Source organism: Mesobacillus boroniphilus (assembly GCF_018424685.1).
Classification (GTDB): domain Bacteria; phylum Bacillota; class Bacilli; order Bacillales; family Cytobacillaceae; genus Mesobacillus; species Mesobacillus boroniphilus_A.
Map to the genome: position 1 here is coordinate 1 of NZ_QTKX01000004.1, position 56197 is coordinate 56197.

A 56197-nucleotide genomic window follows, 5' to 3' on the forward strand; every position below is an offset into this window, starting at 1 on the left:
ACCAAATAGTCTGGTGGCGATGGCGAGAAGGTCACACCCGTTCCCATACCGAACACGGAAGTTAAGCTTCTCAGCGCCGATGGTAGTTGGGGGTTTCCCCCTGTGAGAGTAGGACGCCGCCGGGCACACAAAAGAACAGCTGTAATGGCTGTTCTTTTTTTGTTTGTAAAAGTCGATAGAGCAAATGCAAGCGAGAAAGGGCAAGGAAAAGGAAACTATAAGTAGCACTCAAGAAGAGGCAATGGCTGCTCCAGATAAGCCTGGTGGAAAAGAAAGAAAAGCTGTCAGAACCTGATTTAAGTTCGGATAAGTAGTTGCTTGTTGCCCCTAAACTCCTGGTGCGTTGATCCAAGAAGGATTAACGCATTTTTTGTGGAATTTATTTAACAACCAGACATTTCTGATCTTCCCATTTATTCTACAATCATTATGATGGACTAATTACTTTTAGTTTTTTAAAGAGTGATTGGGATAACAGATGATATGAAAGAGTAAAATGGTGGATTTGAACTACTTAACGAATTGTACACAGATAATTTTTCTTATTGTAAGAAACATGCAATTTTTTAGCAGAAGGGCTAATAGGAGGAAAAAATGAATAAGCAATTTAATTTTTGGTCATTCATCTTTTCTACAATCTGGATTTTACTATTTTTTATAGTTTCCTCCACAGGGCCTATTAATTACACGATATTAGGCATACAACCATTCGTTCTGCTTTTATATGCAACCTTGCTGACTTTTGTAATAGGGCTTATAGGGATGTCAGCTATGGAAGATTGGAAGGGTATGGCTAGAAGTTTTTCGACAGTCATCATGACTTTAGGATTATCTGCATTTTTAGCTATCATTATATTTTTTGGCAATTTATTTAGTTAGTAGATAGCACTTATACAGGCACAAGTGAGTTCCTCAGAAAATAATATACCAGCCTTTTTCTTATGTAGCAGTTTTGTGAGAAGGCTTATGTACTATAGATAATATTGCTGGTCACATTGCCGATCTATCCAATTAGGCACTGACTCCTTCGTATAAAAGCTTGTCCAGAACAAATTTTTCATCGATGTTTCCAGATACAAGTTTCCACATGTTACAAAATGGGTATAATAACCAACACACCCCTTATTGTCATGTTTTGGCATACATAATTTTGACGAATATAATTCAGGATGCTTTCATTGCAACGGGAAAAATTTTTTTGTATAATTAACGTCAAATATAGTCAAAGTCAGATTGGGGGAGGTTTAGTGAGGAATATATCGGACATCATAGAACATTACCTTAAGCAGGTTTTGGAAATGAGCGATAAGGAAATCGTTGAAATCAAGCGAAGTGAAATCGCCGATAAATTTCAGTGCGTGCCGTCCCAGATCAATTATGTCATCAATACAAGGTTCACGATTGAAAGGGGCTATCTTGTTGAGAGTAAACGGGGCGGCGGCGGCTACATCCGTATCATCAAAGTCCAGGCTTATGATCATGCACATTTGATTGATGATTTACTGTCTTTGATTCAGACACGAATTTCGCAAAGCAGCGCTGAGCATGTCATTCTCCGTCTTGTTGAGGAAGAGGTAGTGACTGACCGCGAAGCAAAAATCATGCTGAGTGTGCTCGACAGGTCCGTCCTGTATATTGAGCTTCCACAGCGTGATGAACTGCGTGCGAGAATGTTGAAGGCAATGCTGATGGCATTGAAATATAAATAATATCAAAGCAGATAAAGAGGTGAGGGCATGATCTGCCAAGAGTGTAATCAAAGGCCGGCAACGCTGCACTTCACGAATTATTCAAATGGAGAAAAAACGGAACTGCACTTGTGTGAGATATGCGCACAAGAAAAAGGCGAACTGTTTATGATGAACAACAGCCCTGTTTTTTCGATCAATAACCTGCTTGCCGGATTGTTGAATATGGAACCTGCTTTTACGGAACAGAAAAAGGAAGCCTTTGACGCTGAGCAAGTTGCCAAGTGCCCGCAATGTTCGATGACGTTTCCACAGTTTGTGAAAGTAGGGAGGTTTGGCTGTGCGACTTGCTATGATGCTTTTCGCGAACAGTTGACCCCGATTGTAAGGAGACTCCATAGTGGTAATTCCATGCATAATGGGAAAATCCCTAAAAGAATTGGCAGCGACCTTCATTTAAGGAAAACAATCGATCAGCTTAAGCAAAATTTGAAGAACCTGATTTCAGCAGAGGAATTTGAGAAAGCTGCTGAGACGCGGGACCAGATCAGGGAACTTGAAAGGAAATTGTCAGCAGGTCAAGAGGGAGGGGAGTAGCCATGTCATTGGAGAAGTTTATCAATCAGGCTGTCAGCTCCTGGATGAGTGATGATGGTCCTGATTCAGATATCGTCCTTAGCTCTCGCATCCGCTTCGCAAGAAACCTTGATGAATATAATTTTCCGACGCTGTTCACCAATGGAGAGGCAGAAGTAGTAGTAGGTACGATTATGGAACGTGCCAATAATACATCACCAGCTACCTTTGGTCAGTTGGAAATGATTAAAATGGGTGAAATTCCACCTTTGCAGAAAAGGGTGTTAGTCGAGAAGCATTTGATTAGTCCGAATCTAGCAGAAAACTCGGTTCATGGTGCCGTCTTACTATCTGACAATGAAGAAGTGAGCATCATGATCAATGAGGAAGACCACATCAGGATTCAATGTTTATTCCCAGGCTTCCAGCTAAGTGAAGCTCTACAGGCTGCCAATGAAATCGATGACTGGCTCGAGGAATATGTTAATTATGCGTTTGATGAGAAGTTCGGCTATTTGACCAGCTGTCCGACCAATGTAGGCACCGGCCTAAGGGCTTCGGTGATGATGCACCTGCCTGGTCTTGTTTTAACACAGCAAATGAACCGTATTGTCCCGGCGATTAACCAGCTTGGTTTGGTGGTAAGAGGTATTTACGGCGAGGGCAGTGAAGCGCTCGGCAATATTTTTCAAATTTCGAACCAAATTACACTTGGAAAGTCGGAAGAGGACATTGTGGATGATTTGAAAAGTGTCGTAAGCCAGATTATATCTCAGGAAAGGTCGGCCCGGGAAGCATTAGCTAAGACTTCGAACATACAATTAGAAGACAGAGTGTTTCGGTCATATGGAACACTTGCCAACAGCAGAATCATCGAAACGAAGGAAGCCGCCCGCTGTCTATCTGATTTACGGCTTGGAATAGATATGGGTTTTATAAAAAATATTTCAAAATCGATTTTGAATGAATTGATGATATTAACTCAGCCTGGGTTTTTACAGCAATATGCGGGAGGACCCTTAAGACCGAATGAACGGGATATCCGCAGGGCTGCTTTAATAAGAGAACGTTTGAAAATGGAAACAAAAGACGAGTCAGGAGGATGATCTTATGATGTTTGGACGATTTACCGAGAGGGCACAAAAAGTATTGGCACTCGCACAGGAAGAGGCAATTCGCCTTGGACATAACAATATCGGCACAGAACACATCTTACTTGGCCTTGTGCGTGAAGGTGAGGGCATTGCGGCAAAGGCGCTTTACGGACTTGGTCTTGGAGCAGAGAAAATCCAGAAGGAAGTTGAAAACCTGATTGGCCGCGGCCAGGAAACTTCCCAGACAATCCACTATACTCCAAGGGCTAAGAAGGTCATCGAGCTTTCAATGGATGAGGCAAGGAAGTTGGGCCATTCTTATGTTGGAACTGAACATATCCTGCTCGGATTAATCCGTGAGGGAGAGGGCGTGGCTGCAAGAGTACTGAACAACCTTGGAGTCAGTCTCAACAAGGCCCGACAGCAGGTTCTTCAGTTGCTTGGAAGCAATGAAACTTCCGGACATCAGGGAGGAGGAGCGGCAAATGCCAACACTCCGACACTTGATAGCCTTGCAAGAGATTTAACAGCTATCGCAAGGGAAGGCAGCCTTGACCCGGTCATCGGCCGCAGCAAGGAAATCCAGCGTGTTATCGAAGTGTTAAGCCGCCGTACTAAGAACAACCCGGTATTAATTGGAGAGCCTGGTGTAGGTAAAACAGCTATTGCTGAAGGACTGGCACAGCAAATCGTCAATAATGAGGTACCGGAAATCCTTCGTGACAAGCGCGTCATGACTCTTGATATGGGAACTGTTGTTGCAGGAACTAAGTACCGCGGTGAATTTGAGGATCGCCTGAAAAAGGTCATGGATGAAATCCGCCAGGCCGGAAATATCATTCTTTTCATCGATGAGCTTCATACACTGATTGGTGCCGGCGGAGCAGAGGGTGCGATTGACGCTTCCAATATCCTGAAGCCTTCATTGGCGCGTGGTGAACTGCAATGTATCGGCGCGACCACACTTGATGAGTACCGTAAATACATTGAAAAGGATGCTGCGCTAGAACGACGTTTCCAGCCGATTACTGTAGATGAGCCGACTGCGGAAGAGTCAGTCCAAATTTTAAAAGGGCTTCGTGACCGCTATGAAGCTCACCATAGAGTATCGATTACGGATGCGGCAATAGATGCGGCAGTGAAATTATCTGACCGTTACATCTCTGACCGTTTCCTTCCGGATAAAGCGATTGACCTAATTGATGAAGCTGGTTCGAAGGTTCGCCTGCGTTCCTATACAACTCCGCCTAACCTTAAGGAGCTTGAGGTGAAGCTAGAGGAAGTACGCAAGGAAAAGGATGCTTCTGTACAAAGCCAGGAGTTTGAAAAGGCTGCTTCATTAAGAGATACAGAACAGCGTCTTCGTGAACAGCTAGAAAATACGAAGAAGTCATGGAAAGAAAAGCAGGGTAAGGAAAACAGTGAGGTGACAGTAGAAGATATCGCACATGTGGTATCCAGCTGGACGAATATCCCTGTTTCTAAGCTCGCGCAAACAGAAACAGATAAACTGCTGAACCTGGAGGAAATCCTTCACTCACGTGTCATAGGCCAGGATGAAGCTGTTAAGGCGGTTTCCAAGGCAGTAAGACGTGCGCGTGCAGGTTTGAAGGATCCGAAACGTCCGATTGGTTCATTCATCTTCCTTGGGCCAACAGGTGTTGGTAAAACGGAATTGGCAAGAGCTTTGGCAGAGTCGATGTTTGGAGATGAAGATGCAATGATTCGCGTCGATATGTCCGAGTATATGGAGAAGCATTCGACATCTCGTCTTGTTGGTTCACCTCCGGGCTATGTTGGATATGATGAAGGCGGCCAGCTGACTGAGAAGGTCCGCAGAAAGCCATATTCCGTCATATTGCTGGATGAAATTGAAAAAGCGCATCCGGATGTGTTCAACATTTTGCTGCAGGTACTCGAGGATGGTCGTTTGACTGACTCCAAGGGCCGAACAGTCGATTTCCGCAATACGATTATGATCCTGACATCCAATGTCGGAGCAGAAGCGTTAAAACGGAATAAGTATGTTGGCTTCAATATCCAGGATGGCGAACAGGATTACAAAGATATGAAGGGCAAGGTGATGGAAGAGCTGAAAAAGGCGTTCCGTCCTGAGTTCTTGAACCGTATCGATGAGATCATCGTCTTCCATGCTCTTGAAAAGCCACATCTGAAAGAAATCGTGACATTGATGTCTGATCAGCTTGTGAAGCGTTTGAGTGAACAGGAAATCACGCTTGAGCTGACAGAAGCGGCAAAAGAGAAAATATCCGAGGAAGGCTACGATCCAGAATATGGCGCACGTCCTTTGCGCAGGGCAATCCAGAAGCATATCGAAGACCAGCTGTCTGAAGAATTGCTGAAAGGAACCGTCCTCACTGGGCAAAATGTTGTCATTGATGTAGAAAATGGCGAGTTCGTCGTCAAGACACCAGAAGGATCGGCAAAAGCTTAAAATGGCTTAACATGTTAACAAAAGGGGTATACGTACTAAAATACGTGTACCCCTTTTTTCTAAAAAATCTTTTCATAATCATTGTTGGTTTCTCAAGTTCATTGTTGCAAGAACCCAATTGAATGCGGATTCGAAGATGTATTCAATTGCACCAGAACAACCTTTCTTAAATAGTTGGAATTACAGCATCTAAATATGAACATAATTAAATTGAACAAGTAAAAATTGTTGTTGCTTAACCTCAAAACACCCCGGAAGAAAAAATCACATATGTACTTCAGTCGCTATCATTTCTATTATTACTTGATTGGCTTTATTATAAAGATAATAACTTTTTTTATTGAGAGGCTAAGAAAATGGCGAAAAGAAAAACGAAATTCATGTGCCAGGAATGCGGCTATGAATCTCCCAAATGGATGGGGAAATGTCCGGGATGCGGACAATGGAATAAGATGGTCGAGGAAGTGGAGAGCACTGGCTCGACAAGAAGAGGAGCTTTTGCCAATACAGGAAATACGGGTGTTGCCGCAAAGGCTACTCCGATCACCAGTATTGAAACAATCAGCGAGCCGCGGATTACGACAGACTTGAATGAGTTGAACCGCGTACTTGGCGGCGGCGTTGTCAGGGGATCGCTTGTGTTGATTGGCGGAGACCCTGGTATCGGTAAATCAACACTATTGCTTCAGGTATCTTACCAGCTGGCCAAAAAGGCTCATTCAGTCCTTTATATTTCAGGTGAGGAGTCAATGAGGCAAACAAAGCTGCGCGCAGATCGCCTTGGAGTAACATCGGAAAACCTGCTCGTTTATTCGGAAACAAATCTTCATGAAATCAGCCTGACAATTGAAAATACCAAACCGGATTTTGTCATTGTGGACTCAATTCAAACCATTTTCCACCCGGAAGTGACCTCTGCTCCGGGGAGTGTGTCACAGGTAAGGGAATGTACAGCCGAGTTAATGAGGATTGCTAAAACAAAGGGAATTGCGATTTTCATCGTCGGCCATGTCACGAAGGAAGGCTCTATCGCCGGACCAAGGCTGCTGGAGCATATGGTTGATACAGTTCTTTATTTTGAAGGTGAGAGACACCATACGTATAGAATCCTCCGTGCCGTCAAAAACCGTTTCGGGTCGACGAATGAAATGGGTATCTTCGAGATGAAGGAAGTAGGTCTTGAAGAAGTGGCAAACCCTTCGGAGATTTTTTTAGAGGAAAGATCCCAGGGTGCTTCAGGTTCAACGGTCGTGGCCTCGATGGAAGGAACGCGGCCTGTATTGGTTGAAATCCAGGCGCTGATCTCGCCAACGAGTTTTGGGAATCCAAGGCGGATGGCTACTGGAATCGACCATAACCGCGTTTCGCTGCTGATGGCGGTGCTGGAGAAGCGTGTTGGGTTGTTGTTGGCTAACCAGGATGCTTATTTGAAGGTTGCCGGCGGAGTGAAGCTAGACGAACCGGCGATTGACCTTGCGGTGGCGGTCAGCATTGCTTCGAGCTTCAGGGATAAACCGACCCGCGCCTCCGATTGTATTATCGGTGAGGTGGGCCTGACCGGAGAAGTCAGGAGGGTCTCGAGGATCGAACAACGCGTCCAGGAAGCGGCGAAGCTTGGCTTTGAAAGAATTATTTTACCGGAGAATAATCTTGGCGGATGGACTCCACCACGGGGAGTGGAGCTTATCGGGGTATCATCTGTCAGCCATGCATTAAAAGTCACCTTGGGAGGTTGATGGATTGGAACATAGAGGGCTTGAAGAAAAAGGGTTAGGTGAAATCCTTCAATTTATCGCTCCAGGTACGCCCCTAAGGGATGGAATCGATAATGTGCTCCGGGCCAAGACAGGCGGTTTGATTGTGTTTGGATACAATGAAAAAGTTAAAAATCTGGTTGATGGCGGCTTTGAAATCAACTGCAGGTTCAGCCCTAGCTATCTCTATGAATTGGCGAAGATGGATGGCGCGATCATCCTAAATGAGACTGGAAGCAAAATCTTATTCGCCAACGCCCAGTTAGCTCCTGATACGGGAGTACCTTCTACCGAAACAGGGATGAGGCACAGGACAGCAGAACGTGTGGCGAGGCAGACAAAGGCACTAGTCATCGCGATATCCCAGCGAAGGAACGTCATTACCCTGTACCAGGGACACCTGCGCTATGCCTTGAAGGAGATCGGTGTCATCTTGACTAAGGCGAACCAGGCAATCCAGACGCTGGAAAAGTATAAAGTCGTCCTTGAACAAAGCATTACCAATCTGGGAATCCTCGAATTTGAGGATCTTGTTACCTATAATGACTTGCTTCAGGTTATCCATCGCTTTGAAATGGTACTGAGAATCAAGACGGAGCTTTTGACGTATTTGAGCGAGCTCGGACTGGAAGGGCGGCTGATCCGCCTGCAAATGCAGGAACTTTTATCTGAAATGGAAAGAGAAGCATTGCTTGTCATCAAAGATTATTCAGCAGCATCGGAAGTGAAGGCAGAAGATGTGATGGCTCGTTTCCAGGAGCTTTCGAAGGCCGGAGTCATCGAGGATTCTACCATCCTCAAGCTTCTTGGTCATCAGGGATATGTGCATATGGATGAATTCATCTGTCCTCGAGGATACCGGATGCTGAATAAGATTCCGCGTCTGCCGATGATCATTATCGAAAACTTGATCAAGCGTTTTGGCAAATTCACGAATATGATTTCAGCAACCGTAGAAGAGTTGGATGACGTTGAAGGTATTGGTGAAGTAAGAGCCCGGAAAATCAAAGAAGGCTTCAAACTCATTAGGGACCAGCTGATGGCAGACCGTCAAATGTAATCCCAGACATTGGCGGACTGCTTTTAATTGACACTATCATGACCCGGTGCTACTTTAAAGATGAGATTTACTCCTATAGAGATTATGGCAATCTTGCTGTTTGTCATTTTAATTGTACAAATTACGTAACCTTTGCCATGGTAAAATCGTATAATCATTTGGATGATTAAAATAGCTATGTTTAAAGAAAATGTTTTAATTACTAGGGTTTCAAAATTTGGAAGTTGTTTATAATGAGTAAAAGGAGGTGAAAGGATGTTAAGACGTATCATTCAAGCCTGCTTCCTGATCATTGGGGGAACGCTTGGTATATTCTTAATTCCTGATTTATTATCATTAATGAACGCGGGAGACATGACTCTCATCAATAATCCTTATGTTACTGCTGTTTTGGGCGCACTTATTTTTTATCTTCTTACTTTTTGGGCCGTAGATCCTGTGACCAATTTTGTGAAGTGGGCTGAAGAGTCGCTGATCAAGGCACCAATTACTGATGTCCTCTTCGGCAGTGTCGGCCTATTCTTTGGTTTGCTGGTGGCATTTTTAGTTGGATTTGCCCTAAATGCAATCCAGGTGCCTGTTGTGAATACAGTTGCACCGACGCTCCTGACACTTTTATTTGGTTACCTTGGATTCCAGGTAGGTTTCAAAAAGCGTGATGAACTGCTTGGTTTATTTTCAAAGTCGAAGAAAAAAGGCACTGAAGAAGAGACGGAAAAAGAAAGTCGTGCAAGAGAGTGGAAGATACTCGATACAAGTGTGATTATTGATGGCAGGGTTGCTGATATCTGCCAGACTGGGTTCCTTGAAGGCACCATCGTAATCCCGCAATTTGTCCTGGAAGAATTACAGCATATCGCTGATTCATCTGACGTGTTGAAGCGCAATCGCGGACGCCGCGGATTGGACATCCTTAACCGGATACAAAAGGAACTTAAGATTAAGGTTGAAATTTATGAAGGTGATTTTGAAGACATACAGGAAGTTGACAGCAAGCTGGTGAAGCTGGCAAAGCTGACAAATGGTGTTGTCGTCACGAATGATTTCAACCTGAACAAAGTATGTGAATTGCAGAAGGTTGCTGTGCTTAATATTAATGACCTGGCCAATGCGGTAAAACCAGTTGTCCTTCCAGGAGAAGAATTGAGTATCCAGGTAATCAAGGATGGCAAGGAACATAACCAGGGCATTGCGTACCTGGATGATGGCACCATGATCGTAGTCGAAGAAGGCCGCGATTATATCGGAAAGCGTATCGATGTGCTCGTAACAAGTGTGTTGCAAACATCAGCCGGCAGGATGATTTTTGCAAAGCCAAAACTGTTGGAAAAAAGCATAATCAGTTGATCCATCCCCGGATGGACCAAGCCTGTATGGGCAGTTGATTCCCGCTTCCTTCATGAATTCCTTGAAGGCGTGAAGCAGGAACTCGACTGCCCGTTCATATGTAAAAGTGTGTATGAATAAGGTTAGTTGCTTTATTTTGTGGATTTTTCAACTTGAAATGTTGAATGAGTAGAAAAATAGATGGGAGTTTTCGTCATGACTTATCAGGTCATTATTCCAGCTGCGGGTCAGGGAAAGAGAATGGGAGCAGGGAAAAACAAGTTGCTGCTGACTTTGGAAGGCGTCCCGATTCTGATTCATACACTTAGGGTGTTTGAAGCAGATGATGATTGCTCTGGCATCATTCTCGCCATCAACCCGAGTGATGAACAACAGTTCAAGTCTTTATTGAAAGAGTACGGTATACATAAGGTTTCTTCGTTTGTCACTGGCGGCAAGGAACGCCAGGACAGTGTTTATAACGGACTGATGGCAGTCCATTCCTTGGATGGGATCGTGCTAGTCCATGATGCTGCTCGTCCATTCATCAAAATAGAAACCATACGCAATCTTGTAGATGCTGCAAGCAAGGATGGCGGATCAATCGTGGCTGTCCCTGTTAAAGATACAATCAAGAAAGCGGCCAACAGCATGGTAGCCGAAACAGTTGAGCGTTCAAGCTTGTGGGCAGTCCAGACCCCTCAGGCTTTTCGCGTTTCCGTATTGCTTGAGGCACATAACAAGGCAATGAGAGAACAATTCATCGGTACAGATGAATCAAGTCTTGTCGAACGGATCCCGCATCCGGTCAGCATCATTGAAGGGGACTATGATAATATTAAGCTGACAACACCAGAAGATTTATATTTTGCCGAAGCGATTTTGCGGAAGCGGAAAGAATCCGGTGTTTGATAAATTGTTTGTGATTTTTTTATTCTTAATCAAAGGGCCAAACCTAGAGACAGTATGCGTTTGGCAGGCAATAATAAGCGAGTTATCATACAGAAAAAAACAGGATTTTTAAAGGAGTAATTCACTATGTTTCGTATTGGACAAGGTTTTGATGTACATCAACTGACGGAGGGCAGGCCGCTGATCATTGGCGGAATCACAATTCCATATGAAAAGGGGCTTCTTGGCCACTCGGATGCCGATGTGCTTTTACATACGGTAGCTGATGCATGCCTTGGGGCAATTGGCGAAGGAGACATCGGCAGACATTTCCCGGATACTGACCCTGAATTCAAGGACGCAGATTCAGCCAAATTACTTGAACATGTGTGGAAGATTGTGAAGGAAAAAGGATACGAGCTTGTGAATATAGACTGTACGATTATCGCCCAACAACCTAAAATGGCACCGCATATTGGAGCCATGCGTGAAAGGATTGCGGGATTATTGGAAGGCACCCCTGACCAGGTGAATGTAAAGGCGACAACGACAGAAAAGCTCGGTTTCCCAGGAAGAGGAGAAGGCATTGCATCACAAGCAACAGTTTTGCTGAAGCAGGCGGACAAATAAAGTATTTTTTAAGCCACTTCCGCTTTTATATTTGAAAATGATACAATAATGGACAGCTATATTAGAGGAGGATTCACTATGTCATCAGATATCCGGGTGCGTTACGCGCCGAGTCCGACTGGACATTTACATATCGGGAATGCCCGTACAGCACTATTCAACTATCTATATGCACGGAACAGGGGCGGAAAGTTCATCATCCGCATTGAAGATACTGATAAAAAGCGCAATATCGAAGGCGGAGAGCAGAGCCAATTGAAGTACCTTCAATGGCTTGGGATCGACTGGGATGAGAGTGTCGATGTTGGCGGCGAATATGGACCTTATCGCCAGTCAGAGCGAAACCACATATATGAAAAATACAATCAGGAGCTTCTGGAAAAAGGGCATGCCTATAAGTGCTATTGCACGGAGGAAGAGCTGGAAGCTGAGCGCGAGGAGCAGTCTGCACGCAATGAGACTCCTCATTATTCAGGACGCTGCCGAAACCTTACAGCAGAACAGCAGGAGCAGTTTGAAAAAGAAGGACGCCAGCCGAGCCTCCGTTTCAAGGTGCCTGCAGGCAAGATCCTTAAGTTCGATGATATGGTAAAAGGCGACGTGAGCTTTGAATCAGATGGGATGGGTGACTATGTCATCGTTAAGAAAGATGGTACGCCAACCTATAACTATGCGGTTGTCATCGACGACCATTTGATGAAGATTTCCCACGTACTTCGCGGCGATGACCACATCTCCAATACACCGAAGCAGCTTGTGATTTATGAAGCGTTTGGCTGGGAGCCGCCGGTATTTGGCCATATGACATTGATCGTCAACGAAAGCCGCAAGAAGCTGAGCAAGCGAGACGAATCAATCATCCAGTTTATCGAGCAGTATGAAGAGCTCGGTTATTTGCCAGAAGCATTGTTCAATTTCATCACACTTCTTGGATGGTCTCCATCAGGTGAAGAAGAGATTTACTCTAAGGATGAATTTATCGAGATTTTCGATCCGGCAAGACTTTCAAAATCGCCTGCGCTCTTTGACCAGCAGAAGCTTGCGTGGATGAATAACCAATATATGAAAAAGGCTGATCTGGATCGTGTTGTCGAGCTAGCGCTGCCTCACCTTGTCAAAGCTGGAAAAGTCAGCGAGAACCGTACAGAGGAAGAGGATGCCTGGGTTCGCGGCCTCATTTCCCTCTATCATGATAAAATGAGCTTCGGAGCGGAAATCGTTGAGATGTCTGATTTATTTTTCCGCGATGAGGTAAACTATGATGAAGAAGCAAAAGAGGTCCTTGCAGGCGAGCAGGTGCCTGAGGTGCTGAACGCATTCCTTGCAGAAATTGATAAGCTTGAAGAGTTCAAGGCGGATGCAATCAAGGCAGCGGTCAAGGCAGTTCAAAAAGGAACTGGCCATAAAGGGCAAAAGCTGTTCATGCCAATCCGTGCGGCTGCCACAGGGCAAACACATGGACCAGACCTGATGCTTGCAATGGAACTGATCGGGAAAGAAAAAGTGAAGGAAAGAGTCCAGAAGCTTTTGGGCTAATAACTTTTTTAAGCTGTTTTAGTTAACAGAAATTCAAAAATGTAATATAGTAAGAGTAATTCTATATAAACAAAGTGTTGAAGAGGAAAAGTAGAAGGATGACGCTTATTAGAGAGAACCATCATCGGCTGAAAGTGGTTCAGGCCTCTCATTTTTTGAAATGCGCCTCGGAGTCCCAATGCAAAAAGGCAATCGATGCCTGAGTAGTATCGGGCGGGTCCCCCCGTTAACAGGTGAAAGTTGAGGCTATTGCTTAATGTAGCCTAAACAGAGTGGAACCGCGCATATCAAGCGTCTCTGTCGTATACGACAGGGGCGCTTTTTTATATGGTGTATTGGCAGGCGAGTTGGGTAATGTGACCGAAAAATGAAGGAACATCACTTTACGGTCACATAAATCCAAATTAGTAAGGATATTTCCCAATGTCGGCTGTAAAGGTGCTCACTAATGAGCAATAACAAAAGTGAATTTTTAAAAGAAGGAGGATTTCACCATGTTTAAGATGATGAAGGAAGACATAGAAGTTGTGTTTGATCAGGATCCTTCGGCCAGAAGCTCGCTGGAAGTGGTTTTGACCTATGCAGGGCTGCATGCGATATGGTCCCATCGCTTGGCGCATGCGTTCTATAAGCGGAAGTTTTATTTTATCGCAAGAGCCATTTCGCAAATCAGCCGCTTTTTTACCGGGGTGGAAATCCATCCGGGAGCCAAGATTGGCAGACGTTTTTTCATCGACCATGGAATGGGGGTCGTCATTGGTGAAACGTGTGAGATTGGTGATAATGTGACCGTGTTCCAGGGAGTGACCCTGGGCGGTACTGGGAAGGAAAAGGGCAAACGCCACCCAACTGTTAATGACAATGCGCTGATTGCCACTGGGGCGAAGGTTTTAGGTTCGATTACGATTGGAGAGAATTCTAAAGTAGGTGCCGGGTCGGTTGTCCTGAAGGATGTACCTCCGAATTCCACCGTTGTTGGCATCCCTGGAAAAATTGTCATCCAGGATGGGGTAAGAGTCAAGAAGGATTTCAATCACCGTGATTTGCCAGATCCTGTTGCAGATCGATGCAAAGAAATCGAAATGGAATTGGTTAAATTGAAAAGAGAACTTGATTTTGTCAAATTACAAGAAGAAATGGAAGTTGCCAAGCAAGGAAGGGGCATGGAAAATGGGAATTAAAATCTATAATACACTCACTCGGAACAAGGAAGAGTTTATCCCGCTAGAAGAGGGAAAAGTGAAAATGTATGTTTGCGGTCCTACCGTCTATAACTATATTCACATCGGAAATGCCCGTCCGGCCATCGTTTTCGATACGGTCCGCCGCTATCTTGAGTTCCGTGGTTATGATGTCCGCTTTATTTCAAATTTCACGGATGTGGATGATAAGCTGATCAAAGCTGCAAATGAGCTGGGAGTAGACGTACCGACAATCGCTCAACGCTTCATCGACGCTTATTTTGATGATGTCCACGCACTTGGCTGCAAAACAGCCGATGCTCATCCACGGGTAACGGAAACAATGGACTTAATTATCGAATTCATCAGCGCGCTGATTGAAAAAGACTTTGCCTATGAATCAGGAGGAGATGTGTACTACCGTACTAGGGAGTTCAAGGGATACGGAAAACTATCACATCAATCCATTGAAGAGCTGAAGGTTGGAGCGAGGATCCAGGTTGGGGAAAAGAAACAAGATGCGCTTGACTTTGTGCTTTGGAAATCGGCAAAAGAAGGCGAGATTTCCTGGGACAGTCCTTGGGGAAAAGGCCGTCCAGGCTGGCACATTGAGTGCTCGGCAATGGCACGCGAATACCTTGGAGATACGATCGATATCCATGCTGGCGGACAGGATTTGGCTTTCCCGCACCATGAAAACGAAATCGCCCAGTCAGAGGCATTGACAGGAAAGACGTTTGCCCGCTACTGGATGCATAATGGATACATCAATATTGATAATGAAAAGATGTCCAAGTCACTTGGCAATTTTGTCACAGTTCATGACATCATCAAACAGCATGATCCGCAGGTGTTAAGATTTTTCATGCTGTCAGTCCATTACAGGAATCCAATCAATTACAGCGTTGAGTTGCTCGAAAAGACAAAGGCTGCCTTCGAGCGCTTGAAGACATCTTATCAAAACCTTAAGCACCGCCTTGGAGCTAGTGCTAACCTTACCGATGACAATCAGGAATGGCTGGATAAAATCGCTGGGCTCCGTGATCAGTTCATCAAGGATATGGATGATGACTTCAATACGGCAAATGGCGTATCTACCCTATTTGAGCTTTCGAAGCTATCTAATCTGTACTTGATGGAGAAAAACACCTCCGAGGAAGTAATCAATGCATTCATGAATGAATTCGAGACATTGTTCGGTGTTCTTGGTCTTTCGCTTAAAGATGAAGAGTTGCTTGATGAAGAGATCGAAGCCTTGATTGAAAAAAGAACGCAGGCACGAAAGGATAGAAATTTCCAGCTTGCAGATGAAATCCGTGACCAGTTGAAGGAAATGAATATCATCATCGAAGACACTCCGCAAGGCATCAGATGGAAAAGAGGCTAAATGATGCTGCATTACGAACAAAAAGTAGATGAAAAACAATTGAATAGCCTTGCACTTGCTTACATGGGTGATGCCGTATATGAGCTATATGTCCGGCATCACCTGCTGCAAAGCGGCAAGGTCCGTCCAAACAAGCTGCATAAAGAAGCGACAGCTTACGTATCAGCAAAGTCGCAGGCCAAGTTCCTGCATAAGCTTCTGGAGATGGAGGCTTTGTCTGAATCGGAAATAACGATTGCAAAAAGAGGCCGGAATGCGAAGTCAGGATCTGTCCCGAAAAACACCGATGTCCAAACATACCGTTACAGCACCGCCTTTGAGGCCTTGATCGGTTATTTGTATCTGGCAGGTAATGAGAAACGGATAGAAGAACTGATTACCACAGTATTCGCACTTGCGGAAGAATAGATGGGAGGAAGTATTCCACATGAGCCAGAAACAGCAACAAAAACAGAACCAGAACAATAGGCAAAAACCAGTTGATGACAAAAAGCTGAAACCTGCCAGGAATCAGGCGCAAAAGCAGGACGAAAAACCAAAGAACAGGCCACCCAGAGGCCAGGACCCAAAACATGAAGCAAGGCGTGACAAGAAGCATGAACCAAGACGTGACAGGAAACACGAATCAAGACGAGACCAGAAACCAGGGCAAAAGCCTGATCAACTTCGGGATCAAAATGAAAACCAGGATTATATAATTGGTAAAAATCCGGTAATCGAAGCTTTGAAATCGGAACGAGACATTAACAAAATCCTGATTGCCGAAGGCTCACAGAGCGGTCAGATGCAGCAAGTCATCGGGATGGCAAAGGAAGCCAATGTCATCGTCCAATTCGTCCCGAAAAAGAAAATCGACCAGCTTGCCGATGGCAATCACCAGGGAGTTATCGCCCAGGTTGCAGCCTATGAATATGCGGAGATTGATGATTTGTTCGCGGCAGCGGAAAAGAAAAATGAGGCGCCTTTCTTTTTGCTCCTCGATGAAATTGAGGATCCCCATAATCTTGGCTCCATCATGAGGACAGCTGATGCCTCAGGAGCGCACGGGATCATCATACCTAAGAGACGAGCTGTTGGACTGACGGCTACAGTAGCAAAACTATCAACAGGTGCAATCGAATATATCCCGGTTGCGAGGGTCACGAATATGGCGCAGACAATCGATGAATTGAAGGAGCGCGGTGTCTGGATAGCTGGGACTGACGCATCGGCAAAACAGGATTTTCGTCAAATGGATGGAACACTGCCTCTTGGTCTAGTGATCGGCAGCGAGGGAAAAGGAATGGGAAGGCTGATCAGGGATAAGTGCGATTTTCTTTTAAGCCTTCCAATGGTTGGACATGTTACTTCCTTGAATGCATCAGTTGCCGCGGCACTATTGATGTATGAAGTTCACCGTAAACGTCATCCGCAAGGGGAATAGGAATGGATATCCTGCTTGTTGACGGCTACAACATTATCGGCGCATGGCCGGAGCTGGTCAGCTTGAAGAAGAGAGAGCTTTCTGCAGCCAGGGACCGTCTGGTTGAAATCATGGCTGAATACCAGGCGTATACCGGCTATCGCGTCATCATTGTTTTTGACGCCCATTTTGTATCAGGAACACAAAAGAAATATAAGAATTATATGGTGGAAGTTATTTTTACAAAAGAAAATGAAACGGCGGATGAACGGATTGAAAGGCTGGCGATCGACCTCAGTAACCGCAAAACGCAAATCCATGTAGCCACCTCTGACTATACCGAGCAATGGGCGATTTTTGGACAGGGAGCACTAAGGAAATCAGCAAGGGAGCTGCTTAACGAAACAAATTTAATTAGCAAAAAAATAGAAAAAAGCGTGAAAGTGATCCAGGAAAAAAAGCCAAGTGCCAAGATTCCGCTTACAAAAGAAGTGGCAGAAATTTTTGAAAAATGGCGCAGAGGGGAACATTGACCTGTTGACGCCTTAAAAAAGCCTGCTGTATAATATTTCTAACTGTATGTGCGGGCGGGGGGATCGAAATGAGTACTGACATCGGGAATCGTTTAAATGACGCTTATTTGTTGCTGGAAGATGAAGAAATTGTAGAAGCGGTGCACAGAGGAGAAAGTGATGCACTTGATTTTCTGATTCACAAATACAGGAATTTTGTTCGGGCTAAAGCACGATCATATTTCCTGATCGGAGCAGATAAAGAGGACATCGTGCAGGAAGGAATGATCGGCTTATATAAAGCAATCCGTGACTTCCGGGAGGACAAGCTGACATCATTCAAAGCATTTGCAGAACTATGCATTACCCGTCAGATCATTACGGCCATCAAGACGGCCACAAGGCAGAAACACATCCCGCTTAACTCCTATGTTTCCCTGGACAAGCCGATTTATGATGAGGAATCGGACAGGACGCTGATGGATGTTTTATCCGGAGCCAAAGTGATGGACCCCGAAGAGTTATTTATTAATCAGGAAGAGTTTGACCAGATCGAAGTGAAAATGTCAGAGCTGCTGAGTGACCTTGAACGAAAAGTGCTCGCATTATATTTGGACGGACAATCCTACCAGGAAATTTCTGAAGAGCTGAATCGCCATGTCAAGTCAATCGACAATGCTCTTCAGCGTGTAAAGCGGAAGCTTGAGAGGTATCTTGAGCTGAGAGAGCTGTCAGTGTAAGGTGAATTGCCGGAAAATAGCCGCAAAACTGACTTTTAATCTGGTATTAGAAAATATTAATTTTTCATTTGGAGAACTGGTCAGCTCCAGCGCCTAGCCCCTCGAGACGCTTCGGTCCTGCCAATGAAGTCAAAGAACGACTTCACTGTCAGGCCCTCCAGCGCTTGTCGGGGCTGATCAAGCCGCTTGCGCTTTTCTATTTAGCCCTTATTGACACAAGCTATCAGCCATGGTATCTTTTTAAAGATATAATAGATGGCGGTTTCATGACATCAGATTGGAATCAGCCTGTTAAAGCGGGTGTAAGTGTCAATGAATAATAAAGTGACTCTTGCTTGTAAGGAATGCGGTTCCCGCAATTATTCCACAACGAGCAACAAGCAAACGCAAACAGAACGGCTGGAGCTGAAAAAGTACTGCAACAACTGCGGTGCCCATACAGTTCATAAGGAAACGAAATAAGGTTTTCAGATAGATCATCATATGGAATCCCGATAAGTTGGAGGTAACAAAATGCAGCGCATCACTAATTTTTTCAGTGAAGTTGGACGTGAAATGAGAAAGGTCAGCTGGCCTAGACGTAAAGAACTGACTCGATACACGATTACGGTTCTGTCTACAGTTGCTTTTGCTGCTCTATTCTTCGCAGTGTTAGACCTTGGTATTTCTGAATTGATTCGCTTAATTCTTGAATAACCACTACGTACTCATGGTATAATGGAAAATATAAACGCAGGACAAGTTTAAAAGCCCGGATAACGGGTTTTTTATTTGCTTGAAAAATCGCATTCAATGTAAGGGCGAAATGTATGCCTATTTACATTTGGAAATGGGGAGGGACGGACGATTTAGTCCTCTAGGATGGAAAAGAATTGGTATGTAGTGCATACTTACTCAGGTTACGAGAACAAGGTCAAGACAAATCTTGAAAAGCGCGTTGAAACAATGGGCATGCAAGATAAGATCTTCCGGGTGATCGTCCCTGAAGAAGAAGAAACAGATTTCAAAAATGGTAAAAAGAAAGTTGTTAAGAGAAAGACATTCCCGGGCTATGTCCTGGTAGAATTGGTCATGACAGATGATTCTTGGTATGTTGTCCGGAACACACCAGGTGTAACTGGATTCGTTGGCTCTGCTGGTGCAGGATCAAAACCAACCGCGTTATTGCCTGAAGAAGTAACGTTCATCCTCAAACGCATGGGAGTTGAGGAGAAGAGGGTTGATATCAACTTCGAGCTTGGTGAAACTGTCCAGGTAAGTGAAGGGCCGTTCGCCAACTTCACAGGGACAATCGAAGAGATCGATAAGGACAAGGCAAAGCTTAAAGTTCTTGTCAATATGTTCGGCCGGGACACTCCGGTTGAGCTTGAATTTTCGCAGATTGAAAAATTATAATCTGAAATAACTTGAATTCAACTTTAAAAAGTGTTAATATTTCATAGGTCAGTATGTCTTGGACGATTGACAGATATATTCAAGTTCTTTATTTCATATAAAGACTTTTAAGATGAGTGGGAGGGGAAAATCCCCTATTACCACATCACGGACTTTAAGGAGGTGTGTCTCGTGGCTAAAAAAGTAATTAAGATGGTTAAATTGCAAATCCCTGCTGGTAAAGCCAATCCGGCACCACCAGTTGGACCTGCACTAGGTCAAGCCGGTGTTAACATCATGGGATTCTGTAAGGAGTTTAACGCTCGTACAGCTGACCAAGCTGGACTAATCATTCCTGTTGAAATTACGGTTTTTGAAGACCGTTCATTTACATTTATTACGAAAACTCCTCCTGCTGCAGTTCTTTTGAAGGTAGCAGCTGGAATTCAGTCTGGTTCTGGTGAACCAAACCGTAATAAAGTAGCAACAGTTAAGCGTGATAAAGTACGTGAAATTGCTGAACAGAAAATGCCTGACCTTAACGCAGCTAGCGTTGAAGCAGCAATGCGCATGGTTGAAGGTACTGCTCGCAGCATGGGTATCACGATCGAAGACTAATTCTGCTACAGTGGATTGATGGGGTTGCGAAGCTGATGGATTTCACTCGCAACCTTTTATCTGTCCAATATGGCGCTCATGAAGCGCCTTTGCTTTTTGAGCTCCGGTGCCTTAATAAGGTGCCGCCGCTTTTCGTAGTGTCTAGCTCTGGCACCTAGCCCCTCGGGACACTTCAGCCCAGCCAATAAAGTCAAAGAACGACTTTACTGTCTGGTCTTCCAGTGCCTGTCGGGGCTGAGCGAGGTGCCGCCGCTTTTCAAAGTGGGAGGTTATTCCGTTAAAACCACATTCTAGGAGGAAATAAAAATGGCTAAAAAAGGTAAAAAGTATCTTGAAGCTGCTAAGCTTGTAGATCGCGCTCAAGCGTATACAGTTGCTGAAGCAGTTGAGCTTGCTAAAAAGACAAGCACTGTTAAATTTGATGCTACAGTTGAAGCTGCTTTCCGTTTGGGTGTAGACCCTAAGAAAGCTGACCAGCAAATCCGTGGAGCAGTTGTGCTTCCAAACGGTACTGGTAAAACTCAGCGTGTTCTAGTGTTCGCTAAAGGCGAAAAGTTAAAAGAAGCAGAAGCTGCTGGCGCAGATTATGTTGGTGATGCAGAATACATCAACAAGATCCAACAAGGCTGGTTCGACTTTGACGTAATCGTAGCTACACCTGATATGATGGGTGAAGTTGGTAAGCTTGGTCGCGTATTGGGACCTAAAGGCTTAATGCCAAACCCTAAGACTGGCACAGTTACTTTCGATGTAACGAAAGCAGTTAACGAAATCAAAGCAGGTAAAGTAGAATACCGCGTTGATAAGTCTGGTAACATCCACGTACCTATCGGAAAAGTTTCTTTCGAAGACGGAAAGCTTGTTGAAAACTTCAACACAATCTTCGAAACTATGATGAAGGTTAAGCCAGCTGCAGCTAAAGGAACTTACATGAAGAACGTTACGATCTCTACTACAATGGGACCTGGCGTTAAAGTAGATCCTTCAACTGTAAAATAATAGTATTTGACAATTAAAGAAGCATTAGATATAATTCTTCTTGTTGTGAAAATAAAATAACATTTGTACCGCAGACAGCAGGGGCTTTTAGCTTAATAACCTGCCGAGGTCATACGATAGAGCAACAATTTTACTATTGTATACTTCCTCCGTGTCTGTCCAGATGCGGAGGTTTTTATTTGATCGGTATAAATGCAGAAATCTACAGGAGGTGTAAGGATGAGCAAAGTTATTGAAGTAAAAAAGCAAATCGTTGACGAGATTGCTGGCAAACTAAAAGAAAGCAAATCAACAATCGTTGTTGATTACCGCGGACTTACAGTTTCTGAAGTAACTGAACTTCGTAAAGAGCTTCGTGAAGCTGGCGTAGAATTCAAGGTTTACAAAAACTCTATGACACGCCGTGCTGCTGAAGCTGCAGAACTTGCTGACTTAAACACATCTTTAACAGGTCCTAACGCAATCGCGTTCAGTACTGAAGATGTAGTTGCACCAGCGAAGATTCTTAACGAATTCGCTAAAAAGCATGAAGCGCTTGAAATCAAAGCGGGTGTAGTTGAAGGCAACATCGTTACAGTAGAAGAAATCAAGGCACTTGCAGACCTACCGTCTCGCGAAGGTCTACTTTCTATGCTACTCAGCGTACTTCAAGCACCAGTTCGCAATCTTGCTCTTGCTGCAAAAGCAGTTGCAGAACAGAAGGAAGAACAAGGCGCGTAAGTTAATTTTTACGGTTTAAAAATAAAAAACTAACCTATTAGGAGGAAACAAATCATGACTAAAGAACAAATCATTGAAGCAGTTAAAAGCATGACTGTTTTAGAACTTAACGACCTAGTAAAAGCAATCGAAGAAGAATTCGGCGTAACTGCTGCTGCACCAGTTGCAATGATGGGTGGAGCTGCTGGAGCTGCTGCTGAAGAACAAACTGAATTTGACGTAGTTCTTGCATCTGCTGGCGACCAGAAGATCAAGGTTATCAAAGTTGTACGTGAAATCACTGGTCTTGGTCTTAAAGAAGCGAAAGAAGTTGTTGACAACGCTCCTAAAGCTCTTAAAGAAGGCGTTTCTAAAGAAGAAGCTGAAGAAATCAAAGCTAAGCTTGAAGAAGTTGGAGCTAACATCGAAGTTAAGTAATCAACATTACAATAAAAAGCTCGCTGCTAAAGCGGGCTTTTTTTTAGCTTTTTATCTTTAATAGGTGAATGAAATTATAAAATATTAACTGCGAGAAATGTCTAGCTCCAGCGCTTGTCGGGGCTGATCAAGGCGCTTCCGCTTTTCTTAGTAGATATGAATGGTATAAATTTCACTTTGAGAAATATCCAGCTACAGCGCCTAGCCCCTCGAGTCGCTTCGGTCCGCCCAATGAAGTCAAAGAACGACTTCACCGGTCGGCCCTCCAGCGCTTGTCGGGGCTGATCAAGGCGCTTCCGCTTTTCTTTTTTGCTTTTTAATTTTAAAAAGTTTATAATACCGCAGGAGCAATGCAATCCGCGATCGCATTCTTCAAATGAGTCCCCGTGGAGGTGAGAGATTTTGACTGAACATTACTACTCCCGCAAACCCAGTACTGAAAGCAATCCTGTGAAATGGCAGAGTGAATTGAAGGGGAATAGCTTCCGCTTTAAGGTTGACAGTGGAGTTTTTTCGAAAAAGGAAGTCGATTTTGGGTCAAGGCTATTGATCGATACGTTCGAACTAAATAAAGCTGATGGGTTGATTCTTGATGTTGGTTGTGGCTATGGGCCGATTGGACTTTCACTTGCTAAGGCTTATCCAGGAGCTATGGTCCACATGGTGGATGTCAATGAAAGAGCGATTATGCTTTCTGAGGAAAATGCGTCTGAAAATAAAGTGAACAACGTGAAAATCTATGAAAGCGACCGGCTTACTGGGGTGGAGGAAAAAGGATTCGATGCAATCCTTACGAACCCGCCGATCCGTGCCGGAAAAAAGATTGTGCATGATATTTTTGAACAAAGTTTCCACCATTTAGCTGAAGGTGGAGAGCTTTGGGTGGTCATCCAGAAAAAGCAGGGTGCCCCATCCGCGATGGAAAAAATGAAAGAGCTATTTGGCGAAGTAGACATAGTGGCGAAAAGTAAAGGATACTTTATTCTCAAATCTGTTAAATGTTGACGTGAGAAAACCGCTATGTTAATATTATAAAATGCCAATATATTAGTTTCCTTTTCAATTGCTATTTTCATCGAAAGTTGTATAATTTTGGGCATTAAGGGAAAACTAACAAAATAATTGTTCGTTGCAGGAAATGTGGTTTTTAAGAGAAAACCCTTTTTCTTTTTGTCTTTTGAAATGGGGGAAACTTCATGGACAAGACAGGGATAGATGAATAATAACGCTTGATTTGAGGGGTGAATCAGTTGACAGGTCAACTAGTTCAGTATGGACGACACCGCCAACGTAGAAGTTATGCTCGCATCAGTGAAGTTTTGGAATTGCCGAATTTGATTGAAATTCAAACCTCTTCCTATCAGTGGTTTCTTGATGAGGGCCTCCGTGAAATGTTCCAGGACATTTCACCGATTGAAGACTTTACTGGTAACTTATCGTTAGAGTTTATCGATTACAGTCTTGGCGAACCGAAATATCCAGTGGAAGAATCAAAAGAAAGAGACGTCACTTACTCTGCGCCATTGCGAGTAAAGGTCCGCCTTGTGAATAAGGAAACAGGTGAAGTAAAGGACCAGGATGTCTTCATGGGCGATTTCCCGCTTATGACAGAGACTGGCACGTTTGTAATTAACGGTGCCGAGAGGGTTATCGTTTCCCAGTTAGTGCGCTCACCAAGCGTATACTACAGCGGGAAACTTGATAAGAACGGGAAGAAAGGGTTCACTGCGACCGTTATTCCGAACCGTGGCGCCTGGTTAGAGTATGAAACAGATGCCAAGGACGTTGTATATGTAAGGATCGATCGTACGAGGAAGCTCCCTGTTACGGTTCTTTTGCGTGCATTAGGGTTCGGTTCTGATCAAGAAATCATTGATCTGATCGGTGATAACGAATATATCCGTAATACTCTTGAAAAAGATAATACGGAAAGTACGGAAAAAGCGCTTCTTGAAATTTACGAGCGTCTCCGTCCTGGCGAACCGCCTACAGTTGACAACGCAAAAAGCCTTCTGGTATCAAGATTCTTTGATCCAAAGCGCTATGACCTTGCAAATGTAGGGCGTTATAAAATCAACAAAAAGCTTCATATTAAAAACCGTTTATTCGGGCAAAAGCTTGCAGAAACATTAGTAGATCCGGAAACAGGAGAAATTATCGCAGAAAAAGGAGTCACTTTAGACCGCCGAACTCTTGATAAGATCATCCCTGCACTGGAGAAAAATGTTGGTTTCAAGGATTTCAGCCCATACGGCGGCGTGGTTGAAGAGGACGTAACTTTGCAAAGCATTAAAATCTACGCTCCAAACGATGAGGGCGAGAAAGAAATTAATGTTTTAGGAAACGCGTATGTCCCTGAACCAATCAAAAACATCACGCCTGCTGATATCATTTCATCCATCAGCTACTTCTTTAACTTGCTGCATGGTGTTGGCGATACAGATGACATCGACCATTTAGGAAACAGACGCCTTCGTTCTGTTGGTGAACTGTTGCAGAACCAATTCCGTATTGGTTTGTCCAGAATGGAGCGTGTAGTCCGTGAAAGAATGTCTATTCAGGACACAAATACGATTACACCACAGCAATTAATCAATATCCGCCCGGTAATTGCGTCCATCAAAGAGTTCTTTGGAAGCTCCCAGCTTTCACAGTTCATGGACCAGACAAATCCGTTGGCTGAATTGACACATAAAAGGCGTCTTTCTGCGTTGGGACCTGGTGGTCTTACACGTGAGCGCGCTGGATTCGAAGTGCGTGACGTTCACTATTCCCACTACGGACGTATGTGTCCGATTGAAACGCCGGAAGGTCCAAACATCGGTTTGATCAACTCACTTTCAAGTTTCGCGAAGGTCAACCGCTTCGGATTCATCGAGACTCCGTACCGTCGCGTTGATCCGGAAACAGGTAAAGTGACAAGCCATTTTGATTACTTAACAGCTGATGAAGAAGATAACTATGTAGTGGCACAGGCGAATGCTCGTCTTGCTGATGATGGTTCTTTCATTGATGATGAAGTAATAGCTCGTTTCCGTGGTGAAAACACAGTCGTCAAACGTGACCGCGTCGATTACATGGACGTATCACCTAAGCAAGTTGTATCCGCAGCGACTGCATGTATTCCTTTCTTGGAAAACGATGACTCCAACCGTGCACTAATGGGTGCGAACATGCAACGTCAGGCTGTTCCGTTAATGCAGCCGGAAGCACCAATCGTAGGTACGGGAATGGAGCACGTGAATGCAAAGGATTCCGGTGCTGCAGTAATCTGTAAGCATGAAGGAATTGTAGAACACGTTGAAGCACGTCAAGTATGGGTTCGCCGTGTTACTGAAGTAGACGGTCAGGAAGTTAAGGGTGACCTTGATAAATACCGCATGCTTAAGTTCATTCGTTCCAATCAGGGTACTTGTTATAACCAGCGCCCAATCGTAAGCCTTGGTGACCGTGTAGTTAAAGGAGAAATCCTTGCTGACGGACCATCAATGGAAAAAGGTGAACTGGCACTAGGACGTAACGTTCTTGTTGGATTCATGACATGGAATGGCTATAACTATGAAGATGCCATCATCATGAGTGAACGACTTGTTAAAGACGATGTTTATACATCGATCCATATAGAAGAATATGAATCAGAGTCCCGCGATACAAAGCTTGGACCTGAAGAAATCACACGCGATATTCCGAACGTAGGGGAAGACGCACTAAGAAACCTTGACGAGCGTGGAATCATCCGTGTCGGTGCTGAAGTAAAGGATGGGGATCTTCTAGTAGGTAAGGTAACACCTAAAGGGGTTACTGAATTGACTGCGGAAGAACGTCTCCTGCACGCAATCTTCGGTGAAAAAGCAAGGGAAGTCCGTGATACTTCATTGCGTGTTCCACACGGCGGCGGCGGGATTGTCCTTGACGTTAAAGTGTTTAACCGAGAAGATGGCGACGAGCTTCCTCCAGGTGTAAACCAGCTTGTCCGTGCTTACATCGTTCAGAAGCGTAAGATTTCTGAAGGTGACAAAATGGCAGGACGCCACGGTAACAAAGGGGTTATCTCTAAAATCCTTCCGGAAGAAGATATGCCTTTCCTACCGGACGGAACACCAGTTGATATCATGCTTAACCCACTAGGGGTACCATCACGTATGAATATCGGTCAGGTTCTTGAGCTCCACCTTGGTATGGCTGCGCGCTACCTTGGAATCCATGTTGCTTCACCAGTATTCGACGGTGCCCGTGAGGAAGATGTATGGTCAACGATCCAGGAAGCTGGTATGGCACGAGATGCGAAAACTGTCCTATATGATGGACGTACCGGTGAACCATTCGATAATCGTGTATCTGTCGGTGTCATGTACATGATCAAGCTTGCTCACATGGTAGACGATAAGCTTCATGCTCGTTCTACTGGACCATACTCACTTGTTACGCAGCAGCCACTCGGCGGTAAAGCTCAGTTCGGCGGACAGCGTTTCGGGGAGATGGAGGTTTGGGCGCTTGAAGCATACGGCGCTGCTTACACATTGCAGGAAATCTTAACTGTCAAGTCCGATGATGTTGTTGGACGTGTCAAAACATATGAAGCAATTGTAAAAGGTGAAAACGTACCAGAGCCAGGCGTTCCGGAATCATTCAAAGTATTGATGAAAGAACTTCAGAGTCTTGGTATGGACGTCAAGATCCTATCAGGCGATGAAAAAGAAATCGAAATGCGCGATTTTGATGATGAAGAAGAATTGCAGCATGCAGAAACATTGACAATTGCTCCTGAAACAGAAGAAATGGGTTCTGAAAAAGTAGGAATGAAAGAATAGGTCCATCTATTGGCACACGTGTACAAACAGTTGAATAACAGTATTGTCCACGTGTGTTCCTTTTTGGATGGCCATAAGGGTAAAACCCTAGATTAAAAGGGAGGTAGGCCCCTTGATAGATGTTAATAATTTTGAGTACATGAAAATTGGCCTCGCTTCACCAGATAAGATCCGTTCATGGTCTTTCGGTGAGGTAAAAAAGCCGGAAACAATTAACTATCGTACTTTAAAGCCAGAAAAAGACGGCTTATTCTGTGAGCGTATCTTCGGACCGACGAAGGACTGGGAATGTCACTGCGGAAAGTACAAAAGAGTTCGCTATAAAGGCGTAGTCTGTGACCGATGCGGTGTTGAAGTAACACGTGCAAAAGTCCGTCGTGAAAGAATGGGACATATTGAGCTTGCAGCTCCTGTTTCTCACATTTGGTATTTCAAAGGAATTCCTAGCCGCATGGGACTAGTCCTTGACATGTCTCCGCGCGCGCTTGAAGAAGTTATATACTTTGCTTCGTATGTGGTAACGGAAACTGGTGACACTGCTCTTGAAAAGAAGCAATTGCTGTCAGAGAAAGAATACCGTGCTTACCGCGAAAAATATGGCAACAAGTTCCAGGCCGCCATGGGAGCTGAAGCGATCAAAAAGCTGCTTTCTGACATTGACCTTGATAAAGAAGCAGATATGCTGAAAGAAGAATTAAGGACAGCACAAGGTCAGCGTCGTACACGTGCGATCAAGCGCCTTGAGGTAGTAGAAGCATTCCGTGGGTCAGGCAATGAGCCTTCATGGATGATCCTTGATGTTCTTCCTGTCATCCCGCCGGAACTTCGCCCGATGGTACAGCTTGACGGTGGACGTTTCGCGACTTCCGATCTGAACGACTTGTACCGCCGAGTAATTAACCGTAACAATCGTCTTAAGCGTCTTCTTGATCTTGGTGCTCCTAGCATCATCGTCCAGAATGAAAAGCGAATGTTACAGGAAGCTGTTGACGCGTTGATCGATAACGGCCGCCGCGGTCGTCCGGTAACAGGACCAGGTAACCGTCCATTGAAGTCCCTTTCACATATGCTAAAGGGTAAGCAAGGTCGTTTCCGTCAAAACCTACTTGGTAAGCGTGTTGACTACTCAGGCCGTTCGGTTATCGTCGTAGGTCCAAACCTGCAAATGTACCAGTGCGGACTGCCAAAAGAAATGGCTCTTGAGCTATTCAAGCCGTTCGTCATGAAGGAACTTGTACAAAAGGGCTTAGCCCATAACATAAAGTCTGCCAAACGCAAGATCGAGCGCGTACAGCCGGAAGTCTGGGATGTACTTGAAGATGTAATCAAGGAGCACCCAGTATTGCTGAACCGTGCCCCAACTCTTCACAGACTTGGAATCCAGGCGTTCGAGCCAACATTGGTCGAGGGACGCGCAATCCGTCTTCACCCGCTAGTATGTACAGCTTACAATGCTGACTTCGACGGTGACCAGATGGCAGTCCACGTACCACTTTCTGCTGAAGCACAGGCAGAAGCACGTCTATTGATGCTTGCTGCTCAGAACATCCTGAACCCTAAGGATGGAAAGCCAGTTGTTACTCCTTCACAGGATATGGTTTTAGGTAACTACTACCTAACTTTGGAAAGAGAAGGTGCTGTTGGCGAAGGTATGGTATTCAAAGATGCGAATGAAGCATTGATTGCATACCAGAATGGCTATGTACATCTTCATACTCGTATTGCTGTTGCCGCATCATCACTTGGCAACCAGACATTCACTGAAGAGCAAAATGGCCAGCTCTTAATCACGACAGTTGGAAAGCTGATTTTCAATGAAATCCTTCCAGCTTCATTCCCTTATATCAATGAGCCTTCAAAACAAAACCTTGAGGAGAAAACTCCAGAAATGTATTTTGTTGAAAAAGGCGCGGATATCAAGGAAGTTATCAAGAGCATGAAATTGGTTGATCCATTCAAGAAGAAGATCCTTGGAAACATCATTGCGGAAGTTTTCAAGAAGTTCAAAATCACTGAAACATCTAAAATGCTTGACCGTATGAAGGGACTTGGCTTCACTTACTCGACTAAAGCGGGTATTACGGTTGGTGTGGCAGATATCGTGGTTCTTAAAGAGAAGCAGGAAATCATTTCAGAAGCACAGACTAAGGTAGATAATGTTCTTAAGCAGTTCAGACGCGGTTTGATTACCGAGGATGAGCGTTATGATCGCGTTATTTCCATCTGGAGTCAGGCTAAGGATAATATCCAGGCTAAGCTGATGAAATCACTTGATAACTCAAACCCAATCTTCATGATGAGTGACTCCGGTGCCCGTGGTAACGCGTCCAACTTCACGCAGCTTGCTGGTATGCGTGGTCTGATGGCCAACCCGGCTGGACGAATCATCGAGTTGCCGATCAAGTCAAGTTTCCGTGAAGGTCTGACAGTATTGGAGTACTTCATCTCCACTCACGGTGCACGTAAAGGTCTTGCCGATACAGCACTAAAGACTGCTGACTCAGGTTACCTGACTCGCCGTCTTGTAGACGTAGCACAGGATGTCATCGTTCGTGAAGACGATTGTGGTACAGACAGGGGCTTGTTTATCAAATCTCTTAAAGATGGTACCGAAGTAATCGAACCTTTAGAAGAGCGTTTGATCGGCCGTTATGCAAGAAAGGCGATAAAGCATCCTGAAACAAAGGCTGTGATTGTACCTGAAAACGGATTGATCACAGAAGACTTGGCTGTTGAAGTAACTGAAGCTGGAATCGAGGAAGTGTGGATTCGCTCTGCATTTACATGTAATACACGCCACGGTGTATGTAAGAAGTGTTACGGACGTAACCTTGCGACTGGCCAGGAAGTTGAAGTGGGAGAAGCAGTTGGTATCATTGCTGCCCAGTCAATCGGTGAGCCAGGTACGCAGCTTACAATGCGTACATTCCATACCGGCGGTGTTGCAGGAGACGATATCACACAAGGTCTTCCGCGTATCCAGGAATTGTTCGAAGCACGTAATCCTAAAGGGCAAGCTGTCATCTCGGAATTGGAAGGTGTCGTTGTTGGCATCAACGAAGGAAAAGACCGTCAGCAGGAAATTGTTATCCAGGGTGAAATCGAAAGCCGTACTTACAATGCGCCATATACAGCACGCCTGAAGGTTGCTGTAAATGACCATGTAAAACGCGGTCAGGAACTCACTGAAGGTTCAATCGATCCTAAGGAACTTTTAAGAGTCAAAGATGTTCAATCCGTGCAGGAATACCTATTGAAAGAAGTTCAGAAGGTATACCGTATGCAGGGTGTTGAAATCGGCGACAAGCACGTAGAAGTTATGGTCCGCCAGATGATGCGCAAAATCAGGGTGATCGACGCTGGTGAAACAGATGTACTGCCAGGCACATTGCTTGAGATCCATCAGTTCACTGACGCTAACCGCAAAGCACTTCTTGACGGGAAAATGCCAGCAACAGGGCGTCCAGTATTGCTTGGTATCACAAAAGCATCACTTGAGACGGACTCATTCCTATCTGCAGCATCCTTCCAGGAAACAACAAGAGTACTTACAGATGCTGCGATCAAAGGCAAGCGCGATGAGCTTCTCGGCCTGAAGGAAAATGTTATCATCGGTAAACTCGTTCCAGCAGGAACTGGTATGCAGCGCTACAGAAGAGCTGAGCCAATCTCAATGGAAGAAGAAAATGCCGAAGATGCAATCACTGTAGAATAAATAAGAAGCGCGGTGCTCTCTGCCACGGCAGAAAGTGCCGCCTTTTTAAAGAAAAAAGAATTAATCTATGAATAAAAGGAACATTTAAGCGAAAAAGTTTATTGATGTTGTTGACATCCCTTGCGCTAAGTGTTAATATTTCAAAGGTGCTCCTATTTACCGGTTACTTTGGAGGATATCATGTCTTATGAAAAAGTAGCTCAGGCTAAAAAGATAATAGTAGGATCAAAGCAAACAGTGAAAGCACTGAAGGCTGGCGAAGTAATCGAACTGGTCATCGCGAAGGATGCTGACATGAAAGTGACAGCGAATCTATTGCAAACTGCCAGGGAAATGAACACCGCCATCACTTATGTCGACTCTATGAAAAAATTAGGGAAGGCATGCGGGATTGCCGTAGGAGCTTCAGCTGTAGCGATTACCAAGTAAAAACTGTTTTTGCAGTGAACTGCAAGAACTTTGTTTTTTGTAAAAAAATGAACCACCTGGATGTGTGGGCTTACACAAAAAGTGAAGGGAGGAAAAAAACATGCCTACAATTAACCAATTAGTGCGCAAGCCACGTAGCTCAAAAGAGGAGAAGTCAAAATCTCCGGCGCTAAATAAAGGTTACAACAGCTTCAAAAAAGCACAAACTAACGTTTCATCTCCACAAAAGCGTGGTGTATGTACTCGTGTTGGTACTATGACTCCAAAGAAGCCGAACTCAGCGTTGCGTAAATACGCTCGTGTACGTTTGACTAACGGAATCGAGGTAACAGCTTATATCCCTGGTATCGGGCACAACCTTCAAGAACACAGTGTTGTTCTTATCCGTGGAGGACGTGTAAAGGACTTACCGGGTGTACGTTACCACATCGTTCGTGGTGCTCTTGATACTGCTGGTGTTAACAACCGTATGCAGGGCCGTTCTAAGTACGGTACTAAGAGACCAAAAGCAGCAAAGAAATAACAAACAAAACTAATAACCCTTTTTGAAAGGAGGAAATTACATGCCACGTAAAGGTCCAGTTGCAAAGAGAGACGTATTGCCGGATCCGATTTATAACTCAAAGCTTATCACTCGTTTGATCAACAAGATGATGATCGATGGTAAGAGAGGTAAATCACAAAAGATCCTTTATTCAGCTTTTGATATCATTCGTGAGCGTTCAGGCAAAGAGCCTATCGAAGTATTCGATGCAGCTCTTAAGAACATCATGCCTGTTCTAGAAGTAAAAGCACGCCGTGTAGGTGGAGCTAACTACCAAGTACCAGTTGAGGTGCGCGCAGACCGCCGTACAACTCTTGGTCTTCGTTGGTTAGTAAACTACTCACGTCTTCGTGGGGAAAAGACAATGGAAGAGCGTCTTGCTAACGAAATTCTTGACGCTGCTAACAACACTGGTGCTTCTGTTAAGAAGCGCGAAGATACACACAAAATGGCGGAAGCAAACAAAGCATTCGCTCACTATCGTTGGTAGAATTACCTTCAATCTAAAAACATTCATACTAGGAAGGAGAAAGACCAAATGGCAAGAGAGTTCTCCTTAGAAAAAACTCGTAATATTGGAATCATGGCTCACATTGATGCTGGTAAAACAACAACAACTGAGCGTGTTCTTTATTATACTGGCCGTATTCACAAAATCGGCGAAACACACGAAGGTGCTTCTCAAATGGACTGGATGGAGCAGGAACAAGAGCGTGGTATCACGATCACTTCTGCTGCAACAACAGCTTCTTGGAAAGAACACCGCGTAAACATCATCGATACACCAGGACACGTAGACTTCACTGTTGAAGTTGAACGTTCACTTCGTGTACTTGATGGTGCAGTAGCAGTACTTGACGCACAGTCAGGTGTTGAGCCTCAAACAGAAACAGTTTGGCGCCAGGCTACAACTTATGGAGTTCCACGTGTAGTATTCGTTAACAAAATGGATAAGCTAGGCGCGGACTTCCTATACTCTGTATCAACTATTCATGATCGTCTTCAAGCTAACGCTCACCCGATCCAACTTCCGATCGGTGCTGAAGATGAGTTCGAAGCAATCATCGACTTAGTTGAAATGAGAGCAATCTTCTACGGTAATGACCTTGGAACAGAAATCACTGTTGGGGAAATTCCAGAAGAATATATGGCTCAAGCTGAAGAATATCGTGAAAAGTTAGTTGAAGCGGTAGCTGAGCTTGATGAAGAGTTAATGGAAAAATATCTTGGCGGAGAAGAGCTTACAGTCGAAGAGATCAAAGCTGCAATCCGTAAAGGTACTACAAATGTTGAGTTCTACCCAGTTATCTGTGGTTCAGCATTCAAAAACAAAGGTGTTCAGTTGATGCTTGATGCAGTAATCGACTACCTTCCATCTCCGTTGGATGTACCTTCTATTCAAGGTCACCTTCCAGATACAGATGAAGTGGTTGAGCGTCATTCAGATGACAGCGAGCCTTTCTCAGCACTAGCTTTCAAAGTTATGACTGACCCTTATGTTGGTAAGTTAACATTCTTCCGCGTTTACTCTGGTACTCTTGAGTCTGGTTCTTATGTCCAGAACTCAACTAAAGGAAAGCGTGAGCGTATTGGACGTATCCTTCAGATGCACGCGAACAGCCGTCAGGAAATCTCAAAGGTTTACGCTGGCGACATCGCTGCAGCTGTTGGTTTGAAAGATACAACTACTGGTGACACTCTATGTGATGAAAAGTCTCTAGTTATTCTTGAATCCATGCAGTTCCCAGAGCCTGTAATCCAGTTATCAGTTGAGCCTAAGTCAAAAGCTGACCAGGACAAGATGACAACTGCATTGCAAAAGCTTCAAGAAGAAGATCCTACATTCCGCGCACACACTGACCAGGAAACTGGACAGGTTATCATCGCTGGAATGGGTGAGCTTCACCTTGACATCATCGTTGACCGCATGAAGCGCGAATTTAAAGTGGAAGCTAACGTAGGTGCGCCTCAGGTTGCATACCGTGAAACTTTCCGCGAATCAGCTTCTGTTGAAGGTAAATTTGCACGTCAGTCTGGTGGACGTGGTCAATTCGGACACGTTTGGATCGAATTCTCTCCAAACGAAGAAGGAAAAGGTTTCGAATTCGAGAACGGCATCGTCGGTGGTGTAGTTCCACGTGAATACATCCCAGCTGTTCAAGCTGGTCTTGAAGATGCTCTAGATCGCGGAGTTCTTGCAGGATATCCACTTGTTGACATCAAGGCAAGACTGTTTGACGGTTCTTACCACGATGTTGACTCCTCTGAAATGGCGTTTAAAATCGCTGCTTCAATGGCACTTAAGAATGCTGCTTCCAAGTGTAAGCCAGTCATCCTTGAGCCAGTCATGAGGGTTGAAGTTGTTATCCCTGAAGAATACCTTGGAGATATCATGGGTATGATTACCGCTCGTCGCGGACGCGTCGAAGGTATGGATGCTCGTGGTAACGCACAAGTTGTCCGTGCGATGGTTCCACTTTCAGAAATGTTCGGTTATGCAACTGCTCTTCGTTCAAGCACACAAGGCCGCGGTGTATTCTCAATGCACTTCGACCACTACGAAGAAGTTCCTAAATCTGTTTCTGAAGAAATCATCAAAAAAAATAAAGGTGAATAATTGATTTTCACCTATTAATCAAGTATAACTACTAATGTAAGCATAACGCTGTGGAATAGGGATCCTATTTCACAGCACATTAAAATATACTTAATTTTCATAAATTAAAGGAGGATTTTTCTAATGGGAAAAGCTAAATTCGATCGTTCTAAGCCACACGTTAACATTGGTACAATTGGTCACGTTGACCATGGTAAAACTACTCTAACAGCTGCTATCACTACTGTTCTTTCTAAAGTAGGTGGCGGTGAAGCACGCGGTTACGACCAAATCGACGCTGCTCCAGAAGAGCGCGAGCGTGGAATCACAATCTCAACTGCACACGTTGAGTACGAAACTGAAACTCGTCACTATGCACACGTTGACTGCCCAGGACACGCTGACTATGTTAAGAACATGATCACTGGTGCTGCGCAAATGGACGGCGGAATCCTTGTAGTATCTGCTGCTGATGGTCCAATGCCACAAACTCGTGAGCACATCCTTCTTTCTCGTCAGGTAGGCGTACCTTACCTTGTTGTATTCATGAACAAGTGTGACATGGTTGACGACGAAGAACTTCTTGAATTAGTAGAAATGGAAGTACGTGACCTTCTTTCTGAATACGACTTCCCTGGCGATGACATCCCAGTTATCAAAGGTTCTGCTCTTAAAGCTCTTGAAGGAGCTCCAGAATGGGAAGAAAAAATCACTGAGCTTATGGCTGCAGTTGATGAGTACATCCCAACACCAACTCGTGACACTGACAAGCCTTTCATGATGCCTGTTGAGGACGTATTCTCAATCACTGGCCGTGGAACAGTTGCTACTGGACGTGTTGAGCGTGGACAAGTTAAAGTCGGTGACGTAATCGAAATCATCGGTATGACTGAAGAGCCAAAATCTACAACTGTAACAGGTGTTGAAATGTTCCGTAAGCTTCTTGACTATGCAGAAGCTGGAGACAACATCGGTGCACTTCTTCGTGGGGTAGCTCGTGAAGATATCCAACGTGGTCAAGTACTTGCTAAGCCAGGTTCTGTTAAGCCACACACAAAGTTCACTGCTGAAGTATACGTTCTTTCAAAAGAAGAAGGTGGACGTCACACTCCATTCTTCACAAACTACCGTCCACAGTTCTACTTCCGTACAACTGATGTAACTGGTATTTGTAACCTTCCTGAAGGCGTAGAAATGGTTATGCCTGGTGATAACATCGAAATGACTGTTGAACTAATCGCTCCAATCGCTATCGAAGAAGGAACTAAGTTCTCAATTCGTGAAGGCGGCCGTACTGTAGGCGCTGGCGTTGTAGCTTCAATTCAAGAGTAATTTTAATAAAATGCAAAACAGCTGGATGACGATCCAGCTGTTTTTTTTGATTAATTTTCGTATGACTAGAACATATTTAAGAAACCTGTGCCATTTTAATAACAAAACTCTGCAAACAAATGTAGAAAGTGAACTTACAATCCCATATAAAAAGCATAACGTTCCCTATAATAAGCAGGGAGAGAGTTTATCGTCACTTATATCCCGATAATGAGCCCATAAAAGTTGAGGAATATAGTTTATCGTCAACTAATAGTAAATTTTGTCCCGTAACGTGGAAGAAAAAAAGATTACGGGTCACATAAATTTGCATTTAGCTTGGCAACTCTGAGTAAACACTCCAGACAACTCAGCCATGGGTAATAACAGCCGGAAAAAAATGTAGAAGTGACAGTTTCCCTTGCTGGAGAACAGTTTCACCAACTAACTATCTTCCCTATAAACGATATCTGAATCAGTTTCTTCTATATATATAACCTTTAAACAAAAGGAATATTTTTCACCACGTCCAAATAGTTAGAAATCTTCTTCTCCCCTTGTAAAATGCATTAACCCCCGCTATAATAGTAAAAGTGTGTTAAACATAATGAAATTGCAGAAATGATGTTGCGTTTGAGTTATGTTTTATGTATAATAGACAATGTTGGTCTTTGACTGCGATGATGCGAAAGGTTGCTGACACACCCGGCCGCTTTGCCATGGCGAGTGTGTGGGAAATTTTCGCGGAGAATGTCTATTTTAAAATAGGCGAAAAGGAGGGAAAGTAATGGCAAAACAAAAAATTCGTATCCGTTTGAAAGCTTATGATCACAGGATTCTTGATCAATCTGCAGAGAAAATTGTTGAAACTGCGAAACGTTCTGGTGCGGCGGTGTCTGGTCCAATCCCACTACCTACAGAAAAGTCAATTTACACAATTCTTCGTGCGGTGCATAAGTACAAGGATTCACGTGAGCAGTTCGAAATGCGTACGCATAAGCGTCTGATTGATATCATCAATCCGACTCCGCAAACGGTCGATTCACTAATGCGTTTAGACCTGCCATCAGGTGTAGATATCGAAATCAAACTTTAATAAATAAACCATTATAATTCACAGGAGGTGTGACTGAAATGACCAAAGGAATCTTAGGAAGAAAGATCGGTATGACTCAAGTATTTGCTGAAAACGGCGACCTTATCCCGGTTACTGTTGTAGAAGCTTCTCCAAACGTAGTGCTTCAAGTGAAATCTGCTGAGACAGATGGCTACGAAGCAATCCAGCTTGGCTTTGAAGACAAGCGCGAAAAGCTTTCTAACAAACCAGAAAAAGGCCACGTTTCAAAAGCAAACACTGCTCCTAAGCGCTTCGTAAAAGAATTCAACGGAGTCGATGTAGCAGGATATGAAGTTGGTCAGGAAGTCAAAGTTGATATTTTCGCAGAAGGCGATATCGTAGATGTTACAGGAATCTCAAAGGGTAAAGGTTTCCAAGGTGCTATCAAGCGTCACGGACAATCTCGCGGACCAATGGCTCACGGTTCTCGTTACCACCGCCGCCCTGGTTCAATGGGTCCTGTTGCTCCAAACCGCGTATTCAAAGGTAAACTTCTACCTGGACGCATGGGTGGAGAGCAGATCACTGTTCAAAACCTGCAAATCGTTAAAGTTGACGCAGAGCGTAACCTTCTTCTTATCAAAGGAAACGTTCCTGGTGCTAGAAAAGCCCTTCTAAAAATCAAAGGTGCTGTAAAAGCTAAGTAATTTTTACAGGAAAGGAGGAAATTAGTATGCCTAAAGTAGCATTATTCAACCAAGCTGGTTCACAAGTTGGAGAAATCGAACTTAACGATTCAGTATTTGGTATTGAGCCTAACAACCACGTAATGTTCGAAGCAGTAGTAATGCAGAGAGCTTCATTACGTCAGGGAACTCATAAAACTAAAATTCGTTCTGAAGTAGCGGGCGGTGGACGTAAGCCGTGGAAACAAAAAGGTACTGGACGTGCTCGTCAAGGATCTATCAGATCTCCACAATGGCGCGGAGGCGGTACTGTATTCGGACCAGTTCCACGCAGCTACAGCTATAAATTGCCTAAGAAAGTTCGTCGTTTAGCGATCAAATCTGCTTTATCATCAAAAGTACAAGCTGAGAACATCCTTGTTCTTGAGAGCCTAGCTTTCGAAGCTCCAAAGACAAAGGAATTCAAGAGTGTACTAAATGGTCTATCTGTTAATACGAAAGCATTGATCGTAACAGCAGGTCTTGAAGAAAACGTCGCTCTATCTGCACGTAACATTCCTGGAGTAACTGTGGTTACTGCCGAGGGAATCAACGTATTGGATGTTCTAAATCATGATAAGCTGATCATGACAAAAGCAGCTGTTGAAAAAGTAGAGGAGGTGCTTGCATAATGGATGCACGCGATATCATTAAGCGCCCCGTTATCACAGAACGTTCTTCTGATCTAATGGCTGAGAAGAAGTACACTTTCGAAGTTGATACTAGAGCTAACAAAACTCAAGTTAAAGATGCGATTGAAACTATTTTCGGCGTTAACGTTGAAAAAGTCAACATCATGAACTACAAAGGTAAGTTCAAGCGTATGGGCAAGTTCGGCGGTTACACAAACAAACGTCGTAAAGCTATCGTTAAGCTTACTCAAGACAGCAAAGAAATCGAATTCTTCGAAGTATAATAAACCAATAAGAAGAGGAGGGAAACGAAATGGCGATTAAAAAGTACAAACCTACCTCCAACGGTCGTCGTAATATGACAGCATCTGATTTTGCTGAGATTACAACTGACAAGCCGGAAAAATCCTTGCTTGCTCCGTTGCACAGAAAAGGCGGTCGTAACAACCAGGGTAAGTTAACTGTTCGTCATCAAGGTGGCGGCCATAAGCGTCAGTATAGAATCATCGACTTTAAACGTACAAAAGATGGCATTCCAGGACGCGTTGCCACAATTGAGTATGATCCAAACCGTTCAGCAAACATTGCGTTAATTAATTATGTAGATGGTGAAAAGAAGTATATCCTAGCTCCTAAAAACCTAGTAGTAGGTATGGAAGTAATGTCTGGCCCAACAGCTGACATCAAAGTAGGTAACGCTCTTCCACTAGCTAACATTCCAGTTGGTACAGTAGTACACAACATCGAATTGAAGCCTGGCAAAGGCGGACAATTAGTTCGTTCTGCTGGAACTTCTGCACAGGTTCTTGGTAAAGAAGGCAAATATGTATTGATTCGTTTGAACTCAGGCGAAGTACGTATGATCCTTTCTGAGTGCCGTGCAACTGTTGGTCAAGTTGGTAACGAACAACACGAATTGATCAACATCGGTAAAGCAGGTCGTTCACGCTGGTTAGGCAAGCGCCCAACAGTTCGTGGATCTGTAATGAACCCTAACGATCACCCACACGGCGGTGGTGAAGGACGCTCTCCAATCGGACGTAAATCACCAATGTCACCATGGGGCAAGCCGACTCTTGGATTCAAGACTCGCAAAAAGAAAAACAAATCCGACAAGTTTATCGTACGTCGTCGTAAAAAATAACGGGATTGGGCTACGGTTCGAGGGAACCGTAGGGCAATCACGAAGGGAGGTTCAATCATGGGTCGCAGCTTAAAAAAAGGACCTTTTGTTGATGAGCACTTAATCACAAAGATCGAAAAGTTAAATGAAACTGAAGGCAAGAAAGTTGTAAAAACTTGGTCTCGCCGTTCAACGATCTTCCCACAATTCATCGGACACACAATTGCTGTCTACGATGGTCGCAAACATGTACCTGTTTATGTCACTGAAGACATGGTAGGCCACAAGCTTGGAGAATTCGCTCCAACTCGTACTTACAAAGGACATGGTAATGACGATAAGAAAACAAGACGTTAATGAGAGGAGGGCATCCAAATGCAAGCTAAAGCTGTTGCAAGAACAGTTCGTATTGCTCCTCGTAAAGCTCGCTTAGTTCTAGATTTAATTCGAGGAAAGCAAGTTGGTGAAGCAGTTGCTATTTTAAACCTTACCCCTAAGGCAGCTTCTCCAATCGTAGAAAAAGTGTTGAAGTCTGCATTGGCTAATGCAGAGCACAACTATGAGATGGATGTTAATAACCTTGTCGTATCGGAAGCTTACGCTAACGAAGGACCAACGTTGAAACGTTTCCGTCCACGTGCTATGGGCCGTGCAAGTGCTATTAACAAACGTACTAGCCACATTACAATCGTTTTATCAGAAAAGAAGGAGGGATAATCAGTGGGTCAAAAAGTAAATCCAGTCGGTTTGCGTGTCGGAATCATCCGTGATTGGGAGTCAAAATGGTACGCAGGCAAAGACTATGCTGATCTTTTACACGAAGACCTTAAGGTTCGTGAGTACATCACTAAGCGTTTACGCGATGCATCTCTTTCTAAAGTAGAAATCGAGCGCGCTGCAAACCGCTTGAATGTAACTGTCCACACAGCGAAGCCAGGAATGGTGATCGGTAAGGGTGGTACAGAAGTTGAAGCACTTCGTAAAGCGCTAAACGAACTGACAGGCAAACGTGTTCATATAAACATTCTTGAAATCAAAAAAGCTGATATCGATGCGAAATTGGTTGCTGAAAACATCGCACGCCAATTGGAAAACCGTGTTTCTTTCCGTCGCGCACAGAAGCAAGTTATCCAACGTGCAATGCGTGCTGGCGCTAAAGGTATCAAGACAATGGTATCTGGCCGTCTTGGCGGTGCAGACATCGCTCGTTCAGAACATTACAGCGAAGGAACAGTTCCACTTCATACTCTTCGTGCCGATATCGATTATGCTACTGCTGAAGCAGATACAACTTACGGTAAGCTAGGCGTTAAAGTATGGATTTATCGTGGAGAGGTCCTTCCTACGAAGAAGAAAACTGAGGAAGGAGGCAAATAATATGTTATTGCCTAAACGCGTTAAATATCGCCGTCAACACCGTGGCAAGATGCGCGGTCAAGCTAAAGGCGGTACTGAAGTAAACTTCGGTGAATTCGGTTTGCAAGCTCTTGAAGCTTCTTGGATCACAAACCGTCAAATCGAATCTGCCCGTATTGCAATGACTCGTTACATGAAGCGTGGCGGTAAAGTCTGGATCAAGATTTTCCCTCACAAGCCATATACTGCAAAGCCTCTAGAAGTCCGAATGGGTTCTGGTAAAGGTGCTCCTGAAGGTTGGGTAGCAGTTGTTAAACCAGGCAAAGTAATGTTCGAAGTTGCTGGCGTATCTGAAGAGATCGCACGTGAAGCATTACGCCTTGCATCACACAAACTTCCTGTAAAGTGCAAGTTTGTTAAACGAGAAGAAATTGGTGGTGAATCTAATGAAAGCTAATGACATTCGTGACCTTACCACTGCTGAAATTGAACAAAAAGTTAAATCATTAAAAGAAGAGCTATTCAACCTGCGCTTTCAATTAGCGACTGGACAACTTGAAAACACAGCTCGCATTCGTGAAGTACGCAAAGCGATTGCTCGCATGAAAACTGTAATTCGTGAACGAGAGATCGGCGTTAACAGATAATTGAGAGGAGGTTCTCACAATGAGTGAACGCAACCAACGCAAAGTTTATACTGGACGCGTAGTATCAGACAAGATGGACAAAACTGTTACTGTTCTTGTTGAAACATACAAAAAGCATCCTTTATACGGCAAGCGTGTAAAATACTCTAAGAAATTCAAAGCTCATGATGAGCAAAATGAGGCAAAAATCGGCGACGTAGTACGTATCATGGAAACTCGTCCGCTATCTGCCACAAAACGTTTCCGCCTTGTAGAAGTGGTGGAAAAAGCTGTTATTATCTAATTGTTCGGATTAAGGTTTATTCCGAAGGGAGGTTACTCGCATGATCCAACAGGAAACACGTTTAAAAGTTGCTGACAATTCAGGTGCTCGTGAGGTTCTTACTATTAAGGTTCTTGGCGGTTCTGGCCGTAAGACTGCTAATATCGGAGACGTTATCGTTTGCACAGTGAAACAAGCAACACCAGGTGGCGTTGTTAAAAAAGGTGACGTTGTCAGAGCAGTTATCGTTCGTACAAAAACTGGTATGCGCCGTACTGACGGTTCTTACATCAAATTTGACGAGAATGCTTGTGTAATCATCCGTGACGATAAGAGTCCTCGTGGTACTCGTATCTTCGGACCAGTTGCACGTGAGCTTCGTGACAACAACTTCATGAAGATCGTTTCATTAGCTCCAGAAGTACTATAATCTATTTCAAATGCCTTTAAGGAGGTGCACACAGATGCATGTAAAAAAAGGTGACAAAGTAATGGTCATCTCTGGTAAGGACAAAGGCAAAACAGGGATCATCCTTGAAGCTTATCCAAAGCAAAGCCGTGTTCTTGTTGAAGGAATCAACATCGTGAAAAAACACGCTAAGCCTTCTCAAGTAAATCCACAAGGTGGAATCTTGAACCAGGAAGCACCTATCCATGTATCAAACGTAATGCCTTTAGATCCGAAGTCTGGCAAGCCAACCCGAGTTGGTTACACTGTCGAGAACGGCAAGAAGGTACGCGTTGCTAAACAATCCGGTGAAGTTCTAGATAAATAGTCTATTGAAGAAGGGAGGTACAATCGATGAACCGCCTAAAAGAAAAGTTCAACAATGAAATTACTCCTGCTCTTATGAGCAAGTTTAACTATAAGTCAATCATGGAAGTTCCTAAACTTGAAAAGATCGTAATCAACATGGGTGTAGGTGACGCTGTTGCCAACGCTAAAGCTCTTGATGTTGCAGTTGAGGAATTAGCTACAATCACAGGCCAAAAGCCAGTAGTGACTCGTGCTAAGAAATCAATCGCTGGCTTCCGCCTTCGTGAAGGTATGCCAATCGGTGCGAAAGTAACACTTCGCGGTGAGCGCATGTACGAATTCATCGACAAGTTAATTTCAGTATCTTTACCACGTGTACGTGATTTCCGCGGTATCTCTAAGAAGTCTTTTGACGGACGCGGTAACTACACACTTGGTGTAAAAGAACAGTTAATCTTCCCTGAAATTGATTACGATAAAGTAAATAAAGTACGTGGCATGGACATTGTTATTGTAACGACTGCTAACACTGATGAAGAAGCTCGTGAACTATTAACACAATTCGGAATGCCATTTCAAAAGTAATCTCTAATAAGAGGGAGGCGAAAACGTGGCTAAGAAATCAATGATTGCGAAACAAAAACGCACGCCTAAATATAAAGTACAAGAGTACACTCGCTGTGAGCGCTGCGGCCGTCCGCACTCTGTATACCGCAAATTTAAGCTTTGCCGTATTTGTTTCCGTGAATTAGCATACAAAGGACAAATTCCTGGTGTGAAAAAAGCTAGCTGGTAAAACTGAAAGCTCTGGAAGGAGGTAAATTAAATGGTCATGACAGATCCGATTGCAGATTTGCTAACTCGTATTCGTAACGCGAATATGGTTCGTCACGAAAAATTAGAAGTACCTGCTTCTAACATTAAAAAAGAAATCGCTGATATCCTTAAGCGTGAAGGTTTCGTGCGTGACGTTGAATATATCGAAGACAATAAGCAAGGTATCATCCGTATCTTCTTGAAGTACGGTGCAAACAATGAGCGTGTTATCACTGGTCTTAAAAGAATCAGTAAGCCAGGACTTCGCGTTTATGCAAAATCTACTGAAGTACCTCGTGTACTTAATGGTTTAGGTATTGCTCTTGTATCAACTTCAAACGGCGTTTTAACTGACAAAGAAGCTCGCGCTAAGCAAGTGGGCGGAGAAGTTTTAGCATACGTTTGGTAATAGATTTTTCTGAATGAATGGAGGTGCAACAAATGTCACGCGTAGGTAAAAAACCAATTGAAATTCCAGCTGGTGTTACTGTTACTCTTGATAACAATCACGTAACAGTAAAAGGACCAAAAGGTGAATTGTCTCGTACTTTTCACTCTGACATCGAAATCAAGATCGAAGAGAACGTAATCAACATCTCTCGCCCAACTGATAACAAGGAACATCGTGCATTGCACGGAACGACTCGTGCTGTTCTTGCTAACATGGTTGAGGGTGTATCTAAAGGATTCGAAAGAGGTCTTGAGTTAGTAGGTGTCGGTTACCGTGCGTCTAAGCAAGGTACCAAGCTTGTACTTAACGTAGGATACTCACACCCTGTTGAAATCGAGGCAGAAAAAGGCCTTGAGATCGAAGTTCCGACAAACACAAAGGTGATTGTAAAGGGAACTGACAAAGAACGTGTTGGCGCATTAGCTGCTAACATCCGTGACGTACGTCCACCAGAGCCTTACAAAGGCAAAGGTATTCGTTATGAAGGCGAATATGTACGCCGCAAAGAAGGTAAAACAGGTAAGTAATGCCGCATAGGTTAACGAAAGGAGTGACGTAAATGATTACGAAGGCTGATAAAAACGCTACTCGCCGTAAAAGACACGGTCGTGTCCGTGCGAAACTTAGCGGAACTGAAGCTCGTCCTCGTCTAAATGTGTTCCGTTCTAACAAGCACATTTATGCTCAACTAATCGACGATGTAAAGGGAGTAACTCTAGCGAGTGCTTCTACTTTAGATAAAGAAGTTAATGTTGAAGGCAATAACCTGGAAGCAGCAAAGCAAATTGGTGAATTGATCGCTAAGCGCGCTGTAGAAAAAGGTTATAAATCAGTAGTATTTGACCGTGGCGGATACCTCTATCATGGTCGCATCCAGGCACTTGCTGATGCTGCCCGCGAAAACGGCTTAGAATTTTAATAGAAAAAGGAGGGACACAAAAAGATGCGTCGTATTGATCCAAACAAACTTGAACTTGAAGAACGCGTAGTTACGATTAACCGTGTTGCAAAAGTTGTTAAAGGTGGACGCCGTTTCCGTTTTTCTGCTCTTGTAGTAGTAGGAGATAAAAACGGTCATGTCGGTTTTGGTACTGGTAAAGCACAAGAAGTACCTGAAGCGATTCGCAAAGCTATCGAAGATGCGAAGAAGAACCTAATCCAAGTACCTATGGTTGGTACAACAATTCCTCACCAAGTTATCGGACACTTTGGTGCTGGTGAGATCCTTCTGAAGCCTGCTTCTGAAGGTACTGGAGTTATCGCTGGCGGACCAGTTCGTGCGGTACTAGAATTAGCAGGTGTACATGATATCCTTTCTAAGTCATTAGGAACAAACACACCAATTAATATGGTTCGTGCAACTCTAGAAGGTCTATCTCAACTTAAGCGTGCAGAGGAAGTAGCAAAGCTACGCGGTAAATCTGTGGAAGAACTGTTAGGATAAGGAGGGAAATCAAATGGCTAACAAATTAGAAATTACCCTCACTCGCAGCCTGATCGGCCGTCCGCAAGATCAGCGCGAAACAGTTAAGGCTCTTGGCTTACGTAAAGTTAACCAAACAGTTGAGAAGGTTGATAATGCAGCAATCCGTGGCATGATCAACAAAGTTTCTCACCTTGTTACTGTAAACGAAAAATAATTTATCCTTTTTAAAATAAGGAGGTGCCAACATGAAACTTCATGAATTAAAGCCTGCAGAAGGTTCCCGTAAAGAACGCAAGCGTCTAGGACGCGGTATCGGTTCTGGCCAAGGTAAAACTGCTGGTAAAGGTCATAAAGGTCAAAACGCTCGTTCTGGCGGCGGTGTACGCCCTGGTTTTGAAGGTGGTCAAACTCCTTTATTCCGACGCTTGCCAAAACGCGGTTTCACGAACATCAACCGCAAAGAGTACGCAGTCGTTAACCTTGATGCTCTAAACGTATTCGAAGATGGAACTGAAGTGACTCCAGAACTTTTAATTGAAACAGGTCTTGTCAGGAAGGAATTAGCAGGTATTAAAGTACTTGCTAAAGGAAGCCTTGAAAAGAAACTAACTGTTAAAGCTCATAAGTTCTCCTCTGCAGCCGAAGAAGCGATTAAAGCTGCCGGCGGTCAAACTGAGGTGATTTAATGTTCCAGACAATCTCCAATTTTATGCGCGTGGGTGAAATTAGAAATAAAATTCTCTTCACCCTTTTAATGTTGATTGTATTTCGTCTCGGTACATTTATTCCTGTACCGAGCGTAAATGCAGATATTCTGAAAGCACAGGATGACATGAGTGTCTTCGGTGTGCTGAATACTTTCGGTGGCGGTGCGCTGCAGAACTTCTCTATCTTCGCGATGGGAATCATGCCGTACATCACTGCTTCAATCATCATCCAGCTCTTGCAGATGGATGTTGTGCCAAAGTTTACTGAATGGTCCAAACAAGGAGAAGTCGGACGCCGTAAATTAGCTCAGTTTACCCGCTATTTCACGATCGTTCTTGGTTTTATCCAGGCACTAGGTATGTCTTATGGCTTTAACAATATGGCAGGCGGATTATTGATCCAAAATGCCGGTATCGCTACTTACTTGCTGATTGCTACGGTCTTGACTGCCGGAACCGCATTCCTTATGTGGCTCGGTGAGCAGATCACTGCAAAAGGCGTAGGAAACGGTATTTCAATTATTATCTTTGCAGGTATTGTTGCTGGTATTCCGACAATGGTCAACCAGATTTATGCACAGCAGTTCTCTGATGCGGGAGACGCTTTGTTCCTTCGTATCGTGACTATGCTGCTAATCCTATTGGCTGTTATTGCAATTGTCGTTGGTGTTATTTTCATCCAGCAGGCAACTCGTAAAATACCTATCCAGTACGCTAAACGCATGAGCGCAGGAAACAACGCGGTTGGCGGCCAGAACACTCACCTTCCATTGAAAGTGAATGCTGCTGGTGTCATCCCGGTCATCTTCGCGATTTCGTTTATCGTAACACCTCCGACAATCGCTCAGTTCTTCGGCACGAATGATGTGACACTTTGGATTCAGAAGACGTTTGATTATACACAGCCGATCGGCATGATCGTCTATGTGGCATTGATCATTGCGTTCACGTATTTCTATGCGTTCATCCAGGTAAATCCTGAACAAGTTGCCGAAAACCTGAAGAAGCAAGGCGGATATGTCCCAGGCATCCGTCCGGGAAAAAACACACAGGAGTACTTGACTAGGGTCCTTTACCGTCTGACATTTGTCGGCGCGATCTTCCTTTCAGTAATCTCTGTGCTGCCAGTATTTTTCATTAAATTTGCTGGTCTGCCTCAATCTGTACAGATTGGCGGAACAAGCTTGCTGATCGTAGTCGGCGTTGCGCTTGAAACGATGAAGCAGCTTGAAGCTCAGCTTGTAAAACGCCATTATAAAGGCTTTATAAAATAAGATTTAGGGGACTCGTGTTCCCTGAATCTTTAATAGAGACTGAGGGGGGAAATCTTGTGAATTTGGTTCTGATGGGGCTTCCGGGTGCCGGGAAGGGCACGCAAGCCGATAAAATTGTTGGTAAATACAACATCCCTCATATCTCAACAGGAGATATGTTCCGTGCAGCTATCAAAGAAGGAACGGAACTTGGATTACAGGCAAAATCATTTATGGACAAAGGAGAGCTAGTTCCTGATGAAGTAACGATCGGGATTGTCCGTGAGCGCTTAAGCAAAGCTGACTGTGAAAAAGGATTCCTTTTGGATGGATTCCCGCGCACAGTTGCCCAGGCTGAAGCTCTGGATTCTATGCTTGCTGATCTTGGCAAAAAAATTGATTTTGTCATCAACATTGATGTTGATCAAAGCATTCTAATGGAACGTTTGACAGGACGCAGGATTTGTAAGAACTGCGGCGCTACGTACCACCTTGTGTTCAACCCTCCTGCAAAGGAAGGCGTTTGTGACCGCTGTGGCGGCGAGCTTTACCAGCGCGCTGATGACAACGCTGAAACTGTTCAAAACCGTCTGGATGTAAATGTCCAGCAAACAAAGCCTCTGTTGAACTTCTATGAAGATAAAGGCTACTTACGCAATATCAACGGTCAGCAAGACATTGATGTCGTATTCGCTGATATCGAAGAATTGCTTGGGGGCTTAAATTAATGATCGTTTGTAAAACCCCTCGTGAAATAGAGATTATGCGAGAAGCAGGTCGCATTGTAGCGATGACTCACCAGGAGCTGAAAAAGCATATTTCTCCTGGCATTACAACTAAAGAACTGGATGCAATTGCCGAGGATTTCATCCGCAAACAAGGTGCAACTCCTTCTTTTAAAGGTTATAATGGTTTTCGCGGCAGCATCTGTGCATCAGTTAATAACGAACTAGTTCACGGGATTCCTGGCAAACGGGTTTTGAATGAAGGCGACATCATCAGTATTGATATCGGAGCAAAGTACAACGGATACCACGGGGACTCTGCATGGACTTACCCGGTAGGAAAAATTGATGAAGAAGCCCAGCGTCTTTTGGACGTGACTGAGGAGTCGTTGTTCAGAGGCTTGAAAGAAGCCAAGCCGGGGGAACGTCTTTCGAACATCTCCCATGCGATTCAAACGTATGTGGAATCAGAAGGCTTTTCTATTGTTCGTGAGTATGTCGGCCATGGAATTGGGCAAGAATTGCATGAGGACCCGCAAATTCCTCATTACGGACCTCCTAACAGAGGACCTAGGCTGAAGCCAGGTATGGTTCTATGTATAGAGCCGATGGTGAATGCAGGAAGCCGCTATGTTAATACGTTAGCCGATGATTGGACTGTTGTAACGGTTGACGGCAAAATGTGTGCCCACTTTGAGCATACAATCGCGATCACAGAAACTGGTTTTGAGATTTTAACAAAAGCCTGATCAGCGTGATTGGCCGTCTGGTTCTGTTTTTAGTCTTTAAATAGGCGGAAATGTGATTTCTATGCGGACGGGATGCCAGCTTTATGTTATAATCATAAGGTTGAGTATTTCTCAATGATATTCTCAATTGCTTGCTGCTTAGAACGTGTCACAAATAGGAAGCTACATTCCGTCAATGCGGAGTATATGATTTAATACGATTTGAATAAAGAAGGGAGACCAGTTTATGGCGAAAGATGATGTAATTGAAATTGAAGGCACAGTATTAGAAACTTTGCCTAATGCAATGTTTAAGGTAGAATTAGAGAATGGTCATACAGTGTTGGCTCATGTTTCCGGTAAAATAAGAATGCACTTCATTCGTATCCTGCCAGGAGATAAAGTAACAGTAGAGCTTTCTCCATATGATTTGACTCGCGGAAGAATTACTTACCGCTTTAAATAAACCGTGACTCCGTACTATCAAGGAGGTTAGAGTAATGAAAGTGAGACCATCTGTTAAGCCAATTTGCGAAAAATGTAAAGTTATTCGCAGAAAAGGCAAAGTTATGGTGATCTGTGAAAACCCTAAACATAAACAAAAACAAGGATAATTTTAAAGGAGGTGCGCATCTAGATGGCACGTATTGCTGGTGTAGATATTCCACGTGAAAAGCGTGTAGTTATTGCTTTAACATACATTTACGGAATTGGCAGATCAACTGCTGAGAAGGTTCTAGCTGATGCTGGTGTTTCTCAAGACACTCGTGTTCGCGATCTTACTGAAGAGGAACTTAACAAAATCCGTGATATCATTGACAAACTAAAGGTTGAAGGTGACCTTCGCCGTGAAATCTCATTAAACATCAAACGTCTAATGGAGATTGGTTCATATCGTGGCTTGCGTCATCGTCGTGGCTTGCCTGTTCGCGGTCAAAACACGAAGAACAACGCACGTACTCGTAAAGGTCCACGTAAGACTGTAGCTAACAAGAAAAAATAATCCGTAAAGGAGGGTAACATTTAAATGGCTCGTAAAACTAATACACGCAAACGCCGCGTCAAAAAGAATATTGAAAGTGGAGTTGCGCATATTCGTTCAACTTTCAACAATACTATCGTAACAATTACAGACGTACATGGTAATGCATTATCATGGTCTAGTGCAGGTGCGCTTGGTTTCAAGGGTTCACGTAAATCCACTCCATTCGCAGCACAAATGGCAGCAGAAACTGCAGCTAAAACTTCAATGGAACATGGCTTGAAAACTCTTGAGGTTACTGTTAAGGGTCCAGGTGCTGGACGTGAAGCAGCAATCCGTGCTCTTCAAGCTGCAGGTCTTGAAGTTACAGCAATCAAAGATGTAACTCCAGTTCCACATAACGGCTGCCGCCCGCCAAAACGTCGCCGTGTTTAATTTTTCTGTATAGAATTTGTAGTCCTGTCTATAATGGGATATGATACAAATATTTTCTAGGTATACAGAAATCATTAATCCAGTTGTTGTGCACAAACGGGAACGTATACATGGGGGAATTTCGGTAAGGTAAGAACCTGCCGGGGTTTCGACGTTTTGAAGGAGGGTATATTTGATGATCGAAATAGAAAAACCAAAAATCGAAACGGTTGAGATCAGCGATGATGCCAAGTACGGCAAGTTTGTCGTAGAACCGCTTGAGCGTGGATATGGTACAACTTTGGGTAACTCCTTACGTCGTATCCTATTATCCTCACTCCCAGGTGCAGCTGTCACATCGATTCAAATCGATGGAGTACTTCATGAGTTCTCAACAATTGAAGGCGTCGTAGAAGATGTAACATCAATCATTCTAAACGTTAAGAAATTAGCGTTGAAAATCTACTCTGATGAAGAGAAGACACTTGAAATCGACCTACAGGGTGAGGGTCCAGTAACTGCAGCTGCAATCACGCATGACAGTGATGTTGAAATCCTTAATCCGGATCTTCCTATCGCTACTCTTTCAAGTAAAGGTTCATTGCGTATGCGCTTGACTGCAAGAAGAGGCCGCGGATACAATCCTGCTGACCAAAACAAGCGGGAAGACCAGCCGATCGGTGTCATTCCAATCGACTCAATCTATACGCCGGTTTCACGCGTATCTTATCAAGTAGAAAACACACGTGTAGGGCAAATGACAAATTATGACAAGCTGGTATTTGACGTATGGACAGATGGCAGCACTGGTCCTAAGGAAGCTATTGCACTAGGTTCAAAGATCCTGACTGAGCACTTGAACATTTTCGTTGGTTTGACTGACGAAGCTCAAAACGCTGAGATCATGGTAGAGAAAGAAGAAGATCAAAAAGAAAAAGTTCTGGAAATGACAATTGAAGAACTTGACCTTTCTGTTCGTTCATATAACTGCTTAAAGCGTGCCGGTATCAACACTGTCCAGGAGCTTGCTCATAAGACAGAGGAAGATATGATGAAGGTTCGTAACCTTGGCAGAAAATCACTAGAAGAAGTAAAAGCAAAACTAGAAGAGCTAGGCTTAGGCTTACGCAAAGATGACTAGTTAATGCAGATTAACTAGGCATTTTGCTGTCAGTACTAAAACTGCCGGCTTATGACTTCAACAAAGGAGGGAAACACTCATGGGATACAGAAAGTTAGGACGCACAAGTGCCCAGCGTAAAGCAATGCTACGTGACTTAACAACTGATTTGATTATCAATGAGCGTATTGAAACTACTGAAACACGTGCGAAAGAGCTTCGTTCAGTTGTTGAGAAAATGATTACTCTTGGAAAGCGCGGAGACCTTCACGCTCGCCGTCAAGCTTCTGCTTGGGTTCGTAACGAAGTTGCAAACGCTGAAACAAACCAGGATGCAGTTCAAAAATTATTCGCTGACATCGCTCCACGCTATGCTGAGCGTCAAGGTGGATACACTCGTATTATGAAACTTGGACCACGCCGCGGTGACGGTGCGCCAATGGTAATTATCGAGTTAGTTTAATACCATTAAACACTCGAGCAAGGGCGATGGACAGTTTATACAAACTTGTTTCATCCCCTTTTTTTCTTATTTACAGTATCTGTCGAAAACTAAAAAAGCAGCACAAGCCAAAACGAGCGTTATGATGAGCAGGCCACTAGGAAAGAAGAGTTCACTGGCCCCATCGGCCGGTTACTTCAGGCCATTCCTGAATCGCTAAGGGATAGATGGTTCATCTATTTTTTAACCGGAGCTGTTCTGCCTGTCTCGTCTAGCTCATGCACTTCTCCCCCAGGCCTTTAAGGACCTGCAGTTTGCGGATTGCTTCCGCCCGGGGAGAGGTGCAGGCTTTTTTTATATACAAAGATATTTTTGTATAATAGCAATGGCAAATATAAAGAGAAGAGTCAGTTAAGAAGAGTTGAGAGGAGGGCGGAGATGAGTAAACCCTTAGTTAGAATTGAAAAAGTATCTTTCAGTTATGAAGGGCAGCAGACTCCCGCATTAAAAAATATCAGCTTTGATATTTTAGAAGGAGAGTGGCTGGCGATTGTCGGGCATAATGGTTCTGGAAAATCGACGCTTGCAAAGCTTTTGAACGGCCTTCAATTTCCGCACGAAGGTTCGATTGAGGTATGTGGGATCATTTTGTCAGAGGATACAGTTTGGGATGTCAGAGGAAATGTAGGAATGGTTTTTCAAAATCCTGATAACCAGTTTGTTGGAACGACGGTTAGGGATGATGTGGCTTTTGGTCTGGAAAATCACGGCATACCAAGAGAAATAATGGTAGAGCGCGTGCAGTCTTCACTTGATAAAGTCAATATGGGAACCTTTCTAAATCAAGAGCCGCACCATCTGTCTGGCGGCCAAAAACAGCGTGTTGCCATTGCGGGTGTCCTGGCATTGCAGCCGTCAATCATTATTCTGGATGAAGCAACATCCATGCTCGATCCAAGAGGCCGTGCAGAGGTGATAGAAACCATTCGTGAGCTGAAAGATCGTGAGAACATAACGGTCATTTCGATTACCCACGATCTTGAAGAAGCTGCGAAAGCTGATAGGATCATTGTCATGAACAAAGGGGAGCTATACCGTGAAGGAACCCCCGAGGAAATTTTTGAAATGGATGAAGAGCTGATTAAGCTGGGGCTGGATATTCCCTTCCCTGTAAAAATGAGCAAGATCATGCGTGAAAAAGGAATTGCCCTTAATAAATCTTATTTAACAGAAGAAGAGCTGGTGACGGAATTATGGACATCTCACTCAAAAATGTAGAATATCGTTACCAGGCTGATTCGCCATTCGAGCGCCTCGCTATCTCAGATGTATCCATCGATATACCTTCCGGAACGTATCTTGCGGTTATTGGCCATACGGGTTCAGGGAAGTCTACAGTCCTTCAACACTTGAATGCTCTATTGAAACCGACTAAAGGCTCTGTACTAATCGGCAGCAGGGAAATCAAGGCTGGCAGGAAAGAGAAAAATTTGAAGGGTGTCCGCGAAAAGGTGGGCATTGTCTTCCAGTTCCCGGAACACCAGTTATTCGAGGAGACGGTCGAAAAAGATATTATGTTTGGCCCGATGAATTTTGGCGTTACTGAGCGGGAAGCGAAGGCACGGGCAAGAACCGCAATCAATCTGGTCGGATTACCTGAAGAAATCCTTGAAAAATCACCATTCGATCTTTCAGGCGGGCAAATGCGCCGTGTGGCGATTGCTGGAGTACTGGCAATGGAGCCAGAGGTCATTGTTTTGGACGAGCCTACTGCGGGGCTGGATCCACGCGGACGCAAAGAAATTATGGACTTATTTTATTCACTTCATAAAAAAAGAGATTTATCTACTGTTCTCGTTACCCACAGCATGGAAGATGCTGCCCGCTATGCGGATGAAATAGTTGTCATGCATCAAGGGAAGGTTTTTACAAAAGGAACTCCTGACCATATTTTCTCGGATCCCAAGGCATTGATTGAATTGGGCCTCGATGTACCCGAAGTAGTTGGATTGCAGTTAAAGATCGAAGAAGCTTTCAAAACTAAATTTAGCAAAATCAGCCTTTCCGAGGAAGAACTCGCTGTAATGGTAGCAGAGTTTATGGAAGGGGGCGGTCCACAATGATGGAGAAAATGATTTTTGGCCGTTATGTGCCGGGAGACTCCATCCTTCATCGGGTGGATCCGCGATCCAAGTTGATCACCGTTTTCCTGTTCGTCATCGTCGTTTTTATCGCGAACAATGTAGTTACGTATGGAGTTTTGGCCGCTTATACTCTTATTATGGTAGGGCTCTCAAAGGTTCCGCTAAGATTTTTATACGGCGGGCTCAAGCCGGTATTTTTGCTGGTGATTTTCACGTTCCTGCTCCATATCTTCATGACAAAAGAAGGCGATGTCATCTTCGAATTGGGATGGCTGAAAATATATGAAGAAGGGCTAAGGCAGGGGATCTTCATTTCACTAAGGTTCCTGCTGCTGATTTTGATCACGTCACTATTGACCTTGACCACTACTCCAATCGAAATCACGGACGGACTGGAGACATTGCTGAATCCTTTAAAGAAGTTCAAATTCCCCGTCCATGAGTTGGCGTTGATGATGTCGATTTCCTTGAGGTTCATTCCGACGCTCATGCAGGAGACCGACAAAATCATGAAGGCTCAAACTGCCAGGGGAGTGGAGTATAACAGCGGTCCGATCAAAGAGCGAATCAAAGCAATTGTCCCATTGCTGATCCCGCTATTCATCAGTTCGTTCAAGCGGGCTGAGGAACTCGCAATCGCAATGGAAGCACGTGGCTATAAGGGCGGAGAAGGACGAACAAAATACCGCCAGCTGACATGGGGCCTGCCGGATACTTTGCTGATTCTGTTCCTGGCTGCAGTCACGGTTCTATTAATTGTCTTAAGAGGGTAATCATTATGCCACGAATTAAATGCACAATTTCATACGATGGCACCGGTTTTTCCGGCTACCAGGTACAACCTGCCAAAAGGACTGTCCAGGGTGAGTTGGAAAAGGTGCTGGAAAAGTTGAATAAGGGTACAAGCATCAGGGTCAGTGCATCAGGTCGTACAGACGCAGGAGTACATGCCCGCGGCCAGGTTATCCATTTTGATACAACGCTCGAAATTGAGCCTGCCAGGTGGCAAATCGCCCTTAATTCATTATTGCCAGATGATATTGCCGTTAGCTCAGTTGAAATTACCAGACCGGATTTTCATGCGCGCTTTGACGCAGTTGGCAAGGAGTACCGTTATTTTTTGCTGCTATCTAAGCACCGGGATCCTTTCCAGCGGAATTATGCCTACCAGTTCCAGTATGAACTTGATCCTGACGCGATGAGGGAAGCTAGCAAACAGCTTATAGGGACACATGATTTCACTAGTTTTTGCTCAGCCAAAACAGAAGTAGAGGACAAGGTCAGGACGTTGAAGGAAATCGATTTTTACGAAGAGAAAGGCTTGCTTGTGTTCAGGTTTGTCGGAGATGGATTTTTGTACAATATGGTAAGGATCCTTGTAGGGACATTGCTAGAGGTAGGAACAGGCAAGAGAGCAGCCGACAGCATGCTGCAGCTGCTCGGAGGCCTAGACCGCACCCAGGCCGGCAAGACTGCTCCTGGACACGGACTGTACCTTTGGAAGGTTTTTTATGACGGAGAAGATCATCAATTCGAAAATAAATTATAAAAAAACGATATGACAACTAATCCTGGTGTTGACAATCTCTCAACCACAGGTTAAGATATCATATGTATGTATTTTAAACCCACGATCAGCCCCGGAAGAGCTTTATCGTGTTTGAAAATATACCAAAAATGAACTTGATTTTTTTTTGACTATTTAGGAGGGAAACTCATGCGTACAACGTTTATGGCAAATGCCAACAATATCGAGCGTAAATGGTACGTAGTTGATGCTGCAGGCAAGACTCTAGGTCGCCTTTCTACTGAAGTTGCAGCTATTCTACGTGGTAAACATAAACCAACTTTCACACCACATGTTGACACTGGTGATCACGTAATCATCATCAACGCTTCACAGATCGAACTTACTGGTAAGAAACTTACTGATAAAATCTACTACCGCCACACAATGCACCCAGGTGGATTGAAGCAAAGAACAGCTCTTGAAATGCGTACGAACTACGCTGAAAAGATGCTTGAACTTGCAATCAAAGGCATGCTTCCAAAGAACTCTCTTGGACGCCAAATGTTTAAAAAGCTTCATGTATATGCTGGTAACGAGCATCCACATCAAGCACAACAACCTGAAGTTTACGAACTTCGCGGATAATTATTAAGGAGGTAATTAACTTGGCACAGGTTCAATATATCGGTACCGGTCGTCGTAAGAGCTCCGTTGCACGAGTTCGTTTAGTACCAGGCACTGGAAAAATTACAATCAACGATCGTGAAATTGAAGATTATATCCCATTCGCAGCTCTACGTGAAGTAGTTAAGCAGCCGCTTGTTGCTACTGAAACTGTAGGAAGCTACGATATCCACGTTAACGTAAATGGCGGTGGATACACTGGCCAGGCTGGCGCAATCCGCCACGGTATCGCTCGTGCGTTACTTCAAGCTGACCCAGAATTCCGTCCAACACTTAAGCGTGCTGGACTACTGACTCGTGACGCTCGTATGAAAGAACGTAAGAAATACGGTCTTAAAGGCGCTCGTCGTGCACCTCAGTTCTCAAAGCGTTAATTTCTACGCTTCGGAAGACTCTCAACCTTTTGGTTGGGGGTCTTTTTTATTTTTTAGGAAATATAAAATTTATTTATTTGTGGATAACTACAAGTA

At 44.1% G+C, this 56197-nt stretch carries 68 protein-coding genes, 1 rRNA gene and 2 other annotated features; all 69 genes read left to right on the forward strand.

Annotation, left to right across the window (positions count from 1 at the left end; genetic code table 11):
• Window positions 1-9: 9 nt before the first annotated feature.
• The 69 genes from rrf to rpsI all read left to right on the forward strand — a co-directional run bounded on the left by rrf (window position 10) and on the right by rpsI (window position 56101).
• Window positions 10-125: ribosomal RNA gene (gene rrf, locus DYI25_RS20800) — 5S ribosomal RNA — on the forward strand.
• Window positions 126-594: 469 nt separating this feature from the next.
• Window positions 595-879 (forward strand): hypothetical protein, encoded by a 285-nt coding sequence (locus tag DYI25_RS20805; RefSeq protein ID WP_213372570.1) that lies wholly within the window; start codon window positions 595-597, stop codon window positions 877-879.
• A gap of 368 nt (window positions 880-1247) precedes the next feature.
• A complete protein-coding gene (locus tag DYI25_RS20810; protein WP_213372572.1) occupies window positions 1248-1709 on the forward strand; it encodes a CtsR family transcriptional regulator in 462 nt (153 codons plus the stop codon).
• 27 nt (window positions 1710-1736) lie between these two features.
• Window positions 1737-2285, forward strand: coding sequence for a UvrB/UvrC motif-containing protein (locus DYI25_RS20815; protein WP_213372574.1), 549 nt, complete (start codon window positions 1737-1739; stop codon window positions 2283-2285).
• A gap of 2 nt (window positions 2286-2287) precedes the next feature.
• The gene (locus tag DYI25_RS20820) at window positions 2288-3370 is read left to right on the forward strand and encodes a protein arginine kinase (protein ID WP_213372576.1); all 1083 of its coding nucleotides are present in this window, start codon (window positions 2288-2290) and stop codon (window positions 3368-3370) included.
• A 4-nt stretch (window positions 3371-3374) separates the two neighbouring features.
• Window positions 3375-5813, forward strand: a complete 2439-nt coding sequence (gene clpC, locus DYI25_RS20825; protein WP_213372578.1) for an ATP-dependent protease ATP-binding subunit ClpC — start codon at window positions 3375-3377, stop codon at window positions 5811-5813.
• 356 nt (window positions 5814-6169) lie between these two features.
• Window positions 6170-7549: a DNA repair protein RadA gene (gene radA, locus DYI25_RS20830; RefSeq protein ID WP_213372580.1), complete on the forward strand. Its 1380-nt coding sequence runs from the start codon at window positions 6170-6172 to the stop codon at window positions 7547-7549.
• 4 nt (window positions 7550-7553) lie between these two features.
• Window positions 7554-8627, forward strand: coding sequence for a DNA integrity scanning diadenylate cyclase DisA (disA, locus tag DYI25_RS20835; protein ID WP_213372582.1), 1074 nt, complete (start codon window positions 7554-7556; stop codon window positions 8625-8627).
• Window positions 8628-8882: 255 nt separating this feature from the next.
• Window positions 8883-9974 carry a PIN/TRAM domain-containing protein gene (locus DYI25_RS20840; protein WP_213372584.1) on the forward strand — a complete coding sequence of 364 codons (1092 nt, stop codon included), beginning with the start codon at window positions 8883-8885 and terminating at the stop codon, window positions 9972-9974.
• A gap of 195 nt (window positions 9975-10169) precedes the next feature.
• Window positions 10170-10865, forward strand: coding sequence for a 2-C-methyl-D-erythritol 4-phosphate cytidylyltransferase (gene ispD, locus DYI25_RS20845; protein ID WP_213372586.1), 696 nt, complete (start codon window positions 10170-10172; stop codon window positions 10863-10865).
• Between the two features lie 126 nt (window positions 10866-10991).
• On the forward strand, window positions 10992-11474 hold the full coding sequence (gene ispF / locus DYI25_RS20850; RefSeq protein ID WP_213372588.1) for a 2-C-methyl-D-erythritol 2,4-cyclodiphosphate synthase: 483 nt from the start codon (window positions 10992-10994) through the stop codon (window positions 11472-11474).
• A 78-nt stretch (window positions 11475-11552) separates the two neighbouring features.
• On the forward strand, window positions 11553-13010 hold the full coding sequence (gene gltX / locus DYI25_RS20855; RefSeq protein ID WP_213372590.1) for a glutamate--tRNA ligase: 1458 nt from the start codon (window positions 11553-11555) through the stop codon (window positions 13008-13010).
• A 68-nt stretch (window positions 13011-13078) separates the two neighbouring features.
• Window positions 13079-13312: a binding site (T-box leader), on the forward strand.
• A gap of 192 nt (window positions 13313-13504) precedes the next feature.
• Complete coding sequence (gene cysE / locus DYI25_RS20860) at window positions 13505-14191, forward strand: serine O-acetyltransferase (RefSeq protein WP_213372592.1); 687 nt, start codon at window positions 13505-13507, stop codon at window positions 14189-14191.
• On the forward strand, window positions 14181-15578 hold the full coding sequence (gene cysS, locus DYI25_RS20865; protein ID WP_213372595.1) for a cysteine--tRNA ligase: 1398 nt from the start codon (window positions 14181-14183) through the stop codon (window positions 15576-15578). The genes cysE and cysS overlap by 11 nt, the downstream gene beginning before the upstream one ends.
• Before the next feature lie 3 nt (window positions 15579-15581).
• Window positions 15582-15986: a Mini-ribonuclease 3 gene (locus DYI25_RS20870; protein WP_213372668.1), complete on the forward strand. Its 405-nt coding sequence runs from the start codon at window positions 15582-15584 to the stop codon at window positions 15984-15986.
• A gap of 286 nt (window positions 15987-16272) precedes the next feature.
• Window positions 16273-17001, forward strand: a complete 729-nt coding sequence (gene rlmB, locus DYI25_RS20875; RefSeq protein ID WP_213372670.1) for a 23S rRNA (guanosine(2251)-2'-O)-methyltransferase RlmB — start codon at window positions 16273-16275, stop codon at window positions 16999-17001.
• Window positions 17002-17003: 2 nt separating this feature from the next.
• Window positions 17004-17513 (forward strand): NYN domain-containing protein, encoded by a 510-nt coding sequence (locus DYI25_RS20880; protein ID WP_213372597.1) that lies wholly within the window; start codon window positions 17004-17006, stop codon window positions 17511-17513.
• Window positions 17514-17581: 68 nt separating this feature from the next.
• Window positions 17582-18232: an RNA polymerase sporulation sigma factor SigH gene (sigH, locus tag DYI25_RS20885; RefSeq protein ID WP_213372599.1), complete on the forward strand. Its 651-nt coding sequence runs from the start codon at window positions 17582-17584 to the stop codon at window positions 18230-18232.
• A 312-nt stretch (window positions 18233-18544) separates the two neighbouring features.
• Complete coding sequence (rpmG, locus tag DYI25_RS20890) at window positions 18545-18694, forward strand: 50S ribosomal protein L33 (RefSeq protein WP_213372601.1); 150 nt, start codon at window positions 18545-18547, stop codon at window positions 18692-18694.
• A gap of 51 nt (window positions 18695-18745) precedes the next feature.
• On the forward strand, window positions 18746-18928 hold the full coding sequence (gene secE, locus DYI25_RS20895) for a preprotein translocase subunit SecE (protein ID WP_041966537.1): 183 nt from the start codon (window positions 18746-18748) through the stop codon (window positions 18926-18928).
• Between the two features lie 165 nt (window positions 18929-19093).
• Window positions 19094-19627 (forward strand): transcription termination/antitermination protein NusG, encoded by a 534-nt coding sequence (gene nusG, locus DYI25_RS20900; protein ID WP_213372603.1) that lies wholly within the window; start codon window positions 19094-19096, stop codon window positions 19625-19627.
• A gap of 171 nt (window positions 19628-19798) precedes the next feature.
• On the forward strand, window positions 19799-20224 hold the full coding sequence (gene rplK / locus DYI25_RS20905; protein WP_023626445.1) for a 50S ribosomal protein L11: 426 nt from the start codon (window positions 19799-19801) through the stop codon (window positions 20222-20224).
• A gap of 306 nt (window positions 20225-20530) precedes the next feature.
• Entirely contained in the window at window positions 20531-21223 is a 693-nt protein-coding gene (gene rplA, locus DYI25_RS20910; protein ID WP_213372605.1) for a 50S ribosomal protein L1, read from the forward strand.
• Between the two features lie 50 nt (window positions 21224-21273).
• Window positions 21274-21410, forward strand: a sequence feature (ribosomal protein L10 leader region).
• A gap of 32 nt (window positions 21411-21442) precedes the next feature.
• Window positions 21443-21943: a 50S ribosomal protein L10 gene (gene rplJ / locus DYI25_RS20915; RefSeq protein WP_213372607.1), complete on the forward strand. Its 501-nt coding sequence runs from the start codon at window positions 21443-21445 to the stop codon at window positions 21941-21943.
• A gap of 54 nt (window positions 21944-21997) precedes the next feature.
• Window positions 21998-22360, forward strand: coding sequence for a 50S ribosomal protein L7/L12 (gene rplL, locus DYI25_RS20920; protein WP_213372609.1), 363 nt, complete (start codon window positions 21998-22000; stop codon window positions 22358-22360).
• A 402-nt stretch (window positions 22361-22762) separates the two neighbouring features.
• Window positions 22763-23365, forward strand: coding sequence for a class I SAM-dependent methyltransferase (locus tag DYI25_RS20925; RefSeq protein ID WP_213372611.1), 603 nt, complete (start codon window positions 22763-22765; stop codon window positions 23363-23365).
• Window positions 23366-23610: 245 nt separating this feature from the next.
• Complete coding sequence (gene rpoB, locus DYI25_RS20930; RefSeq protein ID WP_213372613.1) at window positions 23611-27171, forward strand: DNA-directed RNA polymerase subunit beta; 3561 nt, start codon at window positions 23611-23613, stop codon at window positions 27169-27171.
• 112 nt (window positions 27172-27283) lie between these two features.
• Window positions 27284-30886, forward strand: coding sequence for a DNA-directed RNA polymerase subunit beta' (rpoC, locus tag DYI25_RS20935; RefSeq protein ID WP_213372615.1), 3603 nt, complete (start codon window positions 27284-27286; stop codon window positions 30884-30886).
• Between the two features lie 180 nt (window positions 30887-31066).
• Window positions 31067-31315, forward strand: a complete 249-nt coding sequence (locus DYI25_RS20940) for a 50S ribosomal protein L7ae-like protein (RefSeq protein ID WP_041966529.1) — start codon at window positions 31067-31069, stop codon at window positions 31313-31315.
• A 100-nt stretch (window positions 31316-31415) separates the two neighbouring features.
• Entirely contained in the window at window positions 31416-31838 is a 423-nt protein-coding gene (rpsL, locus tag DYI25_RS20945; RefSeq protein WP_023626436.1) for a 30S ribosomal protein S12, read from the forward strand.
• 40 nt (window positions 31839-31878) lie between these two features.
• Window positions 31879-32349, forward strand: coding sequence for a 30S ribosomal protein S7 (gene rpsG, locus DYI25_RS20950; protein WP_023626435.1), 471 nt, complete (start codon window positions 31879-31881; stop codon window positions 32347-32349).
• Window positions 32350-32397: 48 nt separating this feature from the next.
• The gene (gene fusA / locus DYI25_RS20955; RefSeq protein WP_213372617.1) at window positions 32398-34476 is read left to right on the forward strand and encodes an elongation factor G; all 2079 of its coding nucleotides are present in this window, start codon (window positions 32398-32400) and stop codon (window positions 34474-34476) included.
• Window positions 34477-34599: 123 nt separating this feature from the next.
• Window positions 34600-35787, forward strand: a complete 1188-nt coding sequence (tuf, locus tag DYI25_RS20960) for an elongation factor Tu (protein ID WP_213372619.1) — start codon at window positions 34600-34602, stop codon at window positions 35785-35787.
• Window positions 35788-36553: 766 nt separating this feature from the next.
• Window positions 36554-36862, forward strand: coding sequence for a 30S ribosomal protein S10 (gene rpsJ / locus DYI25_RS20965; RefSeq protein WP_009791329.1), 309 nt, complete (start codon window positions 36554-36556; stop codon window positions 36860-36862).
• 38 nt (window positions 36863-36900) lie between these two features.
• Window positions 36901-37530, forward strand: coding sequence for a 50S ribosomal protein L3 (rplC, locus tag DYI25_RS20970; protein ID WP_192472780.1), 630 nt, complete (start codon window positions 36901-36903; stop codon window positions 37528-37530).
• A 26-nt stretch (window positions 37531-37556) separates the two neighbouring features.
• Window positions 37557-38180 (forward strand): 50S ribosomal protein L4, encoded by a 624-nt coding sequence (gene rplD, locus DYI25_RS20975; protein WP_213372621.1) that lies wholly within the window; start codon window positions 37557-37559, stop codon window positions 38178-38180.
• Window positions 38180-38464, forward strand: coding sequence for a 50S ribosomal protein L23 (gene rplW, locus DYI25_RS20980; RefSeq protein WP_213372623.1), 285 nt, complete (start codon window positions 38180-38182; stop codon window positions 38462-38464). The genes rplD and rplW overlap by 1 nt, the downstream gene beginning before the upstream one ends.
• 29 nt (window positions 38465-38493) lie before the next feature.
• Window positions 38494-39324, forward strand: coding sequence for a 50S ribosomal protein L2 (rplB, locus tag DYI25_RS20985; RefSeq protein ID WP_023626427.1), 831 nt, complete (start codon window positions 38494-38496; stop codon window positions 39322-39324).
• A 57-nt stretch (window positions 39325-39381) separates the two neighbouring features.
• On the forward strand, window positions 39382-39660 hold the full coding sequence (gene rpsS / locus DYI25_RS20990; RefSeq protein WP_044393904.1) for a 30S ribosomal protein S19: 279 nt from the start codon (window positions 39382-39384) through the stop codon (window positions 39658-39660).
• 18 nt (window positions 39661-39678) lie between these two features.
• The gene (gene rplV, locus DYI25_RS20995; protein WP_079504264.1) at window positions 39679-40020 is read left to right on the forward strand and encodes a 50S ribosomal protein L22; all 342 of its coding nucleotides are present in this window, start codon (window positions 39679-39681) and stop codon (window positions 40018-40020) included.
• 3 nt (window positions 40021-40023) lie between these two features.
• Entirely contained in the window at window positions 40024-40680 is a 657-nt protein-coding gene (gene rpsC, locus DYI25_RS21000; RefSeq protein ID WP_144481258.1) for a 30S ribosomal protein S3, read from the forward strand.
• Window position 40681: 1 nt separating this feature from the next.
• Window positions 40682-41116, forward strand: coding sequence for a 50S ribosomal protein L16 (rplP, locus tag DYI25_RS21005; protein WP_102264859.1), 435 nt, complete (start codon window positions 40682-40684; stop codon window positions 41114-41116).
• Entirely contained in the window at window positions 41106-41306 is a 201-nt protein-coding gene (rpmC, locus tag DYI25_RS21010) for a 50S ribosomal protein L29 (protein ID WP_023626422.1), read from the forward strand. Before rplP ends, rpmC begins: the two co-directional genes overlap by 11 nt.
• Before the next feature lie 19 nt (window positions 41307-41325).
• Complete coding sequence (gene rpsQ / locus DYI25_RS21015; RefSeq protein WP_023626421.1) at window positions 41326-41589, forward strand: 30S ribosomal protein S17; 264 nt, start codon at window positions 41326-41328, stop codon at window positions 41587-41589.
• 40 nt (window positions 41590-41629) lie between these two features.
• Window positions 41630-41998: a 50S ribosomal protein L14 gene (gene rplN / locus DYI25_RS21020; protein ID WP_023626420.1), complete on the forward strand. Its 369-nt coding sequence runs from the start codon at window positions 41630-41632 to the stop codon at window positions 41996-41998.
• A 34-nt stretch (window positions 41999-42032) separates the two neighbouring features.
• On the forward strand, window positions 42033-42344 hold the full coding sequence (rplX, locus tag DYI25_RS21025) for a 50S ribosomal protein L24 (protein ID WP_213372625.1): 312 nt from the start codon (window positions 42033-42035) through the stop codon (window positions 42342-42344).
• A gap of 26 nt (window positions 42345-42370) precedes the next feature.
• Entirely contained in the window at window positions 42371-42910 is a 540-nt protein-coding gene (gene rplE, locus DYI25_RS21030; RefSeq protein ID WP_041966519.1) for a 50S ribosomal protein L5, read from the forward strand.
• A 25-nt stretch (window positions 42911-42935) separates the two neighbouring features.
• Window positions 42936-43121 (forward strand): 30S ribosomal protein S14, encoded by a 186-nt coding sequence (gene rpsN / locus DYI25_RS21035; protein WP_009499044.1) that lies wholly within the window; start codon window positions 42936-42938, stop codon window positions 43119-43121.
• A 30-nt stretch (window positions 43122-43151) separates the two neighbouring features.
• Window positions 43152-43550: a 30S ribosomal protein S8 gene (gene rpsH, locus DYI25_RS21040; protein WP_213372627.1), complete on the forward strand. Its 399-nt coding sequence runs from the start codon at window positions 43152-43154 to the stop codon at window positions 43548-43550.
• 32 nt (window positions 43551-43582) lie between these two features.
• Window positions 43583-44119, forward strand: a complete 537-nt coding sequence (rplF, locus tag DYI25_RS21045) for a 50S ribosomal protein L6 (protein WP_213372629.1) — start codon at window positions 43583-43585, stop codon at window positions 44117-44119.
• Window positions 44120-44151: 32 nt separating this feature from the next.
• A complete protein-coding gene (rplR, locus tag DYI25_RS21050) occupies window positions 44152-44511 on the forward strand; it encodes a 50S ribosomal protein L18 (protein WP_023626415.1) in 360 nt (119 codons plus the stop codon).
• Between the two features lie 24 nt (window positions 44512-44535).
• Entirely contained in the window at window positions 44536-45036 is a 501-nt protein-coding gene (gene rpsE, locus DYI25_RS21055) for a 30S ribosomal protein S5 (protein ID WP_213372631.1), read from the forward strand.
• A gap of 13 nt (window positions 45037-45049) precedes the next feature.
• Entirely contained in the window at window positions 45050-45232 is a 183-nt protein-coding gene (gene rpmD, locus DYI25_RS21060) for a 50S ribosomal protein L30 (protein WP_102264865.1), read from the forward strand.
• Window positions 45233-45263: 31 nt separating this feature from the next.
• Window positions 45264-45704: a 50S ribosomal protein L15 gene (rplO, locus tag DYI25_RS21065; RefSeq protein ID WP_041966516.1), complete on the forward strand. Its 441-nt coding sequence runs from the start codon at window positions 45264-45266 to the stop codon at window positions 45702-45704.
• Window positions 45704-46999, forward strand: coding sequence for a preprotein translocase subunit SecY (gene secY, locus DYI25_RS21070; protein WP_213372633.1), 1296 nt, complete (start codon window positions 45704-45706; stop codon window positions 46997-46999). The genes rplO and secY overlap by 1 nt, the downstream gene beginning before the upstream one ends.
• A gap of 56 nt (window positions 47000-47055) precedes the next feature.
• A complete protein-coding gene (locus DYI25_RS21075; RefSeq protein ID WP_213372635.1) occupies window positions 47056-47706 on the forward strand; it encodes an adenylate kinase in 651 nt (216 codons plus the stop codon).
• Window positions 47706-48452 carry a type I methionyl aminopeptidase gene (gene map, locus DYI25_RS21080; RefSeq protein ID WP_213372637.1) on the forward strand — a complete coding sequence of 249 codons (747 nt, stop codon included), beginning with the start codon at window positions 47706-47708 and terminating at the stop codon, window positions 48450-48452. The genes DYI25_RS21075 and map overlap by 1 nt, the downstream gene beginning before the upstream one ends.
• Window positions 48453-48678: 226 nt before the next feature.
• The gene (gene infA / locus DYI25_RS21085; protein ID WP_019157108.1) at window positions 48679-48897 is read left to right on the forward strand and encodes a translation initiation factor IF-1; all 219 of its coding nucleotides are present in this window, start codon (window positions 48679-48681) and stop codon (window positions 48895-48897) included.
• Window positions 48898-48931: 34 nt separating this feature from the next.
• Window positions 48932-49045 carry a 50S ribosomal protein L36 gene (gene rpmJ, locus DYI25_RS21090; protein ID WP_003156543.1) on the forward strand — a complete coding sequence of 38 codons (114 nt, stop codon included), beginning with the start codon at window positions 48932-48934 and terminating at the stop codon, window positions 49043-49045.
• A 23-nt stretch (window positions 49046-49068) separates the two neighbouring features.
• Window positions 49069-49434: a 30S ribosomal protein S13 gene (gene rpsM, locus DYI25_RS21095; RefSeq protein WP_213372639.1), complete on the forward strand. Its 366-nt coding sequence runs from the start codon at window positions 49069-49071 to the stop codon at window positions 49432-49434.
• Between the two features lie 24 nt (window positions 49435-49458).
• Complete coding sequence (rpsK, locus tag DYI25_RS21100) at window positions 49459-49848, forward strand: 30S ribosomal protein S11 (protein ID WP_023626407.1); 390 nt, start codon at window positions 49459-49461, stop codon at window positions 49846-49848.
• Between the two features lie 175 nt (window positions 49849-50023).
• The gene (locus DYI25_RS21105) at window positions 50024-50968 is read left to right on the forward strand and encodes a DNA-directed RNA polymerase subunit alpha (protein WP_213372642.1); all 945 of its coding nucleotides are present in this window, start codon (window positions 50024-50026) and stop codon (window positions 50966-50968) included.
• 79 nt (window positions 50969-51047) lie between these two features.
• On the forward strand, window positions 51048-51410 hold the full coding sequence (gene rplQ / locus DYI25_RS21110) for a 50S ribosomal protein L17 (RefSeq protein WP_041966509.1): 363 nt from the start codon (window positions 51048-51050) through the stop codon (window positions 51408-51410).
• 417 nt (window positions 51411-51827) lie between these two features.
• Window positions 51828-52667: an energy-coupling factor ABC transporter ATP-binding protein gene (locus DYI25_RS21115; protein ID WP_213372644.1), complete on the forward strand. Its 840-nt coding sequence runs from the start codon at window positions 51828-51830 to the stop codon at window positions 52665-52667.
• Entirely contained in the window at window positions 52643-53512 is an 870-nt protein-coding gene (locus DYI25_RS21120; protein ID WP_213372646.1) for an energy-coupling factor ABC transporter ATP-binding protein, read from the forward strand. The genes DYI25_RS21115 and DYI25_RS21120 overlap by 25 nt, the downstream gene beginning before the upstream one ends.
• Window positions 53509-54306, forward strand: a complete 798-nt coding sequence (gene cbiQ, locus DYI25_RS21125; RefSeq protein WP_213372648.1) for a cobalt ECF transporter T component CbiQ — start codon at window positions 53509-53511, stop codon at window positions 54304-54306. The genes DYI25_RS21120 and cbiQ overlap by 4 nt, the downstream gene beginning before the upstream one ends.
• A gap of 5 nt (window positions 54307-54311) precedes the next feature.
• Entirely contained in the window at window positions 54312-55082 is a 771-nt protein-coding gene (truA, locus tag DYI25_RS21130; RefSeq protein ID WP_213372650.1) for a tRNA pseudouridine(38-40) synthase TruA, read from the forward strand.
• Between the two features lie 168 nt (window positions 55083-55250).
• A complete protein-coding gene (gene rplM / locus DYI25_RS21135) occupies window positions 55251-55688 on the forward strand; it encodes a 50S ribosomal protein L13 (protein ID WP_167834111.1) in 438 nt (145 codons plus the stop codon).
• A gap of 20 nt (window positions 55689-55708) precedes the next feature.
• The gene (rpsI, locus tag DYI25_RS21140) at window positions 55709-56101 is read left to right on the forward strand and encodes a 30S ribosomal protein S9 (RefSeq protein WP_023626399.1); all 393 of its coding nucleotides are present in this window, start codon (window positions 55709-55711) and stop codon (window positions 56099-56101) included.
• The last annotated feature ends 96 nt before the right edge of the window (window positions 56102-56197 follow it).

Coding starts and splice junctions, on each gene's coding strand:
- DYI25_RS20805 (WP_213372570.1), top strand. CDS start 595: ATGAATAAGCAATTTAATTTTTGGTCATTCATCTTTTCTACAATCTGG.
- DYI25_RS20815 (WP_213372574.1), top strand. CDS start 1,737: ATGATCTGCCAAGAGTGTAATCAAAGGCCGGCAACGCTGCACTTCACG.
- DYI25_RS20820 (WP_213372576.1), top strand. CDS start 2,288: ATGTCATTGGAGAAGTTTATCAATCAGGCTGTCAGCTCCTGGATGAGT.
- clpC (WP_213372578.1), top strand. CDS start 3,375: ATGATGTTTGGACGATTTACCGAGAGGGCACAAAAAGTATTGGCACTC.
- radA (WP_213372580.1), top strand. CDS start 6,170: ATGGCGAAAAGAAAAACGAAATTCATGTGCCAGGAATGCGGCTATGAA.
- DYI25_RS20840 (WP_213372584.1), top strand. CDS start 8,883: ATGTTAAGACGTATCATTCAAGCCTGCTTCCTGATCATTGGGGGAACG.
- ispD (WP_213372586.1), top strand. CDS start 10,170: ATGACTTATCAGGTCATTATTCCAGCTGCGGGTCAGGGAAAGAGAATG.
- ispF (WP_213372588.1), top strand. CDS start 10,992: ATGTTTCGTATTGGACAAGGTTTTGATGTACATCAACTGACGGAGGGC.
- gltX (WP_213372590.1), top strand. CDS start 11,553: ATGTCATCAGATATCCGGGTGCGTTACGCGCCGAGTCCGACTGGACAT.
- cysE (WP_213372592.1), top strand. CDS start 13,505: ATGTTTAAGATGATGAAGGAAGACATAGAAGTTGTGTTTGATCAGGAT.
- cysS (WP_213372595.1), top strand. CDS start 14,181: ATGGGAATTAAAATCTATAATACACTCACTCGGAACAAGGAAGAGTTT.
- DYI25_RS20870 (WP_213372668.1), top strand. CDS start 15,582: ATGCTGCATTACGAACAAAAAGTAGATGAAAAACAATTGAATAGCCTT.
- DYI25_RS20880 (WP_213372597.1), top strand. CDS start 17,004: ATGGATATCCTGCTTGTTGACGGCTACAACATTATCGGCGCATGGCCG.
- sigH (WP_213372599.1), top strand. CDS start 17,582: ATGAGTACTGACATCGGGAATCGTTTAAATGACGCTTATTTGTTGCTG.
- rpmG (WP_213372601.1), top strand. CDS start 18,545: ATGAATAATAAAGTGACTCTTGCTTGTAAGGAATGCGGTTCCCGCAAT.
- secE (WP_041966537.1), top strand. CDS start 18,746: ATGCAGCGCATCACTAATTTTTTCAGTGAAGTTGGACGTGAAATGAGA.
- nusG (WP_213372603.1), top strand. CDS start 19,094: ATGGAAAAGAATTGGTATGTAGTGCATACTTACTCAGGTTACGAGAAC.
- rplA (WP_213372605.1), top strand. CDS start 20,531: ATGGCTAAAAAAGGTAAAAAGTATCTTGAAGCTGCTAAGCTTGTAGAT.
- rplJ (WP_213372607.1), top strand. CDS start 21,443: ATGAGCAAAGTTATTGAAGTAAAAAAGCAAATCGTTGACGAGATTGCT.
- rplL (WP_213372609.1), top strand. CDS start 21,998: ATGACTAAAGAACAAATCATTGAAGCAGTTAAAAGCATGACTGTTTTA.
- DYI25_RS20940 (WP_041966529.1), top strand. CDS start 31,067: ATGTCTTATGAAAAAGTAGCTCAGGCTAAAAAGATAATAGTAGGATCA.
- rpsL (WP_023626436.1), top strand. CDS start 31,416: ATGCCTACAATTAACCAATTAGTGCGCAAGCCACGTAGCTCAAAAGAG.
- rpsG (WP_023626435.1), top strand. CDS start 31,879: ATGCCACGTAAAGGTCCAGTTGCAAAGAGAGACGTATTGCCGGATCCG.
- fusA (WP_213372617.1), top strand. CDS start 32,398: ATGGCAAGAGAGTTCTCCTTAGAAAAAACTCGTAATATTGGAATCATG.
- tuf (WP_213372619.1), top strand. CDS start 34,600: ATGGGAAAAGCTAAATTCGATCGTTCTAAGCCACACGTTAACATTGGT.
- rpsJ (WP_009791329.1), top strand. CDS start 36,554: ATGGCAAAACAAAAAATTCGTATCCGTTTGAAAGCTTATGATCACAGG.
- rplC (WP_192472780.1), top strand. CDS start 36,901: ATGACCAAAGGAATCTTAGGAAGAAAGATCGGTATGACTCAAGTATTT.
- rplD (WP_213372621.1), top strand. CDS start 37,557: ATGCCTAAAGTAGCATTATTCAACCAAGCTGGTTCACAAGTTGGAGAA.
- rplW (WP_213372623.1), top strand. CDS start 38,180: ATGGATGCACGCGATATCATTAAGCGCCCCGTTATCACAGAACGTTCT.
- rplB (WP_023626427.1), top strand. CDS start 38,494: ATGGCGATTAAAAAGTACAAACCTACCTCCAACGGTCGTCGTAATATG.
- rpsS (WP_044393904.1), top strand. CDS start 39,382: ATGGGTCGCAGCTTAAAAAAAGGACCTTTTGTTGATGAGCACTTAATC.
- rplV (WP_079504264.1), top strand. CDS start 39,679: ATGCAAGCTAAAGCTGTTGCAAGAACAGTTCGTATTGCTCCTCGTAAA.
- rplP (WP_102264859.1), top strand. CDS start 40,682: ATGTTATTGCCTAAACGCGTTAAATATCGCCGTCAACACCGTGGCAAG.
- rpmC (WP_023626422.1), top strand. CDS start 41,106: ATGAAAGCTAATGACATTCGTGACCTTACCACTGCTGAAATTGAACAA.
- rpsQ (WP_023626421.1), top strand. CDS start 41,326: ATGAGTGAACGCAACCAACGCAAAGTTTATACTGGACGCGTAGTATCA.
- rplN (WP_023626420.1), top strand. CDS start 41,630: ATGATCCAACAGGAAACACGTTTAAAAGTTGCTGACAATTCAGGTGCT.
- rplX (WP_213372625.1), top strand. CDS start 42,033: ATGCATGTAAAAAAAGGTGACAAAGTAATGGTCATCTCTGGTAAGGAC.
- rplE (WP_041966519.1), top strand. CDS start 42,371: ATGAACCGCCTAAAAGAAAAGTTCAACAATGAAATTACTCCTGCTCTT.
- rpsH (WP_213372627.1), top strand. CDS start 43,152: ATGGTCATGACAGATCCGATTGCAGATTTGCTAACTCGTATTCGTAAC.
- rplF (WP_213372629.1), top strand. CDS start 43,583: ATGTCACGCGTAGGTAAAAAACCAATTGAAATTCCAGCTGGTGTTACT.
- rplR (WP_023626415.1), top strand. CDS start 44,152: ATGATTACGAAGGCTGATAAAAACGCTACTCGCCGTAAAAGACACGGT.
- rpsE (WP_213372631.1), top strand. CDS start 44,536: ATGCGTCGTATTGATCCAAACAAACTTGAACTTGAAGAACGCGTAGTT.
- rpmD (WP_102264865.1), top strand. CDS start 45,050: ATGGCTAACAAATTAGAAATTACCCTCACTCGCAGCCTGATCGGCCGT.
- rplO (WP_041966516.1), top strand. CDS start 45,264: ATGAAACTTCATGAATTAAAGCCTGCAGAAGGTTCCCGTAAAGAACGC.
- secY (WP_213372633.1), top strand. CDS start 45,704: ATGTTCCAGACAATCTCCAATTTTATGCGCGTGGGTGAAATTAGAAAT.
- map (WP_213372637.1), top strand. CDS start 47,706: ATGATCGTTTGTAAAACCCCTCGTGAAATAGAGATTATGCGAGAAGCA.
- infA (WP_019157108.1), top strand. CDS start 48,679: ATGGCGAAAGATGATGTAATTGAAATTGAAGGCACAGTATTAGAAACT.
- rpmJ (WP_003156543.1), top strand. CDS start 48,932: ATGAAAGTGAGACCATCTGTTAAGCCAATTTGCGAAAAATGTAAAGTT.
- rpsM (WP_213372639.1), top strand. CDS start 49,069: ATGGCACGTATTGCTGGTGTAGATATTCCACGTGAAAAGCGTGTAGTT.
- rpsK (WP_023626407.1), top strand. CDS start 49,459: ATGGCTCGTAAAACTAATACACGCAAACGCCGCGTCAAAAAGAATATT.
- DYI25_RS21105 (WP_213372642.1), top strand. CDS start 50,024: ATGATCGAAATAGAAAAACCAAAAATCGAAACGGTTGAGATCAGCGAT.
- rplQ (WP_041966509.1), top strand. CDS start 51,048: ATGGGATACAGAAAGTTAGGACGCACAAGTGCCCAGCGTAAAGCAATG.
- DYI25_RS21115 (WP_213372644.1), top strand. CDS start 51,828: ATGAGTAAACCCTTAGTTAGAATTGAAAAAGTATCTTTCAGTTATGAA.
- DYI25_RS21120 (WP_213372646.1), top strand. CDS start 52,643: ATGGACATCTCACTCAAAAATGTAGAATATCGTTACCAGGCTGATTCG.
- cbiQ (WP_213372648.1), top strand. CDS start 53,509: ATGATGGAGAAAATGATTTTTGGCCGTTATGTGCCGGGAGACTCCATC.
- truA (WP_213372650.1), top strand. CDS start 54,312: ATGCCACGAATTAAATGCACAATTTCATACGATGGCACCGGTTTTTCC.
- rplM (WP_167834111.1), top strand. CDS start 55,251: ATGCGTACAACGTTTATGGCAAATGCCAACAATATCGAGCGTAAATGG.